The organism is Mucilaginibacter sp. (genome assembly GCF_964263795.1).
In the GTDB taxonomy this organism is placed as follows: Bacteria; Bacteroidota; Bacteroidia; order Sphingobacteriales; family Sphingobacteriaceae; genus Mucilaginibacter.
In genome coordinates this window covers 1-56,329 of record NZ_CAXVWK010000084.1, presented here as the reverse complement: position 1 = coordinate 56,329, position 56,329 = coordinate 1, and the positions used below count along the sequence as shown (strand labels likewise).

The window sequence follows — 56,329 nt, the reverse complement described above, 5'->3', positions numbered from 1 at the left end:
TAACACAGGAGCTGTTACAGGATAAGTATGATATAGCTGCGCGCCAGTCGCTGGCCAACTATTCTTTTTTTATGGGTGCATCTAATGATAACCTGGCCGAGGTTATGCGTACCGATATCAAAAACGTTTGCGGCATTAAGGTTTTTATGGGTTCGTCTACCGGGAATATGCTGGTTGATAACCCCACCACGCTAGAGCAACTGTTTGCTAATTCGCCGATGCTGATTGCAACGCATTGCGAGGATGAGGCGACCATTCAAAGCAATTTGAACCATTACAAACAATTGCTTGGCAAAAACATTCCGGTAAGATTACACCCAAAAATCCGCAGTACCGAGGCTTGTTATCTATCGTCTTCAATGGCGGTAGAACTGGCTAAAAAACACAATACCCGTTTGCATATTCTGCACATATCTACAGAGCGCGAAATACATTTATTCAGCAATGATATCCCGCTGGCTGACAAGCGTATAACAGCCGAAGCCTGCATTCATCATTTATGGTTTAACGATGCTGATTATGCAGAGAAAGGTAACCTGATCAAATGGAACCCTGCTGTTAAAACTAAGGCCGACCGAGACGGTATTTTAGCGGCTGTTTTAGCCGGCCGGATAGACGTAATAGCAACCGATCACGCCCCGCACACTGCCGAAGAAAAATCCCAACCATACCTACAGGCGCCAAGCGGCGGGCCTTTGGTACAGCACGCGTTACCTGCTATGCTGGAGCTTTATCACCAGGGCAAGATCACCCTTGAGCAAATAGCCGAAAAGATGGCCCACAATGTGGCAACAATTTTCCAGATAAAACAACGCGGGTTTATACGCGAGGGTTATTACGCCGACCTGACGCTGGTTAATCTGAATCAGAAGTGGGAAGTAAACAAAGATAACATCCTTTACAAATGCGGGTGGTCGCCATTTGAGGAAACCACTTTTAATAGCAGGGTAATAAGCACCATTGTTTCAGGTAATTTGGCTTACGAGAATGGCGCATTTGTTAATGACATTAGCGGGCAACGCATTACTTTTAATCGCTGATTAATCAACTTGTTGTTCAAGCAGTTGCTTTAAGCCGCCAAACATTGCCTGCCAGCTCTTTTCAGAGTGCTCTTTGGCTGCCTCGTCTTTGATATTATCCTGCGTTACCTCAAGGGTAGTAATGCCGTTGTTTTCAGCTACGCGATAACTTACGTTGGCATAATTGTCCGGTTTATCTTCTGTGCCGCTCATACTACTCCAGTAGCTATATTTCACATATTCGCCTGGTGTTATTTCAATAATGGTACCCTTGTCTTCATAACTTTTACCGTTCCATTCGCCGGTAAAGGTGATTGGGCTTCCTTTCGTCCAGTCAGATTTTACCGTGGTACCGAAAAAATACCGGCGCACCAGTTCGGTATCGGTAAGGCCCTTCCAAACATTGGCTGCCGGTGCGTTAATGTCGATTGTGGTTGTAAGCTGTAACTTCTGCATGGTGTATTTTTTATTATCTATGGATGTAAAACCTGAGAGCAAAAAAAGGGATTGGATTGACAACAGTATGTCAGCAGGTGTTAAATATTTTAAATATTCTTAGTCCATTCTAAGACGAAAAGCACATTCCAAAAAGTTATACTTATATATAAATTATATATTGGTCAGGTGGTTATACCAATCATTTAACTATATAGTAAATATGAGCATAACCTTAAACCGATAGCACGGTTGCCTCGTTCTTCTGCATAATTTTCTCAGCAAGTACGGATATTTTATTACGCAAGTGCTGCGGACTTACGATCTCTGCAACATCGCCAAACATGATAAACCAGCGGGCAAATCCCTCTACCGACATTGTTAAAAAGGTCATTTCAGTTTCGCCCTTCAATGTAAGTTCGGATACAAAGCCATGATAGTATTTCTGCTCACCTAAAAAGCGCACCATTTCGCTTTGCACTTTGATGATGATCGTCTCCAGCTTCTTCTCCTCTGCCGTTTGGGCTATATAAGCTTTAAGCGTGGGGTGTTTGCCGGTAAAGGTTATATCACTTTCTTTTAGCGATACGATACGATCGCACCTAAAATCGCGGTAATCGGCGCGCATGCGGCAGTAGGCTATCAGGTGCCAAAAACTATCCAGGTAAAAGATGCCCACCGGCTCTACTTGCCTTTGGGTTTGTTCCTGCGTGTAGCCGGCCATATACTCCATACAAAGCACCTTTTTATGCATAATAGCATTCAGGATATTTTGCAGGTGATCGTTATTATTTACGCGCCGCTGTACCTGGCTCTTAAGCACTTCAATGCTGCTATCCAGGCTTTCCAGCACATCTTTTTCAGCCGATTTAAGTATCGCCCTGATCTTGTACATAGCCGAGCGGTGCTGCGCCGCAGTAGACTCATCGGTCATTTTCTCTACAAATTTCTCCGCCGTTAAAAACGCAACCGCCTCTTCGCGGGTAAACATGATGGGCGGCAACCGGTAACCCTCCATTATCGAATAGCCTATGCCTGCCTCGCCAATAATGGGAATGCCGGCCTCTTCCAAAGTCTTAACATCGCGGTAAACAGTACGCAGGCTAATGTCAAACCGCTCTGCAATATCGCTGGCTTTAACCACTCTGCGCGATTGCAGCTGTATCAGGATAGCAGATATACGGTCGATGCGGTTCATGCCTCAAATTAAATAAAAAACCAGTTACCTTAGTATACAATTTTGAGATTAACACAATGGCAGACAACGGAGATAAGATCATCACTTACGCCAGTTATTATGACCCGATGCTGGCGCAAATTATCCGTAGCAAGCTGGAAGATAACGACATTCCCTGTTTTATTGCCGATGAGAACTTTTTGACGGCTAACCCTATCTACAACCAGGCAGCAGGTGGCATAAAATTAAAGATATTTGAGCGCGACATGGAGCGATGCCGGGAAGTATTGGCCGAAGATGATGCTTTGATAGCAGAATCACACGAGGAGGATACCAGCGATAGCCCTGTAGTTTGTCCTTACTGCGGCTCTGTAGATGTGAGGCACGGGGCCGCAACCGAAAAAAAGCACCATTGGATGAATCGTATATTTATGATATTACTTAGCATTTTTCCATTTTATGCTAACAAGGCCTGGCATTGCTTTAACTGCGGTAAAGATTTTCAATAGATATTTAAGCATTACTTTTGAATGCCGATGGCCAAAGATCCCGTTTGTATCAAAGCTGATACAATAAAACTTGTATATTGCTGTACTTTATATTAGCCGCATGTTCAACCGCCGTAAATTTCTTAAATTATCCGCTGTAAGCGCTTCAATAACAGCACTATCCAAATATAGCCCCGTAAAAGCTGCTGATCTTGTGGCAGCCAACAATTTACCTATTGTGATATCTACCTGGGATTTTGGTATAGCTGCCAATAAAGAAGCGTGGAAAACGCTTGCTAAAGGCGGACGTGCATTAGATGCGGTAGAGGCTGGTGTGAAAATTCCTGAGGCAGACATGAAAAACCATACGGTAGGCCGTGCCGGTTATCCTGACCGCGACGGGCGCGTTACCCTTGATGCCTGTATCATGGATGAATTTGGCAATTGCGGCTCGGTAGCTGCAATGGAGAACATAGCCCACCCTATTACGGTGGCCCGCCTGGTAATGGAAAAAACGCCGCACGTTATGTTGGTTGGCGATGGTGCTACACAGTTTGCCGTAGAGCAAGGCATCAAAAAAGAAAAACTGCTGACGCCGGAATCTGAAAAGGCTTGGAAAAAATGGCTCGTTAAAGCCGAATACTCCCCTAAAATAAATATCGAGAATGAGCAGCACCGCCCCGGCAGCAAATATAACCACGATACCATTGGTATGCTGGCTATAGATGCCAAAGGCAACATCAGCGGCGCCTGTACTACCAGCGGCATGGCGTTTAAACTGCACGGCCGCGTTGGCGACAGCCCGATCATAGGTGCCGGTTTATATGTAGATAACGAAGTTGGCGGTGCCACCTCTACAGGCGTAGGCGAAGAGGTTATCCGTAACGTAGGCAGCTTTTTGGTAGTTGAGCTAATGCGTCAGGGCTACTCACCGGAGAATGCCTGTAAGGAAGCCGTTAGCCGGATCATAAAAAAGAAACCGGGTACGGCCAAGGACATACAGGTAGGCTTTTTGGCCATCAATAAAAAAGGTGAATATGGCGCTTACGCGATACAGGAAGGTTTCAGCTTTGCCGTTTGCGATGCCAAAAGCCAGGATACACTGATACCCGGTAAAAGCTTTTACAAAGAGGACAAGAAGTAATCAGGGTTCATGGATAGCATTGCCTGCTACCACGAACAACAGCTATGATATACATATTGCTTAAATTGCAGTTTGATTGCAGCACGATCATACCTTAACCTATGAACAATGTACTTAAAGCGCCAGTAAAGCTCGAAGTTTGCGCCAACTCGGTAACTTCGGCTATTGCGGCTCAGGACGGCGGTGCCAGCCGGGTGGAGCTTTGCGAAAACCTTGCTGAAGGCGGTACCACCCCATCTTACGGTCAGATATTACTGGCAAGAAAATATTTACATATTAAGCTTTTTGTGTTGATACGGCCGCGCCGGGGCGATTTTTTATATACCGACCTGGAATTTGAACTGATGCAGGCCGATATCCGTAATTGCATTGAAGCCGGTTGTGACGGTGTGGTTATTGGAATGTTAAACAGTGATGGCAGCATAGACAAAACCCGCTGTACCGAACTTGTGCGTATGGCAAAACAGTTTGGCTTGCAGGTAACGTTTCACCGGGCATTTGATATGTGTGCAGACCTGTATAAGGCCCTGGAAGACATTATTGAGATGGGTTGCGACCGCATACTCACCTCTGGCGGTAAAAGTACAGCTATGGAGGGCGCAAACGTATTAATGCACCTGGTTGAAAAGGCGGCCGGTCGTATTGCTATTATGCCGGGCAGTGGCATCACTGAAAATAACGTAGCCGACCTGGTGCACTTTACCGGTGTAACAGAAGTGCATTCATCTGCCCGCGTAAATATTGCCGGTAGAATGGAATACAAAAATGATCATATCCTGATGAGCGATGGCTTTGGGGACGAGTATAGTTTAAGTGTAACCAGTGCCGAAAGGGTAACGGCTATCATTAAAGCGGCGAATAGCTAGAGATCTAAATCCTTTAGATTACAAATTCCAAAATCAGCATTTTACTATTTAGAAAATACTCACCGGCAATACCAGTTCCACCATGTCTTTACCGTTGCTGCCAAAATAATCCCGGTCAAGCAATCGGCTGTAACGCACGCCGAATGAAACATTCCCCTGGTTAAACCATTTAGTGTCGAAAAACACTGCTGCACCTGCCGAGCGGAAGTTGGCTTTAAAAGGCGCACCATTTAGCGAAAACTGGTTGCTTGAGGCGCGCGTATGATCGTAAAACAAATAGCCCCTTAGCCTGAGCAGATACGCCAGATTGGCTACCCCTGCATCAGGGTACACTATCGGGAAATGATAACTAATACCCACCTTGTCCATCCGGGTAAGGTTTTCTGATGTATAACCCTTAGAAAATGGAAAATCATTAGAATAACCGATTGCATTTGTTTGCCCGTTTTGCTGATGCGCCGCACTGATCACCAAACTGTGATTGATCGCCAATCCCGGGAAATAAAAAGCTGTCGACACCAAAAACTGCGTTGCCCTTAAACTGGTAATAGCCGTTTTGTAATTAATGGTAACACTTTGAGCAAACCGGGGATTTATATTTTGCTTGGCCTGCTGTATCTGGTTGCTAAAACGGATAAAATTGTACAGGTAAGCGTATTGGCGGTCCTTGAATTGCGCGCGGAAAGGTTCCTGAAATGTATTGCGGCTGTAATAGATATCGCTCCCTACAGTAAGCCCCGTGGTTTGCCTCCCGGCAGTTAGGTTAAGAGGCACCTGCAAGCCTGCGTGCGCATCTGTTTCGTTGTAGTAGATGCTGTTACCTTTGTAAAAGCTCCGGCGATCAAATGTATAATCGGCGCCCGCACTTATGTACGGGAACAGCCCGCCATAAATACCATTGTACCCTACCCTTTTGTAACCTTCGTTCCGGTTATAATTGAAAGATAACCGGGACTGAAAGGTATTGATCACATTTTCGCCAACTAAGGCCAGGGAGTAGTTTGGATCGTTGATGTTTGGGATAAGGCTGTGAAAGTTGAAAAAGCCATGGGCCTTGCTGTATTTAGTAACCGGGAATTGTGTATTACCAACAGAGGCCAGTATATTCGCCGCCGAATCCTGATCCAGTTTGGTAACGCTTAGTTCGGACAATGGCTGCGCAGTTTCCGTATCAGGTAATAGCTGCAGATCGCTATTATTGATTTGTTTAACCTGATACCCAAAGGCTGTAAACCCGGCCCAGGCCAATCTGTTTGCCGTTAAGGCAGGCTGATACACCCCTATTGACCCTTGTTGAGGCAAACCCAAAACCGTAAGTACGCGTTTACTTTTTACGGACACGGCGTAAAGACGGTCTTCCGTCCCGTTGGTTTTGGTATAATAAATTATGTTACCTTGTACGGAAGGGTAAGCTATAGGATGATAACTAAAGGGCAGCAAATAATCAGCATCGCCGGTTTCAATGTCTATCAACGCAAGCGACATTTTACCATCCGGCGTACGCACGGCCGTGGCTACTTTATTATTTCCGTAAAATTTAGGATAGGTATAAAATAAGTGCCGGATGTTAGGCAACGCTTTTATCAATTTACCGCTTGCGGCATCCAGTAAGTGCAGCGTACTTTTACCTGTGGTAGCTACATCAACGGCAACAATAAGTTTACCGTCATCACTAAATGCTGGTGAAAAATATTTGGTTTTTCGGGTCAAACGCCGTTGCTTACCGGTATTAATATCCACAACTATCAGTTCGTTATAATTGCGGTAACCCCAGCGCAGATCAGGCCGGTAGCCCGCAAATATTATTTTGCCATTACGGTAGGTAAAATAGTCGTCTGTAGTAAAGCCCTGCACACCTATAACTTTTTCTCGGCTACCCGTTTTTAAAATAAACTTTGGGATCCGGCTGTATGTCGACTGAAGGTAAACCAGCGTGCTGTCGTTTACATACGCGGGATAGAGCTGATCGGCTATAAAGTGTTGTTGTTTACCGGGTGGGCTGTAGGGTTTATCGCTGGCAAATTCTTTTTTAAAGCGACTAAATGCATCCGTCCGGAATTGCTGATAGGTAGTTCCGGAATACTGTTTAACAGCACGTTGTAACGGGTAAAATAGCCCCTTATAGGATGCGGCGTCATGTGTTACATTTTTCCAGAAGTCGGTGCCATATTGTTCGCGCCCGTAGGCAACCAGCATATAACCCATCGGGTAATGGTCGGGGATGTAATCCCTGTATGATCCGTTGCGCAGTTTCATCCAACTGTAATTACGGCCAGCCGACCATAGCGCACGGTAACCGTTAAAAAAGTAAGGCAGCCTGCCCCGCCCCTGTTGGCTTACATGGGTTTCGTTATAAACGGCATCACCCTCAAAAAACCAGTTAGGTATGCTCAGATCATTGCCTAAGGCCTGACCGCCCTCTCCAAAAACAATCTTCAGGGCATGAGATAACCCTACGTTAAAATTGTTGTATTGCTGCACATGCCTAAACTCATGGATGGCGAGTTGCACCGGCCATGACAGGCTGCCCAATTCCAGGCTGTTCTGCTCCGGGGTAAGATAAAATTCACTCCTAAACGGGGCTAAGCCAACGTAACCGTTAGATACGGTAGTTTGGTTTTGCAGCACAATACTTACCTGCCTTTGTTTGTAGCCAATTGTAGGCTTGGTAGCTGGGTTTATGCGCTGTACAATGGCCGCAATGTGTGCTGCTGACGAGTCGAGCCCCTGCGAAAAAATGACCTTAGCTGCAGGTGTGTTAATTTGCCGCCATTTAACAGACGGCGGATTGCCGCCAAACTGCTGAGCTTTTAAAATAGTAGTGCTAAGGAGCAGCAAAGGCAACAGCAGGCGTTTCATTGGGATGAAAGTAAGTAATCTGGATCAGAATTTTAAGAATTTAAGAACTTTCAGCGCTTGCGCTTACGATCCACTCAATAAACCATCACGTCATCTATTCTGCCCGCCTTAAAGAGGCATAGGATCAAATCCGAAATCCATATGACATTTGGTCTGTTAAAACTAAGTACATTTGCGCTTTGTTACTCAAATTATGGCTAAAGTTTCCATCAACCTGGCAACAGGTTCTATACAAAAAGAAGATATAATCGTAGGGATCGACCTTGGTACCACCAATTCTTTGGTAGCCTTTATCGACCCGGATAAAAACCCTAAGGTGATCAACGATACCGGCAAAGGTGTATTAGTGCCATCGGTTGTGCATTTTGGTGCTACCGGGGATATCAAGGTGGGTAACGAAGCAAAGGAATATCTGATCACCGACCCGCAGAATACCGTATTTTCGGTTAAGCGCCTGTTAGGCCGCTCGTATGCTGATGTAAAAAACTACCAGAACTTTTTTTCGTACAAGATAATTGATGACAATAGCGAAAGCCTTGTAAAAATCAAAGTGGGCGATAAATTTTATACCCCTATAGAGTTATCCGGGCTGATACTGAAAGAACTGAAGGAGCGTGCCGAACATGCCCTTAAAACGCCAGTAAACCGCGCGGTAATTACTGTACCGGCTTACTTTAATGATTCGCAGCGCCAGGCTACCCGCGACGCCGGTAAGCTTGCCGGGTTAGATGTGCTTCGGATTGTGAACGAGCCTACGGCTGCAAGCTTAGCCTATGGTATTGGCCTTGATCCGGAACAAACCAAAACCATAGCCGTTTATGACCTGGGCGGCGGTACGTTTGATGTATCTATCCTGCAAATTCAAAATGGCATCTTCGAAGTGTTATCTACCAATGGCGATACCTTTTTAGGCGGTGATGATTTTGACCGTGCTATTGCCGATTACTGGATAGAGAAAAATAATTTAGATAAGGCTGAGCTGGCCAATAACCGGGAGTTAACCCAGGAGTTGCGTTTAAAAGCCGAAGAAGCCAAAAAGGCCTTTACCCATCAAAGCTTATTCGACGATAAGATAGGCGACATCTGGTGTACCATTGATCGTAACACGTTTGAAGAATTAATTTTACCAAAGGTGCAGCAAACCATAACCAGCTGCCAAAATGCACTTAAGGATGCAAAGCTGGCCATTGACCAAATAGACGAGGTAATTATGGTGGGTGGCAGTACCCGTACGGCTCTGGTAAAAAAGATGGTATCGGAATTTTTTAACCGCCCCGTTCATGATAGCGTTAACCCGGACGAGGTGGTAGCCCTGGGTGCAGCCATTCAGGCCGATGTTTTGGCCGGCAACCGCAGCGATATTTTACTGCTGGATGTCACCCCACTATCGTTAGGTATCGAAACAATGGGTGGGTTAATGGATACCATTATCCCGCGCAACTCAAAAATCCCTACTAAAGCGGGCAGGCAATACACGACCAGCAAAGATGGCCAGGTAAACATGAAAATAGCCGTTTACCAGGGCGAGCGCGATTTGATTAGCGAAAACCGTAAACTGGCCGAATTTGAGTTAAAGGGTATCCCTGCAATGCCTGCCGGTTTCCCTAAGGTAGACATCAATTTTATATTGAACGCAGATGGCATTTTGAAAATCCAGGCCATTGAGCTGCGCAGCGGTGTTAAGCAGGAAGTTGAAGTGAAACCGGCTTACGGCATTAACGACGACCTGGTTGAACAGATGCTGATGGACAGCATTACCCACGCTAAGGACGACGTAAGCGCACGGATGCTGATAGAGGCCAAAACCGAAGCGGACCAGATGGTTTACACGGTAGAGCGGTTTTTGGAAAAGAATCGCACGCTGTTAAACGCTACGGAGATAAGTGATACCCACATCCATCTGGAGGCTTTGAAAGCCGCATTAAGTACAGGCGAAAAGGACCTTATTCATGCTAAAATAGACGTACTGAACAACTTTACCCGCCCCTTTGCCGAGCGTGTGATGGATGTAGCCATCAGCACCGCAATGAAGGGCAAAAGTATAGACTAAAATACAACGGGCTGGTTGATAGTTGAATTTTTAGTATTTTAGAAATTCATTGCCTATCAACCATGACTGCAGATCCGTACACACAACTCCGCAAATTCATTGCAACATTTAAGGTTGCCGGAGAGTATGCCGATTTGTTTTGCAGTAAGTTTAGGCATAAAACCACTAAGCGGAACGAGATACTGCTGCACGCCGGGGATGTTTGCCCCTACATTTATTTCGTAAACTCAGGCTGCCTGCGGGTATTTATGCTCGATGTTAACGGGAAAGAATCTACCCGTTTCTTGGTGACGGAGAACAGGTTTGGCACCGCCTTCCCTAGCTTTACTTTGCAGGAGCCGTCGCTGGCTGCCATACAAAGTGTTTTACCTTCAGATGTGCTTTACATCAACCACCACGACTTTAATAATCTGTTTGAAATTATCCCGGGTTATGAACATGGTTATCGCCTTAGCCTGCAGATGGATTACATTGCGTCGATTAAACGGATAGAAAGCCTTATCACCATGGATGCCAAACAGCGCTATCAGCAACTATTAAAAACCCATCCAACGCTTATCCAAACGCTGCCCTCCAAGATCATCGCCGATTATTTGGGCATCTCACAAGAAACCTTGAGCCGGCTTAAATCAAAAAAATAAATAATTGACATTTGTCAATAACCAGCATCCCTAAAACAACTTGTTTTGTATATCAATTTAACCAATGAAACTAAAACACACCCTGCTACTGCTTATCCTGCTGCCATTTACGTCGTCCGCACAAACACTTATCGGCGAGCAAACTTTTAAATTTAATGATACGGCCCGCAAACGGCCGCTAACCACCGAGGTTTGGTACCCCACGTCAGACGCAAGGACTAAACCCGCTTTGAAAGAGGGTTTCCCTTTTGTACACGAGCCAACTGTTCGCAATGGCAGCCTCCCTTTACAAAAGCATCCGCTCATTATGTTATCTCACGGTACAGGCGGCGGTCGTTTAACTATGGAATGGCTGGCAGATATGCTGGTAAAGCAAGGCTTTATTGTTGCAGCGGTAGATCATTGGGGGAACACGCACGATAATAAGATCGCCATTAATTTTGTAACGCCCTGGCAACGTGCGCAGGACATCAGCTTTGTACTCACTCAACTGCTGAACGATAAGCAATTAAGCAAAGTGATAGATAAAGACCGCATTGGTGCGGCAGGGTTTTCGATAGGCGGCTACACGGTTATCGCCCTGGCCGGTGCAAAGCTGGATCTGGATGCTTTAGACCAATATAGCCATACACCCGGTGGGATAAAGGAAATGACGATCCCTGAATTCCCCAACCTTCCCACTACCATCAATGATGATGAGATCAAAGCTTCTTTTGCTAAAAGCCCGCCACTTAAAGATAGCCGTATCAAATCGGTGTTTACCATATGCCCGGCTGTTGGCCAGGGGTTTACTAAAAGAGATCAATTCAAGGATGGAAATATCCCCTTATACATCGTAGGCGCACAAAGTGACAGCATTACGCCGGTAAAAACCAATGCCGCGCATTACCATAAGCTGATGCCCCGATCAAAACTTTACATCGTTCCGGGTAAGGCCGGGCATTACGTTTTTCTTAATGAGGCTTTGGGCGATCTGAAAAAGAACGGCGGAATGATTTTTAACGACGGACCGGACGTTGACCGCCATGCCATACATGATAAAGTTGGTGCAATGGCTGTGCGCTTTTTCGGTGAAACGCTTCGGTAATAATGGTCGACTTATCCGGGGTAAGATATTTTAAATGCAGTTAAACTTATGTTGACAGATAATGTTAACATTGCATCTAAATTAAAGCAATTGAAATACATTTTCCGCACCCTGCTACTCGTTACAACTTTTTTAACAGTCAACGCATCCGCACAAACCACAGCTAAAGACAGTACAATAAAAGCGCCGCTCGATACCGCCCGTTACGACTCGCTTATGAGACGCTTGACAAATGGCGATAAAACCGGCAAGTGGCCCGTGAAACCATATCCCCTGCCAGGTGCCATTCTTCCGTTTTACAGGATTGTGGCCTACTATGGTAATATGTATTCGAAAAACATGGGGGCTTTGGGCCAGTACGAACCATCGGTTATGCGCGAAAAATTAATGGCCGAGGTTAAGACTTGGGAGGCGGCTGATCCGTCGACCCCGGTTAAACCTGCGCTGCACTACATCTGCATTACCGCGCAGGCCGATGCCGGCCGGAATGGTTTACACAGCCTGCGTATGCCCTTTAGCCAGATAGATAAGGTTATTGAGATGGCCAAACCAATTAACGCACTGGTTTTTTTGGATATACAAGTCGGCTACAGCACAGTTGAAAAAGAGCTGCCTATGCTGGAGAAATACCTAAAGATGCCTAACGTGCATTTCGGGATCGACCCGGAGTTTTCTATGAAGGAAGGCAGCGTACCTGGCAAGCGTATTGGTACGTTTGATGCCAGAGACATTAACTTTGTTAGCGATTATCTGAACAGCCTTTGTAAAAAATACAACCTGCCGCCAAAGATCTTTGTAGTACACCGTTTTACCAAGCGCATGGTAACCAATTATCAGGACATTAAGCTTCACAACAATGTGCAGTTTGTGATGGACATGGACGGCTGGGGCGGCCCTGATCTAAAAAAAGGCACGTATAAGTATTTTGTTGCCGGCGAGCCGGTGCAGTTTACCGGCTTTAAACTCTTCTATAAAAACGACATCAAGAATGCGCCGAAAAGGATGATGACACCCAAAGAGGTATTGAGTTTAAAGCCCGCTCCTATTTACATTCAGTATCAATAAGATAAAGCGGGGCTAACACCATAATCAAAAAAACCCTTAAAATAAAAGAGGCCCCATTTTGGGGCCTCTTTTATTTTAAACTGTAATGTAATTACAGCTTGTCTATTTCTTCCTGCTCTTTCAGTGCAGCAATGTTGTTCTTATCGCTAAACTCGTCGGTTTGGCCGGCAAAATCTTCTAGGATACTGGCAATGGTATCCAGGTTATCTGCAATACGCTGATGCATGTCCGGCAGGTCTTTTTCTAACCTTTTATTACCAAGGTCAATATTATCTACTTCGATCTTAGCGATCTTTTGGATTAACGCCTGGTTACTGTTCTTCAAATCTTCTAATTCATGGACAATCTTTTCCATCAATTCAAATTTTCTTATCTTATCCATAGTTTCTTCAATTTATAACACTACAACGCCGGCATGCAAAAATTGTTTACCATTTGGAATTATCGTTTATAACTAATAATTTAGTTAATATGAAATCTATCTTGTCGACTTTAATGTTCATCTGCCTGTCTGCAACGGTTTTTTCCCAGCAAGCCAGCAAGGCCAACGACGCGCTGCTGTTAGAATACTATCAAAATCAGCGTTTTGCCGAGGCAGCCGATTACCTGAAGAAGATCTACCCCGAACCGGTTAGCGGGATAAAGCCTTTGGCGCAGCTGGCTTATACCGCAAATATGGCCGGCCGTTTGTCCGACGCTGAAGGCTACTACCAGCGCATTTACAATGCCGACTCCACCAATTTAAGTGTGCTGTACAGCCTTGGCAGCCTTAACCTGCGCCGGGGCAACGCCGTCAAAGCCGAGGGCTTTTATAAAAAGATAATCCTTCGCGATACAACCAACTTTTTGGTTTACAAGCAGCTGGCCACCATCAGCAGCGATAAATCAGATATCCCGCAGTACATTTACTATTTGCAAAAGGCCAACAAATTAAACCCGGCCGAACCGGACGTAGCATCAGATTTGAGCGATGTTTATGTTAGCCTCAAATTCAACTCGACTGCCGAGAAGGTTTTGGCGGCAGCTATAGCCGCGGATCCGGAAAATATTGTATTGTTGAACAGCCTGCTTAAACTTGTTTATGTCCAAAAGAAATGGCCTGAAACGATTGAAACCGGTTTAAAGTTGATAAAGGCGGGTAATAATTCGGGCCAGGTGCTTACCAAACTTGGTGTAGGCTATTACAACATCAAAAATTACCAGTGTAGCGCCGAGACCTTTGCCGATATGACCCAGCTGGCGCAGAATGAAACAAGTTACTACTATTGGGCGCTGGCTTATAAAGCTCTAAAGGATAATAAAATGGCTATCGCTAAAATGTATCTTGCCATTAATGAGGGAGTATCTCCTAATGTAGCCTCCTATTATGGTGAGATTGCCGACAGTAACGAGAAATTGCTGAAATACAAAAAAGCGGCGCAGGCTTATCAAAAAAGCGTTCAGTTTGATGATCAGAACGCCATGATCTATTACTCGATGGCCAGTCTGTACGACACCAATCTTAAAGACAAAAAAAATGCAGTAAAGTATTACAGATTATACCTTGCGGCCAAACCACCAGTCGAGAAACAAAAAAGTTTTATCGACTATTCAAAAAGCAGGTTGGCAATGCTTGGCCGCTAACGGTTCATCAGGCGGGCAACGTATTTGCCTATAATATCAAACTCCAGGTTAACTTTTGTGCCAACGCGCACGTTATGCAAATTAGTGTGCTCGTAGGTGTAAGGTATAATAGCTACCGAAAAATGGTCAGTTCCCGAGTTCACCACCGTTAGGCTGATACCGTTTACGCAGATAGATCCTTTTTCTACCGTAACATTTCCTGTAGCGCTGTCGTACGCAAAGGTGTACTCCCAGCTACCTTCCAGCTCCTTAAAAACCGTGCAGGTAGCGGTTTGGTCTACATGCCCCTGTACGATATGGCCGTCTAAACGGGCGTTCATTTGCACGCACCGTTCCAAATTAACCGGTTCGCCAACCTTAAGGTCGCCTATGCTGGTTTTATTCAGCGTTTCTTCAATGGCGGTAACGGTATGCGTATTTTCAGTAAGGGCGATAACGGTAAGGCAAACGCCGTTGTGCGCTACCGACTGATCGATCTTCAATTCATTAGCGATAGCGGATTCGACAGTGATATGCAGATTACCCTGATCGTGACGCAGATCGGTCACTTTACCCAATGTTTCTATAATACCTGTAAACATAGCCGCAAAATTAAACTATTTGGCGTTTCATTTCCAGCAGATCTGATAAGAGGATATTTAAATGAACTATTTGAAACAGCTTTTTAGGTCAACCCGTTTATTGCGCAGGTCTTTACCGCCCTCCAATACCGATTTGAGGTTGGCCAGATAAAAGGTCCACCCTATTTGGCATTGTACAAACAGGCTTTTTTCAGGATCGGCTTCCTGCGGGATGTTCTCTTGAGTAAGCTCTATGATGGTAAGGCCATGTCGGGTGGAAAAGTTGACGGTAACGATGCTTTCGCCCGAAAAGGTAAATTTTATAAGGTCTTGCCCGTTGGCTTCTAACACACTGCCTTTCTGAAAAATATCGTTATGATAACCATGCCAGTACCAGGTGTACGTATCTTCCTTTAAGATTTGCTCGTCGGCGGCGCGCAGCCTTAGTGGAACGGTAAAAAAATCGGCCTTACGTAAAAACCACTTTTCTAATCCGGCAGGTGTTGCCCAAGCCATATAAAGGCTGCGCAGATCAACGTTATAGTCGCCGTAAAGCGTGAATTTAGTCCAGCGGTTATCTTCCATGGCAGCAAGGTAAGTATTGGTTTATAATAGTAAAACTAACTATTAAACTTTGTGTTTTGCTATTAACAGTAAAACATTCATATGCCAAAGCAAAGCGCCGGGATACTTTTATATCGTAAAACAAACGGTGAGCCACAGGTATTTTTAGTTCATCCCGGCGGGCCGTTCTGGAAAAATAAAGATGTCGGGGCATGGAGCATCCCTAAGGGGGAGTTTTTAGATGAGGAGGGACCGCTTAAGGCTGCACAGCGCGAGTTTGAAGAGGAAACAGGCCAGGTGGTATCCGGTGATTTTGTTCAGTTAACACCTGTAAAGCAAAAAAGTGGCAAGATGATCTACGCCTGGTGTTTGCAGGGCAATATTGACCATACTGCCATCAAAAGTAATTTGTTTGAAATGGAGTGGCCGCCCAAATCTGGCAGACGCGCCAGCTTTGAAGAAGTGGACCGCGCCGACTGGTTCGATTTGACCACGGCCAGGCTAAAGATCATTCCCGGCCAGGTAGCATTGCTAAACGAACTGGAAAATTTGATATAATTACCCGTTGTCACAAGCTGCCTAGAATGCAAAATATTCCTAAAAGGAGTGTTAACCCACCGTTTTTAAAAGTGTCTTAAAATCAGTTTATTAAGCGATGAAACTAAGAAAAAGTGTAACCTTTGTTAACCTTTATCACAAAAATTCATTATACCCTTCTGTTCTTCACCCAGTTACTTTCGCCTGCAACCGCTGTTTCTGCCACTGCTAACTTTTTTGCGGCCAATAATTTTTCCATAACAAGGGCGGCTATTAAAGCCTCTGTTTCGTTGCCGGTTTGCAGGGAATCAGGTGTAAAATATTTCTTTACAAAGTGAGTGTCGAAATTGCCCGAGGTAAAGGCCTCATGCTGCATTACAAATTTACCAAAGGGCAGCGTGGTTGTGATACCGGTGATGATGTACTCGTCAATAGCGCGGATCATTCGCTCAATGGCTTCCGTTCGGTCTTTGCCGTAAGTGATCAGTTTGGCAATCATCGGGTCATAATAGATAGGGATCTCCATACCCTGCTCAAACCCGTCATCTACACGTACACCGGGGCCTTTTGGGGTAATATAAGTTTGCAGCGTACCAATATCCGGTAAAAAATTATTGTCAGGATCTTCCGCATACACGCGCAGTTCCATGGCGTGTCCGTTAATTTTCAGATCTTCCTGCCTAAAGCTGATGGCCTCGCTGCGGGCAATGCGGATCTGTTCTTTAACCAGGTCTATACCGGTGATCAGCTCTGTTACGGGATGCTCTACCTGCAGGCGCGTGTTCATTTCCAGGAAGTAAAAGTTCAGCGCATCGTCCATAATAAACTCTACCGTACCTGCACCGGTGTAATTTACCGACCGGGCAACATCAACGGCACATTTACCCATTGCCTCGCGTATCTGCGGTGTCAGGACAAACGAAGGCGCTTCTTCGATCACTTTCTGATGGCGGCGCTGCACCGAGCAGTCGCGCTCAAATAAATGTACAATATTGCCGTGGGTATCGCCCAGCACCTGGATCTCAATATGCCTTGGTGACGAAACGTAACGCTCTATAAATACCGAACCATCGCCAAAGGCCGAAGTAGCCTCGGATACGGCAAGGTTCATTTGTTCTTCAAAATCATCCGGGGCATCAACAATGCGCATCCCTTTGCCACCGCCGCCGGCAGCAGCCTTGATCAGTATTGGGAAACCTACTTCAACGGCGCGCAGCTTTGCTTCGGCTATATCGGTTATGGCCTCTTCGGTTCCCGGCACCATGGGGATGTTATATTTTAACGCGGCGGCTTTGGCAGATAGCTTGTTGCCCATTACTTCCATAGCCTCTGGCGAGGGGCCGATAAGTATGAGGCCGGCTTCGCGTACCAGCCTTGCAAAAGCGGCATTTTCACTCAAAAAGCCATAGCCGGGATGGATACCTTGTGCGCCCGTTTGCTTACAGGCATCGATGATCTTATCGCCTACCAGGTAAGACTGATTGGATGGTGCCTCGCCTATAAATACGGCTTCATCGGCGTAGCGAACGTGCAAGGCATACCTGTCGGCAGCCGAATAAACAGCTACAGTTTTGATCCCCATTTCACGCGCCGAGCGCATTACCCGTAAAGCGATCTCGCCCCGGTTTGCTACCAGTATTTTTTGCATAGGTAACAAATGTAGTGGATTAAGTTTAAAATTGAAATGTGATTTGGGGGATCGGAAAGACGAGGAACTTTAGGGATGAGAGTGGAAATCTTGGTTAACGCAGAGGATTTCTCCCTCGTACCTCGGTTCGAAATGACAATACTCACTCTGTCATTTTGAGGGAAGCGCAGCGGCGAGAAATCATCTTGGATAAGTGATACCGGCAACAAACATGACGCAGAGGATTTCTCCCTCGTACCTCGGTTCGAATTAACAATTGGTTATACTTACTATCCTACCAGTTGCTCCGTCTCTATTTTCTTTTGCAATTCCAGTATCGCGCCTATAAGCGCCTCGGGTCGTGGGGGGCAGCCTTGTACATAAACATCCACCGGGATTACCCTATCCACACCCTTGACCACATGATAGCCGTGCTGCCAGTATGGCCCGCCGCAGTTGGAGCATGAGCCCATCGAGATCACATATTTTGGTTCGGGCATCTGCTCGTACAGGCGTTTGATGCGCTCGGCCATTTTAAAGGTAACCGTACCGGCGATAATGATCACATCCGCCTGGCGTGCCGATGGCCGCGGGAAAACGCCAAACCTATCCAGGTCATAGGTAGATGCCATGGAACCCATCATTTCGATAGCGCAGCAGGCAATACCAAAACTTAATGGCCATAACGACGACAACCTTGCCCAGTTGAGCAGATCATTCATTTTAGTGACAACAACGCCACCACTTTCATTAGTCAAATCAGGCGTCATTGGCGGGTTTTTTAAATGATGGCTTAAACATTGGTTTCTTTACAGCCGGCGCATCGGCTGGTGCAGGCGCAGCGGCAACAGGAGCATGCGCAGTTTCCAAAATAAATTCGCGGGTTTTAAACCGGCTTTGTTCGCTATTCAATTGATCGTACAAAGATTGCGGAATACGCGCATCGGTTGTTGGTTTGATAACCGTTGGCTTGATCCAGTCCAGATCGCCTTTACGCCAAACGTATGCCAGGCCAAGTATCAGGATCCCTAAAAAAATAAACATTTCTATTAACGATATCCATCCCCAGCGCTCATCAACCTGCAACAATTCGCGGTTGGCAAATATGGTTGCCCATGGGAAAACAAATACCATCTCTACATCAAAGAGCAAAAACACCAGGGCAATTACATAAAAGCGCGAATTGAAGGGTAACCAAGCACTGCCGGTGGGCTCTTCGCCACACTCATAGGTTGTTTGTTTCTCGTAATTTGGATGGTTTGGGGCTATCAATCTGTTAGTTACAAATAACGCGCACACCATAATTACACCTACAATTAAAAAGATAAGTATCTTTCCAAATTCTGATATTTGCGAAACATCATCCATGACAGCAAATTTAACAAAACAATCACACTTTGATGCTATAATAATTGGCGGCGGTGCCTGCGGTTTGATGTGCGCAGTACAGGCCGGCTTTTTGGGCAGGCGCACACTGGTGCTGGAAAAAAACGACCGGGTGGGTGCCAAGATCCTGATAAGCGGTGGCGGGCGTTGCAACTACACCAACCTATATACCACACACAAACAATTCATTTCTCAAAACGAACACTTTTCACGCTCGGCCCTGGCGCAATATACCGTAGAAGATACGGTTACCTTTTTTGAAACCTACGGAATTGAGGGCAAGGAAAAAACACTTGGCCAGCTTTTTCCGGTAACAGATAAAGCTAAAGATATTGTGAGCGTTTTTACCAGCCTTTGTGCCGATCTTGAACAGGAAATTTGGTGTGATACCGAAGTTTTGAGCTTAGAAAAAACCGGGGATACTTTTACAGTCACAATTGATCGCGGCGGCGGGCAGCTAAAATTAATTGCCGCTAAGGTGGTGGTGGCAAGCGGTGGTTTACCCATTCAAAAATTAGGCGCTACAGACTTTGGCCTGCGTGTTGCCCGGAAATTTGGATTGCAGGTGACAGAAACCGCCCCTGCCCTTGTGCCTTTGACTATTACCGGTAAAGACCTACCCTGGTTTGAGCAGCTATCCGGCAACAGCATTTTTTGCCGGGTTTGGAATGACAGGGCAAGTTTTGAAGAAAACATCCTGTTTACCCATTGGGGACTTAGCGGGCCGGCAATTCTGCAGATCTCGTCGTACTGGAAACCCGGCGAATATATTTATATCGATTTGCTACCCGGCAAAGACATTATTGAACTGATACTAAAGGAACGTGAACAAAACGGCAAGAAAATGCTCTTGGCTTATCTGTCGGGGTTGTTTACCCGCAAATTTGCCGAGGCGCTGGTAGATTACATACCTGCTGATAAAAACCTGGCATCATTAACCCGCTCCAAGCTGGACGATATAGGCTCGTTACTACATGAGTTTAAGGTAAAGCCGGCCGGCACCAAAGGCTATGATAAAGCCGAAGTAATGACCGGCGGTGTGGATACTGATGAACTTTCCTCAAAAACGCTCGAAGCGAAAAAAGTTCCGGGCTTGTTCTTTGGCGGCGAATGTATTGATGTAACCGGCTGGCTTGGCGGTTACAATTTTCAATGGGCCTGGGCAAGCGGCTTTGTCATAGCGCAGCAGTTGTAAACGCGGGTTCCGTACCGGAGATCTTGCCGGGACATGGCCTTATTGTCATTCCGAGGGAAGTGCAGCGACGAGAAATCTTGTTGGCTGGGAACGGTCGCGACATTGTATGATGCAGAGGATTTCTCTCTATCGTTCGAAATGACAGTTGTTTTTCGGTCTCCCCCAGGGTCTTTCATTGAAAGCGTTTCGCGGTAATGCCAATCACAGCCATGTAAACGGATCACCGGATGTAATGTGCGTAATCTTAACGCCAGATAATTTTGGCGATAGCCACTCTACAAAATATTCCATCCCCGGCTCTTCACTTACAGAATGGCCAAGTACGATCAGCGCGATTTTCCGGCCCTGTTCATTAGCATTCCTTATAAATTCCGCCGTTTCCCACTCAGATTGCTCACCAACAATCAGCACATCAGGTTTGTCGCTGATTACCGCCGAAAGATGCCACTTGGCACCGGCAGCGCCAGGTATTAAAGTGATTTTTTCGCAGGATTGCTTCAGGTTGCCAATAACCCTTACATGGGCTATGTTCAAAGTAGTTTTTAAATGCTGCACAACCTGCATCAGGCTTTTGGGTGGTATCACTACGGTTGTTCCGCCCTTATGGTAAGGCAACCAGCCGGTTTTCTTGAGTACGCCATAGCCCACAATGTCCGGCTTGATAGAATGGATGTAATCGTGGCAACGCCAAAGCGTGATCTTATATTTATTCAGCAAGTCGAGTTTCTGCTGCATTACCGGGTTATTCTTTACAAATTCTTTGTCGTCGGCATGGTTATAAAACGTTGGCTCGTGGGCGATGATAAAATTTACACCAAGTTTGGCCGTTTGCTCAATAACAGCCATCGTTGCAAACATGGTGGTAACAATGCCCGTAACAACCGTATCGGCACTGCCGCTCTTGATGGTGTCTACCGTGCCGGGGATCGGGGTCAGCTTCCCTTCTTTCAATATCAGGTCAATTATTTGCTGTACGGTATACTGCTGCAAAGTAAAATCTGCATTAGCTATCGCAGGCATCATGTTGATTAAGGCCAGGCCGCCCGTAACCGTAGCCGTATTGGCTATAAACTTTCTTCTGTCCATTATCTTATCGCTTAAACAAACTGAGCATCAATGTAGGTTGATGCTCAGCAAAATTTATTTTTTTAAATTATTATTTACCGGTTGGCGGCGTAGTTGGCGGTGGCGTAGTATTTGCCGGAGGCGGCCCGCCCGGACCAACCTGCCCACCCGGAGGCGGCCCACCGGGGCCGCGGCGTGCACCGTTCGATGCCTTCACTACCTCGGGATGCGATACCCCGCGATGACAGGTGTTGCAGTTAACACCGGTTGTCATCATCATGCCGGTACTGTCTTTTTTAGCCTCAAAGTATTTTTTGTTGATGTTATTCATCATCTTATACATGTGGCGCGCCATTTCCTTTTCAGGCTTGGCATCGCTGGCAAAATCCGTTTTTTTTGTTTCCTCGTTACGGGCATGGCAAAATCCGCAGCGTACACCTAACGATTTCGACCATTCGTCCATCACATCGTGTAACTGCTGGTCGGTAATGCTTTTGGGTAATACTTTTAAATTGGTGTATTTAGGCTTTTCTTTTTCCTGTTGTTTTGCAGGCGCCATGGCCATCACCGCTACTGCAGACAGCAAGCCGAAGGTGGCCAGTAGTTTTTTATTGATCATTGTTAAGGGGCTTAGTATTAGGTTAAATTTAAGTTGTTTGAACTTAAAAAACAACATCTCCTAAAAATGTTACAACAGCTATTATTCTGACAGGAACCTGCCGGCCATTTCGACACTGATTTGCCAGAGTTTATTTCGTGATGCTTCGTCAAGCGCGGTTCCGGATGGGTTGGTTACTTTCTTGTCTTTAACATACTTACCGCTTTTTGCATCAATGCGCTGGGTGGTGGCCAGGTAAACCGATGTGCGGGCGCCCTCCACTACGCTTTTCATAAACGGCCTGGTTAGCCCTATCAAAAATTTACTGATGCCGGTAAGGTGCTCACCGAAATTTGTATTAATAATGCCGGGATGTGCTGCAAATGCGGTTAAGCCTTTGGGCCCGTACTTTGCTTCGATGGACCGGGTGAAGTAAATGTTGTAAAGTTTCGCGTTTGCATATGCCCTGAAAGGCGAGTACGGGCTGCTCTTCCAGTTCATATCTTTGAAACGCGGCTTGCCAAACCGGTGCGCTTCTGATGTTAAGTTTATCACCTTTGCATGTCCCCTCTCCAACAGTGGCAATAAGTGGTGCAGCAGTACAAAGTGACCCAGGTGGTTCACCGCAAAAGTCATTTCGTAACCTTGTTTGCTTTCATCGCACTCGTTGTAAATGCCGCCTGCGTTATTAATGAGCACATGAATGGCCAACAGACTGCCTTTTAACAAAAGCGCGGCTCGGCGCACGCTCTCCAGGTCGGCCAGATCACACTCCACAACATAAATGCTTTTGTTTTTGGTTAGCTCAATAAGCTGCTCTTTAACCTTTTCGCCTTTATCAACGTCGCGCACCAGCATGTAAATTGCATGATCTTTCTTTGCCAGTTCAAGCGCGGTTTGTTTACCTATACCAGATGTGGCACCGGTTATAATTGTTGTAGATAAAGGCATGAATAGGAATGTGTTGTGTAAGCAAATCAAAACTAATATTTTAAAGAAAAGATCAGTTAAAAAATGTTAAATAATTTGGATGATTACGAAATAGTCGTATGTTTACGAAATAATCGTAGGAAATGGAAAAGTTATCACAACAGGAAGAAGAAGCAATGCAGGCCGTATGGCAGGCAGGCACCGGCTTCATAAAAGATTTTTTAGATCAAATAAATGAGCCGAAACCACCTTACACAACTTTGGCATCAACCATAAAAAATCTGGAGCGCAAAGGTTTTGTCACCAGCGAGAAGTTAGGAAACTCTTACCGGTACACCCCAGCCATTAATGAAGAGGAATACAAAAAAAGGTTTATGAGCGGCTTTGTAAGCGATTACTTTAAAAACTCCTATAAAGACCTGGTAACTTTTTTTGCAAACGAGAAAAAGATTAGCGCAGATGAGTTGCACGAGATCATTAAACTGATTGAAAAACCTTAACCCTTACCCAATATGCCAACTTTATTTGTGTTTTTATTTAAAGTAAACATCGCGCTTTTGCTTTTTTGCGGCGGGTACTACCTGGTATTAAGGCATTTGACATTCTACACGCTCAACCGGGCTTATCTTGTCACAGCCATCATTTTTGCTACTGTATATCCCGGGATCGATTTGACGGGATTTGCACAAAAACATGCGGAACTTACAAGGCCTGTTCAAAATGTGGCATTGGTTTGGCAAGCGCCGGCACAAAAGCTGGCTGGGCAAGCCGCTTACTGGCAATGGGCGGAGTATATTTTTTGGGCGGGAGCGGCTTTGCTGGCCGTAAGGTTAGCGGTGCAGCTATTTTCGTTATTAAAGCTTTATCGCAGCTCTAAACCGGCCAACATCCATAACCACGACGTGCGGATAATGGACGGCGATGCGGCCCCGTTTTCGTTCTGGCAGAGCATCTATGTTAACCCCGCTAACCACACCCCTGCCGATCTGAAAGCGATACTGCTGCATGAGCAGGTGCATGTTAACGGCTGGCATACCATAGACATATTGCTTGCCGAGCTGAGCAGCATTTTCTACTGGTTTAACCCGGGCATCTGGCTCATGAAAAAGGCTGTGCGCGAAAACATTGAGTTTATTACCGATCGTAAGATCCTGAACAATGGCTTCGACAGCAAAGCCTACCAATACAGCCTTGTAAACGTGAGCTTTAACAGCAACACGCCCGGCATTGTAAATCATTTTAATATATCAACCATTAAAAAACGCATAATTATGATGAACGCTAAAAGATCTTCGAAAGTTAACCTTACCCGTTACGTACTTGTAATACCTTCTGTTGTAGCCCTGTTGCTGGTAGTTACCCTAGCTAAAGCCGGGGTTGCAAAACCTATAAAGCTTACCATAAGCAATGCTATCTACCCGGTAACCGTTGCCATTAAAGAGGCAGCCGTGTCAGCAATAAATAATACCAATTCTGCGATTGCACAAACCAAAGCAACTGCTTTAAGCATGGTAAAAGATACCGTACTTAAACGCACTTTAACATTCACTGTTAACAAGATACGTGGCACCGGGCTTAAAACTGACAGTGCTCACTTTTCTTTCACTGCTAATAAGTTAGATACAGGTAAAAAGTCGACCATTTACATCCGCACCGTTGACGGTAAGAATGGGATAGATTCGGTAAACGTGGTATTAAACGGCAAAAAGATCAGCTCTGGCGACTTTAAAAATATCGACCCGAATAAGATCTTATCAGTGAACATCGTGTCGCAGGATGCCGTTGATGGTTTGATAGGCCCGGATAATAACCTGGAATTTGACAACAACCGTCATGTGCTTTTTGTAACCACTAAAGACTCCGAAGCAGGTAAGAATATGGCTGAAAAATTGCGCGGCAGATCGACTGTGAATGCTGTGCGCATTAATGGCGTTAACCGCAACCCGGCAACATTCACCACCTCAGAAACTGCTGTTATTGCTGCATTACCGGGTTTAACAGGCACAGTAAACGGCAAAAAATTTACCACCACCAGATCGGTAAAAACTGTAAACGGCAAAGTAGCTGGGATACAAGCTTACAGTGATGCCGGGCCGGTTGATGAAATAGTTGTAAGGGATTTGCCGGCAAAATTGAAACTAAATGATATTGTAGTGAGTGGCGGCCCTGCCAAATTGAAACTGAACGATGTGGTAGTTAAAGGTTATGGTAACAAGCTTTATACATCAGATAGTGCAACCACCGTACACGGTTATGGTACCGAACGTTTAACAATTACCAACCACCGCGCGTATGTTGACGAACCGGCAAAAACTATAGTGGTAAGAGGTTATAAAAGCGACAATGCCGGCCTTGCGCGGACAATGAACCCTAATAAGGTGATCTCGATAGAAACGATAGACCGGGCGAGCGGCGCCGTTGTAACGCCGGTTAATATGGCCGATAAGTTGTATATAATTGATGGTAAGGAAGCGTCTGAAAAAGCAATGAAGAAGCTGTCAGCGTTTGATATTGACCGGATCAACGTTAGCAAGGATAATAATATGGTTGAGCAATACGGCGACAAGGCAAAAAACGGCGTAATCTTTATCTACACCAAAAAGAATAAAAAGTAAAGTTAGAAGTTAATCGTTAACCTGAATTGAAAGCGGTTGACCGGGGCGAGCCTGGTCAACCCTTTTTTATGATACCTAACTCGCTTCGGCAAGTTTTTCGTTCTCCAGTATTTGCAGCAGGGCCATTTCGGCGATGTTTAATTCAGAACTTTTGATATCCTTCTTTTCGTCCAGGCTTTGGATGTATTTAAATATCGTACCCTCTTCATAACTTTTGATCACCGTAGGGTGCACATAGTACTTTTTACAAACTGTACGCGTATTGCCCAGATTAATGGCAACCTCATCCAGTACACTTACAATTTTCTTTTTACATTCAGATACCGTACTAAACTCCCCTGCTTCCTTAATAGCATATAAAGCGCTTACGCTGCCGGCCCAGGTCCTGAAATCCTTAGCGGTAAAATCCTCGCCGGTAATCTCTTTTAAATAGGTATTGATATCTCCCGACCCAATAGTGCAGCGTTCGTTATCATCATTGTAAAATTGGAACAATTCTTTACCCGGTATGTCGCGGCATTGGTTTACCAGCTTAGCCAGCTTTTTACTTTGTAATGCTATTTTGTGCATTACACCTTTCTTCCCTTTAAATTCAAAATTTAATTGCGATCCATCGATCTTCACATGCCTGTCCATCAGGGTAGTTAAGCCGAACGAGCCATACAGCTTTTTATACGATTCATTGCCTACCCTGATGCTTGTCAGCTCCATTAACCTAACCACCAGTGCAACAACTTTGGCATGATCCAGGTTTTTGCGGGCAAGATCCTCATCAACCTGTTTCCGTATGGCAGGCAGGTGCGAAGCAAAAGTTTGCAGCCGGTGGTACTTGGATTGATTGCGGATTTTGTTCCAGTGCGAATGATAACGGTATTGTTTACGGCCTGCAGCATCTGTTCCCGTAAATTGCAGGTGCCCGTTATCATACGGCGAGATCCACACATTGGTATAGGCAGGCGGTATCACCAACCCATTAAAACGGTGTATAAGCTCTTTATCTTTAACTGTCGTACCTTCAGCGTCCATGTAGGTCCACCCCTTACCCGACTTTTTGCGCGTGTAACCCGGTGTAGAATCTGCAACATAACGAAGGCCAACTGCCTTAGCAGTTACTTTTGGGTCGCGGCCAATTTTTTCAAGTTTTTTTAGGAGGCGGTTCATGTTGTTTAATAACACCGCGTGCAGTTATAAGTTTTGAGCGGTTAGTTTTAAGTTACAGGTGCATACTACTTCCTCTACTCACTACTGCCTGCGCAGAAATCAAATCACAAATTTTTCAACTCACTCACCACATACTCTACCTGGTTAGGGTGCACATCTAAATGCGTTACAAAACGGATGCGGTGCGTATCAGTACTGTTGGCTTTAATTCCTTTGGCTTCCAATTTAGCCAGAATAACAACAGCAGGTTCAGTAGTGTCAAACAATATAATATTGGTCTCTACCGGCACTACATTGGTAACCCAAGGGGTTTGTGCTAAGGCTTCGGCCATGATCTGCGCATGCGAATGATCTATCTTCAGGCGTTCTACGTGATGATCGAGCGCATAGATACCCGCAGCGGCCAGAAAACCGGCCTGCCGCATCCCGCCACCTAATACCTTACGGATGCGCCTCGCATAATTGATAGTAGCCCTGTCCGCAAGTAAAACCGAGCCAACAGGGGCACCCAACCCTTTAGACAAACAAACAGAGACGCCGTTAAAATACTTGCCGTAATCTTTAGCGCTATCGCCTGTGTGTGCCAGGGCGTTAAAGATCCGCGCGCCATCTAGGTGCAGCGTTAAGCCCCTATTATGGCAAAGCTGCGCTATTGGTGCTATCTGGCTTAAAGTGTAACAGCTGCCGCCGCCTTTGTTAACTGTGTTTTCTAAAACAACCAGGCTGGTGTGCGGGTAATGAATATTTTCGGCGTTAATTTCAGGTTCTATCATTTCGGCGGTAAGGATGCCGCGGTAGCCATTTAATAAACGGGTAGATACGCCTGAATTAAATGCAATGCCGCCGCCTTCGTAACGGTAAACGTGGGCCGTTTGGTCGGCTATTAATTCATCCAGCGGCTGGGTAAAACATTTAATGGCGATCTGGTTGGTCATAGTACCAGAAGGGCAATAAATGGCCGACTCCATCCCAAACATTTCGGCAGCCTTTTGTTCCAGCGCGTTAACGGTTTCATCCTCGCCAAATACGTCATCGCCCACTTTGGCGCTCCACATGGCTTCCAGCATACCGGCAGTTGGTTTGGTTACAGTATCGCTGCGTAAATCAACAGTCATCATATATTAAATAGCTAAAAAGTACGTTATTTGTGTTTGATAATTATGCGCTCAATTTTAATCATTTTATTTTTTATGCTGATAGTTGTATCGGCAAAATCACAAAAGTGGCAGCCCGGCCATTTTACCGATGTTAAAGGGGTAAAAGAAACCGGTTTTATCCGTGCCTATCCGGGCGGTAGCGGCCCTATTAAAAACGAGGGGTTTATAGAGTATAAAGAAACCGAAAAAGGCAGTGCTTTGCAGCTAAGCACTAGCGACCTGCAATCGTTTGTTGCAGGCAAGGACAGCTTTGTGGTAGCCCATGCGCCAGGCAACGAAACCTGGGCGAAAAAAGAATTTGATTTTGTACGTGTGGTGGTTGACGAACCCCTGAAAATTTATGCTACTCGCGGTGCCGGCAGCGGCGGCGGTGGTAGTGGTGTGCGCTTTTCGCCTGGTGTTGGGCTGAGCACTGGTGGTGGTTATGGAACTAATTTTGGCGGCGGTTTAGGTATCTCCTTTGGCGGCGGTGGTGGTAAAAGTTCTAAGATGAATTGCTACTACGGCACCAGCACAGCCGATATGCACCATCTTACCAACGAAAACTTTATCGATATTATGAGCGAGGTTATGGCTGATGAGCCTGATGTGGTGGTCAAGATCCGCAACGGTAACTACCATCTTTCCAACATCGAAAAGTTGGTTGAACTGTTCTATAAAACGAAAGGTACCGCCAAATAACCGTACTGCGTTTGTAATCCTACTGTCATACAATCATCGTCCGATTTTCTTATCCTGACAATAGTTGCCTAACTAAAAGTTTATAGTTTAGTAAATCATCTAATACTATGTTGGGATTATAGCCTTTAATTAGGCTATAATGCTCTTTTACGCATTTTGAAGTTTAAAGCAAACTTTCCTTAGCGTAAAACCCGTAAAAGGAGTACTACCTATAAGAATATACAGATCACATCATTCAAAGTCTACTGTTAAGTTAACCTCGTATATGCCGAAAAATTTAACTGGCGCAAGCCGCAAAACCATTTTGAATGAAACAATCAATTTCCTTGTTCGCTGTATTGGTACTATTTTCGATATCAGTAAGCGCACAAAACATTTTTACAGCCATTAAAGAAAATGATGCCCCTGCTGTAAAATTCCTATTAAGCAAAGGTGCCGACTTAGATACCAAAGACGCTAACGGTGCTACGCCCCTTATCAATGCTGTAAAAGGCGGTAACGAACGCATTATTATTGCCCTGCTTCAAAAGAATCCATCGGTTGACGTAAAAGATAATGCCGGCAATACCGCCCTGCTTGTTGCCTGCCAAAATAACCTTACCCAAGCGATGTATCTTTTAGCCAGTCACTTTCCTGATGTAAGCCTTAGAAATAATAATGGACAAACCGCTTTGATGGCTGCGGTTAATACCGGTAATGCCGATGCGGTAGATTACCTGTTAAATCATGGCGCCGACAAAAACGAAAAAGATAATCAGAACAAGTCAGCTTTTGATTATGCGGAAGACTTAAACAACAATGAAATTTTAGGTTTGCTAAAAACCTCATCTGCAACAGCAACTCACTCGAAGTAATTTCTGATAACTATTTTGTTCCTAACCCCTGCGTCTTTCCGCAGGGGTTTTGCTTTACCCGCAAATTAAGGCAAAACGAAAACCTGGCTCTTGCCAAAAACAGATAACCGGCCGGTTGCTGATCAACACATTCTGCTATCTCTTAAAACTTTTGGGACTAAATGCTGTCGTTATGATATCACATAAAACTTGCCGCATGCCAGAAGATATCCGCCCAGAAGAAAAGGTAACCAAAAGAGAATTATCCTACATCGGAAAAGTTTGGCAAACCGTAGCCATCGTAGCATTACTTGTTGTGGTTATCTTGATTGCGCGGGTGGCTTTTAATGTACTGTTAATGGTGCTTGCCGGTGTATTGATCTCTGTTTACTTTCACGGCCTGGGCGATATTATTGAGCGCCGTACAAAGTTTAGCCGGCGTGTAAGCATGATCTTATCTGTTTCTATCTCATTTGCTATCATCGCCGCATTACTATGGTTTATGGGCACCAAAATACAAGGACAGATTGCTGTACTGAGCGATACACTTCCCAATACCATCAATACCGCCAAAATAAAACTTTCCGAATCGCCAATTGGGTCGCGCCTGCTGCAATATTTCTCTGGCGATAAGTCAGAAAAGTTATACGCGACTGCCGGCCACTTTTTCAGCACCAGTTTCGGCGTTTTGGGTAATATTTATATCATCCTGTTTTTGGGGATCTTTTTTACTGCCAGCCCCAGCCTTTATAAAGATGGCATCATTAAATTAATGCCCGACAGTAAAAAGCAACTGGCCAAATGTGTTATCGACCGCATCAGCCAGGCACTTAAAGGCTGGTTAAAGGGAATGATGCTTTCCATGGTTTTAATCACTATACTGATAACCACCGGCTTAACTATTATGGGTATCCCCGTGGCTTTAGTATTGGCGCTGATAACCGGTATCCTTAAGCTGATCCCTAACTTTGGTTCGCTTGCCGCCATGATACCGGGCGTATTGCTTGCCCTTACCGTAAGCGTTAATACCGCCATCGCAACGGCGATATTGTATATGGTATCGCAAACTGTTGTAAGCAACATTGTAACCCCGCTTATTCAAAAGAAAATGATCAACACCCCGCCGGCTTTAACCATTATCAGCCAGGTTATTATGGGTACACTCTGCGGTGCCCTCGGGGTGATCCTGGCGGTACCGTTGCTGGCTATCCTGATCATACTTGTGGATGAGCTTTACGTAAAGAAAATAAACGACCTGTGTTAATAATTTATTGAACCTGGTAACGGTAAACTTGCCGGCCAATGTTTCCGTTAAAGTCTAACCCTTACATCATTACCCTGTAAGTGCCGGCAGTCCACATTTTAAATAGTCGTGCAGTCGAATTTTTAGACAAATATAGTATGGCAAACTGTAATTTTAAACCGCGTAAGCTGGCTTAGTGGCGGGTTGTTTAGATACAATCTTATAAGCAACTACAATAAATATGATACATCCGCACGTCATGCCGATAACAGGTGCCGAAATATAGGTCATGGCCCAGCCGGAAATGTAAGATCCTAAAACATCGCAAAAATTCACCATGGCCATGTAAGCGGTAAATTGCGAGCCTTCTACCTTTTTGCGGCAAAGCGCCATTAGCATGGGCATGGCGGCAACGCTAAACATCGGGTCGGCAAAATTCCAAAGCATAAGGCCGGTTATGGTTAATGGCTTATGTGCCCACATAGCTCCAAAACTGTTAAACAGCACCAGGAAAAGGCAAATGCCCACCATTACAAATAATTGAAGTTTCCCCGGGCCCATTCTATCGGCAATTACACCGCCTCCAATTGTCACTATTAATGTTGCTATGGTGCCCCAGCCCCCCTGCAATACCGATACGGCATTATCTGCCCAATGCAGGTTGTGGATAATATGGAACGAGAACGACCGGATAAAGATGCTGTTACAGGTGTAAACCAGGGCGATGATACCAAACGTACGTAAGCTCACCTTTTCGGTGATACCGTTATATAATTGACGGAACAGCCATTTTAAATCAGGGTTATCCAAATCTTTTGCGGCCGGTTTTACAGTACTCTTAAATTTAAACGAGGGGATAAAACCATCGGCACTATCCAGCCGGATGCAGAAGGTAAGAACCGTCATCAAAAGTAGTAACACGGACTGCCCTGCAGCAGCGTAAAAAAAACCATAATAATGTAAAACGGTAGATAACCCTGCAGAGCCTGCCGCTATTCCCAACAAATAACCGCCGCGCATAAAAGCATTTACCCGCCCGCGTTCTTTATCCGGCACAATTGAAATCGCAATGGCATCTACACTCGCATCCTGTACGCTGGCAAAATTGCTGTGAATAAAAAACACTATCGACATCAGCGTTAATTGCTTTACGGGGTCATGCACCAAAAGCAAGGTGAGTGACGCCAAAAAAGCCAGGGTTTGAGTAAGTACCACCCAATGTTTGCGGTGTCCAATGACCGAAAACTGATACCTGTCGATTATAGGCCCCCAAACAAACTGGATGATCCATGGAATGCCCACTATAGCCGCAAACGTACCAACCGAACTGGAAGATATTCCCTTTCCTGCAAGATAATTAACCATTGCATACAGGGCAAAACCAGACGGGATGCCTTGCATGATATAAAGGTAAAAAAAGGTGAAGTACCGCAAGCCGGCGCTCTCTTTAAGTACTGGAAGTTTAGATAGCAAGGTTAATTTAAGTTTATAGCTACTGTAATATTAAAACTTAAATTTTTGTTTTAAGAAAAAAAGAGGGCTTGGTTGTAAGTTAATTTTACATCAAAAACAAAGCCCATCGTTTCCGACGGGCTTTAAAACATATTTTAAACTTATGGCTTACTGCCCCTGTGCCAGAGTGTAGCCTATTTTACCTCCAAATTTCATCAGGAACTCTACCGAGCACACCTTAAAATCTTCAGACAGGTCGGCTGCAATATGCAGGATCTCTTTCTGGGTGATGGTGGTACCGTCTTGTTTCTCAAAACGAATGCGGTATTCGTTCACCAACTCGGTAAATATTGATCCGGTTGGCCATACTTGGGTACCACGATTAGAGATCATAACCAGCTGGAAGTTATCAGTTTGTTTACGTTTTGCCAATTCGGCAAGTTCATTTGGTTGTTTGTTTGATTCTACAAAAACATCCACCCCAACCATTTCTTCCTCCACGTTTGTGCTGGTAACTGTTAGCTTATTTTTAAGCGGATGATCGTGATTGGCTTTTACTTCCATATCAGGTTGCGCTACAACTTCACCTTTTGCAGGCACCTGGCCCAAATTCGCAATAATAGCATCAGCAAACGTATCTGTATTGGCTGATTGGGTTGATCTGTCACCAAAATCGCCGGTGTGTACACCTTGCTCTAAAGTGTAAAGTAAAGCGTTTTCAATATTTGCGGCAGCGGTAGTAAAGCCCAGGTAACGCAGCATCAGGATACCCGAAAGTAGCAAGGCAGTAGGGTTAGCAATTCCCCGGCCGGCAATGTCTGGTGCAGTACCGTGTACAGCCTCAAAAATGGAAATATTATCACCAATATTTGCTGATGGTGCAAAGCCTAAACCACCTACTAAACCGGCGCAAAGGTCAGACACGATATCGCCCTGCAGGTTGGTCAGCACAATGGCCTGGAACATTTCCGGGCGCGATACCAGCTTCATACATAAATCATCCACGATTATGTCAGATGATTCGATATCCGGGTATTCCTTTGCTATTTCATTAAATGTTTCTAAAAACAAACCGTCGGTAAGCTTCATGATATTGGCCTTGTGGCCGCAAGCCAGCTTAGTGTAACCTTTGCGGCGCGCCATCTCAAAAGCATAGCGGATCACTTGTGCAGAACCGGGGCGGGTAATGATGCGGCGCCCAACGGCTACATCATTTGTTAGCAGGTGCTCGATGCCTCCGTAGGTATCCTCAATATTTTCGCGAACAATGGTAAGGTTGATTGGGATACCGGCTTTTGAAAATACCGTATCAACGCCGTTAAGCGATCGAAAATCGCGCTGGTTTGCGTAGGTATTCCATACTTTACGTGCGGTTACATTGATGCTTTTAACACCTTTACCCTTAGGGGTTTCCATAGGTCCTTTAAATAACAAACCAAGGCGTTCGATAGTTTCTTTTGCTGCTGCGGTCATCCCTGTAGAGTGCCCTGCATCGAAATAAGACTTTCCCATTTCTACATATTCGTAGTCAAGTTGTACATTGGCTGCCGCGAATATGCGGAGTACGGCGGCCATAATTTCCGGGCCTATACCGTCGCCTTTTGCTACTGCTATTTTAGTTTTCATAGATTAACTGTGTATGTAAAAACGCTGCAAAGGTAGCCAAAAGGGGCTAAAAATCGCAGTTTTTTACACTTATTGTGTATGTATGGTGCTATGTGCAACGCGTTTAAGTATGCAACACAGACATGGTTTTATAACCTTGTCAAGAAATAATTGTTCGGCCTTTTTTTAAAAGATTTAGGTTAAATTTGTCAGCTATACGATGAAAGCATTTTACGGCGATTTAAAATTAGGAATTTTAGGCGGTGGCCAGCTTGGCCGCATGCTGATACAGCAGGCGATAAATTACAACGTTACGGTGAAGGTTTTAGACCCCGACCGCGAAGCTCCATGTCGCCGCCTTTGCAACGAATTTGTTGTAGGCTCGTTAAGTGATTATGAAACGGTTTACAACTTTGGTAAAAAGGTTGATCTGCTGACCATAGAGATTGAGAAAGTTAACGTTGATGCACTGGAGCAGCTGGAAAAAGAGGGCGTGGCCGTTTATCCGCAATCGCGCATTATCAGGTTAATTCAGGATAAAGGCCTGCAAAAGCAATTCTTTAAAGAAAACGAGATCCCAACCGCGGAATTTCAGATCATCGCATCGCCAGAACAATTACGCGATAGCCACATCCCTTTCCCCTACATTCAAAAATTGCGGAGAGATGGGTATGACGGCAAAGGCGTTTACAAAGTATTAGACCAAACTTACCTGGATAATGCCTTTACCGAGCCCAGCCTGGTAGAGCGCATGATCGATTTTGAAAAAGAGATTGGTGTAATTGTAGCCCGTAATGAAAACGGCGAGGTGAAAACCTTCCCCATGGTGGAGATGGAATTTAACCCGCAAGCTAATTTAGTAGAGTATTTAATATCGCCGTCTACCCTGCCGTTTGAAGTACAAATGGAAGCTGAGAATATTGCCAAGCGCATTGCCGAAACTTTAAATATTGTAGGCTTGCTGGCGGTTGAAATGTTTTTGGACAAAAGCGGGAAGATATTGGTAAATGAACTGGCCCCCCGCCCGCATAATAGCGGCCATCAAACCATAGAGGGTAACGTAGTATCGCAGTTTGAGCAGCATTTACGCGCGATATTCAATCAGCCGTTAGGCGACACCGCCAGCCTGAGCAACGCTATCATGATCAACGTTTTAGGCGAAGCCGGATACGAAGGCCCCGCCGTTTACCAGGGTATCGAAAAAGTATTGAAGTGCGCCGGTGTGTATGTGCACCTATACGGCAAAGCACTAACCAAACCGTTCCGTAAAATGGGGCATGTAACCATCGTTGATAACGACCGGGAAAAAGCAATCGAAAAAGCACGTTACGTGCAAGAAACGTTGAAAGTGATAGCGTAAATTTAATTCTATGTCATTGCGGGGAGCTATAGCGACGCGGCAATCTCCTCACTAATGACATATTAATTACTAAGATTAATTTAAACCATGAGCCAACCAAAGATTGCCATAATAATGGGCAGCAAGTCGGACCTGAACGTAATGCAGGATGCCGCGGATGTGTTAAAAGAACTGGGTGTTGAATACGAAATGACGGTAGTATCGGCACACCGCACGCCTGACAGGATGTTTAGCTATGCACGCGCCGCAGCAGATCGGGGCATCAAGGTGATCATAGCCGGTGCAGGTGGCGCTGCGCATTTACCGGGAATGGTGGCATCGTTGACGCACTTGCCCGTGATCGGTGTGCCGGTAAAATCAAGCAACTCTATTGATGGTTGGGATTCGATCTTGTCTATCCTGCAAATGCCTAACGGTATCCCTGTAGCCACGGTTGCTTTAAACGCCGCAAAAAACGCCGGTATTTTGGCTGCTCAGATCCTGTCTACCGCAGACGAACACTTAGTGGCTAATTTGATCGCCTTTAAAGAAAAATTGAAGCAAGTGGTTGAAGCATCGGCAGCAGAGATGGAAACGAAGTAAATTTAAGCTGTTACATTAATTTCCGATAGGAATTTTACAATAACAAATGGTGGCAATAGTTTGTCAGTAAGCATTTTTTCAAACCACTGATTTAAACCCATATACAGTAAATGAAAAGTGTTCACGGCAATGAACGTGAACACTATATTTATAAGTATTGGTATAAATTAATTCAATAAAGGGTTTTCGGGAAAGTTAGCAATATGCGCGTACCGTTGGCCCAAGCTAATTACTACTTCGCGCCACAGGTTATGCTCATTGTTGCTGAAAATCGTGTCCGATTCAAACTTGTTGGCCACGATCCAGGCATCCTCACGCAATTCATCATCTAATTGCGAGGGTGTCCAGCCGGAGTAACCTGTAAAAAACTTGATCTCGCCCTCCTGCAACTGGTAAGTATTGATCAATTCCTTTATCTGGTCAAAATCGCCTCCCCAGTACACCCCTTCCCAGATCTCTATACCGCCATCTATTTTTTCAGGGCAACGATGAATGTAGTGCAAAGTATTTGCAGAGACAGGGCCGCCTGCATACACGGGTAGTTCTGAGTAAGATACATCCGGTAATATATCGCCTAGCAGGTACTCGCTCTGATGGTTCAGGATAAACCCCATCGCCCCGCCCTCAGAATATTCGGTAAGTAAGATCACCGAACGTTTAAAGGTTGGATCGGGCATAAAGGGTTCTGATATAAGTAACCTGCCCGCAGCAGGCGCAATTGGACTCAGCATAGGTTGTAATATGTTTTAAATAATAACACTCATTTTTAAAATATGTTCGTTACCTGTAAAAATGAACTGTATACGTTATTTACGGTTTAATTAATTTGTAAGTTTGCGTTGATGGATCAGAAAGATATAGAGAATTTACGACAGGATTATAGCGCCGCATCGCTTAGTGAAAGTGATGTTGATGCCAGCCCGTTCCGCCAGTTTGATAAATGGTTTAACGAGGCCATAAATGCCAAGGTGCATGAGCCCAACGCCATGACACTGGCAACTGCCACCCATGATGGACGCCCATCGGCAAGGATAGTATTACTAAAAGGCTTTAGTGAAGACGGCTTTAAATTTTATACCAATTATTTGAGCCGCAAAGGTAAAGAGATCAGTAAGAACCCATTGGGTGCACTGGTATTTCATTGGGGAGATATGGAGCGCCAGATCCGAATTGAAGGCACCATTGATAAACTGGATAAGGACTATTCTGAAAAATATTTTCATTCGCGTCCTATAAAAAGCCAGATAGGCGCTGCTGCATCGCCGCAAAGCCAGGAAATTGACGGCCGCGAGGCCCTGGAGAAAAAAATGGCAGAACTCGAAGCCGAATATGGTGACAGCAGTGTGCCCAAACCATCTTGTTGGGGCGGTTATGTACTTAGGCCTACGCTGATTGAATTTTGGCAGGGACGCCGCAGCCGCCTGCATGATAGGATCGTTTACAAAAAAACCGATAAGAAAAACTGGAAAATAGTACGGCTTGCCCCATGAGTTTTGACGACATCAAACAATTGCTCATCGAAAAATTTGGCGACAGCATCATTACCGGCGAAGAACGTACGGGGATGCAGCCTGCCTTATTGATAGATGCCGACAGAATTGCCGACGTTTGCATGGAGTTACGTGATAATCCGAAAACTTATTTTGACTTTTTATCATGCTTAAGTGGCGTTGACTACGGTGTAGATGACGGCAGGTTTGGTGTAGTATACCACTTATCGTCTATCCCCTATCAATTACAAATTACCTTAAAGGTGAGTAAAACGAATGACCGTAATGAGGCTGAGTTGCCTTCGTTCCCGAGCGTAGTGCCTGTTTACCGCACTGCCGACTGGCATGAGCGTGAGGCTTATGACATGATGGGTATTTATTTTGACGGCCACCCGGATCTGCGAAGGATCCTGTTGCCGGATGATTGGGAAGGCTTCCCTTTGCGCAAAGATTACCAGGCTGCAGAGTATTACAAGGGTATCAAGATTGATTAATTTAAATTACATAAAACGTCATTGCGGGTTGACGAGCTAAAAACAGTGGAAACACAAACATCAAAATACGAAAAGCCTTTACAAGCCTATCAAAAAAAGATAGCTGATGCCGCTGTGGAAGACATGGTGCTTAACATGGGGCCGCAGCACCCGTCTACCCATGGGGTGTTAAGGTTGGAGCTGATAACTGATGGCGAAATTGTTAAGGAGGTTATTCCCCACATTGGCTACCTGCACCGCTGTTTCGAAAAACACGCCGAATCGCTTACCTATCAGCAAACTATCCCTTTCACCGACAGGATGGATTACCTGGCATCGATGAACAATAGCCACGCCTGGGTTATGGGTGTGGAGCGGATGCTGGGCATCGATAAAGAAATCCCTAAACGTGTCGAATATATCCGGGTGCTGGTTTGCGAACTGAACCGCATCGCATCGCACCTGATTGCCATTGGCACTTACGGCATCGATATTGGCGCCTTTACACCGTTTTTGTGGTGCTTTAGGGACAGGGAACATATCATGGGCATGCTGGAGTGGGCATCCGGCTCGCGCATGCTGTACAATTACATTTGGGTTGGTGGTTTATTTTACGATCTTCCGGTTGGCTTTGAAGAACGCTGCCGCGAATTTGTGGAATATTTTAAACCAAAAATGGTAGAGCTTAATCAATTGCTTACCGAAAACCAAATTTTCATTAGCCGTACAGCGAACGTCGGCGTAATTCCCCTGGATGTTGCTATAAATTACGGCTGCTCCGGCCCTGTACTGCGAGGATCGGGCTTACGGTATGATCTGCGAAGAATAGACAATTATTCCGCTTATCCCGAACTGGATTTTGAGATCCCGATAGGTAAAGGCGAGATGGGTACAGTAGGCGACTGCTGGGACCGTTATAAAGTGCGTGTTGACGAGATAGAGCAATCACTAAAAATGATTGAGCAATGCCTGGATCGATTGCAAAAAGAGCTGAAACGCACACCCGACTTTGATCCGCGCGCAAAATTACCGCGCAAAATCACCCCAAAGGCGCAGGATTATTACATGCGTGCCGAAGGTGCTAAGGGTGAACTGGGCTTTTACTTTATTACCGATGGCCGGTCAGAAATCCCATTCCGTGTAAAATCCCGCGGGCCAAGTTTTAATAATCTGTCGGTAATACCCGCGATAGCGCAAAACGTAATGATAGCGGATCTGATAGCCATTATCGGCTCACTGGACTTTGTTTTGGGTGAGGTGGATAGGTAATTTAAGTATAATATTTGGCTTCAAGATTAAAGTCAGGAATGCGTTTTCCGAAATACATGAAAAGAATAACGATACTTTTTGCTGTACTTATAAGTTGGTGGGCAGCTAATAATGCAGACGCTCAGCGTAAAATAATTACGTTAGCGAACCCGGAGATCATAAAAACTTACCTGGAAGGTGATTACAGACTTCAAAACAAAGTTTGCGAAAACATTTTTACGATGGTTAAATTTCAGATTGACTCGCGAGGATATGTCATTAATCTTGATTTCAGCAGGGACACGCCTGCCCTATTAAAGGATGCGATCCAAAACAGGTTATCAAATTCAAACGGGTTCTGGAAGGTATCAGCTGTTAAAGAAAATTCTGTTGAACAACCTATTTACGTCTTACCAATGATTTTTATGTTCCGATTAAATTGCCTGGAAGGAGAAGTAATTGTTTCAAAGGATAAAAATATGTCCGCAGATAATTTAAAGGAATTAAACTCATTTATCTTAGCGTTTAGCAACGCTTTAAAATTTGAAAAGTCTAATACAGATAGTGTTAAATGTGTACTGTTTAGTCCGATGGTAGTCAACCCTTAAAATACGATCATTCCGACAATCTAACTCTAATTACTGTTAATTACTTTAACGACTTTACAATTTTACAATGATTTCGGTTTAAAACACTAAAAGGGAGTTTTGAGTTGATATCCCTTTTAATTTAAGATTTGGCGTTTCGCCTTATTTTAAAATCAACGTTAGGATATACATATAGATTGTCAGGCATTGTTTAAAAGCACAACCTCGCACAATCACTCGGGCTAATACAAAAAGAGGCGCAATTACTTGCACCTCTCTTATATTTAATTGTTGATTTTTACTGGTTATAAACCTTCACCATAAAAACGTAATTACGCATTTTTTTGATTTGCTGCGGGCGGCTCAAGCCGGCCAGCGCGTTTTTGGTATTCAGGTTAAGTGATTTGTTTAATGAGTCGGCAGGGATGTTTTGAATAGCTTTTAGCAGGTAATTAGATTTAACCGCGAAGGCCGCTCCTGTTGCCTGTGTTTGTTTGCCGTTAACCACGCCAATAATGTTACCGTTACCATCTACTAAAGGGCCGCCGCTGTTGCCCGGGTTAAGCGGGATAGATACCTGGTATTCGGTAGTATCACCACGGAAACCGGTAAGTGCTGTTAGTGCACCGGGGCCACCCATTGAGATGTCATCTGTAGGGTAACCCAAGGTATATACATCTTCGCCTAAATCGCTCTTAAACTTTTTGAACGTATAAGGTACCTGGCCCAGGTTTTTAAATGCCGGATCGTTGATCTGCAGGATGGCAACATCATACTGCGGCTCGGTGTAAACCACCTTTGTGTGGAATGATTCGCCATCAGAATTTTGTACATAAACAGAGTCGCCACCGCTTATCACGTGAAAATTAGTAATGATATAGCCGTTACCAGACAATGCGAAACCCGTACCCCTGAATTTAGCCGAAATAGCCGGACCAGGCTTACCATCGCTGATTATCTTATCTGTTTTATCTCCCAGGCGTTTTTGCTGCACCTTAACGCGGTCAACTTCCTGCTTTAACTGTACAAAGCGCGGGTCCTGGTTGGTTAAGTAACCGGTAAAAAATAAAGTACAAAGTATAGCGAAAATAGCGATAGATGCCGCTACAGATATTTTTGAGTGATGGTTACGCCACATCTGCACCACTATGGATGGGTGCGACATCAGGTCGTCTTTTAACGTATGTACATCTATCTCCTCGTGTATGGCGTTCAACCTGGTCTCCAGGTTTAAGCGTTCACTATATTGTTTAATAAGCGCTGTAAAGTTCTTATGCTCGGCCAGTTTTTCAGCTACCGAGGCATCGCTACTGCGCAAGGTTTCAAACTTCGCACGTTCTTCCTTGGTCATCTCGCCACTCAGGTAGCGTTCAATCATTTCTAAAAGTTGTTCTTCTCTCATTGCTTCACCCTTTCAATTACTGCTGAAAAAAAAGTTTCTTCAGCCTTTGCAGGCATTTATACTTTTGTGTTTTGGCGTTATCGGCATTGGTATAGCCAAAGCGTTCACAAATATCCTGCATAGATTTACTGTGCATATAAAAGTCTTCCATAATGGTTTTGCAGGGCTCGCCCAGCAATTTCAGCGCTTCGCCCATTTTATTGAGCTGCACATCCTTTTCGTGGTGGCGGTCTGTCTCCTCTTCAACCGGCAGGTACTCTTCAAAATCCTTAATGTCGCCGCCATACCGGTTCAATTGTTTAAGCCGTTTTAACCAAAGCCGCCTGCATATCGAATATATGTAGGTCTTAAGCTTGCTGCTCAGTTCAAAGTCACCACGTTTAACCTTATTGTAAAGAACTATTATCGCCTCCTGGTATACATCTTTAGCATCATCCTCGTTGCCGTTATTATTCAGCACAAGCTGCAATATCATCGGAAAATAAGCCAGGTATAACCTTTTTAAAACGCTGTCAGAGTTGTTTAGTATCCCAATGATCACTTCACTATCTGCCGGAAACTCTACATTTAAATGTTTATTCACTACTTAATACAATTTATATTGAATTGTAACCCAACATGATCAATTATTTTTTTGCGGCAATTGTGCCGACAAATTTTGTTGCCGTATGCCTGCGGATACAAACCTAGCAACCTGCAATATCGGTTATTAATCGATAGCTTAAAACAGCCTTGGCATTATAATTGAATTTTATACACGAACGTAAAACACTACTATTATGAAAAATTTATTTAAATCCGGCCTGTTAGCTTTGGCCATTGCCATATCAGCAACGGCATGTACGGGCAACGCCACTAAATCTGCACCCGATAGCGCAAAGATGGACTCGAACATGGCAGATACCAGCCAAACCGGCAAAGCGCCAGGTGCAAATGGCTCTCCCGCCGCTATTGATTCAGGGTTAGACAAATCCGGATCGGGCGGTACCGACAGCACAAAAAGCCCTAAACCGGTCAACTAATTAAAAAGCCCGCTTACATAACATAAGCGGGCTTTTTTGTGCTTAAATATTTACAAAACCGATAGGTGAAATAAATTATTTAAAACTTTTTGGGTTACCTTTTACGGTTAGCGCTATTAAGAGTACAAAAACGAATAAACTTTAAACACTCATCAATATGAAAAATTCATTCAAATTAGCCGTTTTAACATTAGTTATCGCAGTATCTGCAGCAGCTTGCGGCGGCCCTAAAAAAGAAGGCGGTTCTGATACAACCGTTGTTGATTCATCAGTAACTAAAACTGTTGTTGACAGCACTAAAACAGATACCGTTGTTAAAACCGATACTGTTGCTGTTGATTCAACAAAAAAATAATTCCAAAAAGGGGTTACCTTTTTTGATAATGGGTATTAACACCCGTTAGTATATTACGCTCACAATTTAAAAAAACAAAAAATGAAAAATTCATTCAAATTAGCCGTATTAGCTTTAGCTATCTCTGTTTCTGCCGTTGCTTGTAAAGGTAATTCTTCAAACGGTGGTTCTGACACTACCAAAACTGATTCATCAACTATCGTAACTGATACTACATCTAAAGACACTACAGTTAAAACTGATTCAGCTGCAAAAGATACAACTGTTAAAGTTGAGACTAAAAAAACTGAAGTTAAAAACTAATTACATTTAGTTTTTTAAGCTTTTTTAGTTTTATAAGAGGTAACTCACATTTTTTTTAAAAATGTTGGGTTACCTTTTTTTGTTTAGGGTATTAAGCTTTGAAAACTATTAAATCACTTAAAAAACACAAAAAATGAAAAACTCATTCAAACTTGCGGTTGTAGCTTTAGCTATCGCTGTTTCTGCTGTTGCTTGCAAAGGTAAATCATCTGGTTCTGCTGCTGATTCAGCTGCTATGGATTCTGCTAAAATGGATTCTTCTGCAAAAATGGACACCACTGCTAAGATGGATTCTTCTGCAAAAATGGACACCACAGCTAAAATGGATTCTACTAAAAAAATGTAATCCCATTTTTGTTAAAAGAAGCCCCCGGTTACGCCAGGGGCTTTTTTGTTGATTTATATTTTAAAACATTTAGCACCTGCTTTGTTTATTGCCTAAACAAACTTTATTATGAGATACGCCGAGTGGAACAGCTTAACCAATGAACAACGAAAAAATGCGCATTGGCACCATCACCCTCGCGTAAGGTTAGCTACTATCTTTTCTGTTTTATTCGCGCTGGTGTTTGTGGTGTTTTTGTCGCGCGTGTTCCAAAACAGGCGGGTGCATGTTAACCGCAAACCTAATGACAAAGAAGCCTTTGCTATTGCCAAAGCCTTTGTAAAAGACAGGGTAAATCAGCCGCAATCTGCAACATTTGCCAAGAACGATTTTGAAAAACAAATAGATACTGGCCGTAACTCTTATACTATATCATCCTACGTAAATGTGCAGGATAGCAGCGGTAAGTTCAGTAAAAAACAATGGAAAGTTGAGCTGGCCTATAAAGGCGGCGACTGGGCCGATAAAAGCAGCTGGGATTTGGTTGGTGTTAATATAGACAACACTGCTGTCAAATAAAAAAAGAGCACCGGTTTGGATGCTCTTTTTCTGAGATGTAAATTAAAATTTAGTTCTCAATACTATCGCGTAAAGCTTTTACCTGATCATGCGCCTGCTGTAATGCGGTTTGCTGCTCAACCAAGATATCTTTGATGTAAGCTACGGTATCCTCATCAGCAATGGCTTTTTTGTAAGCATCGTTAATGGCATCCTCGCCAAACTCACACTCTTCTAAAATACTTTTTTTACTGTGGCTGCTAAATGCTGCCTTAACGTCTAACCAGGTACGGTGTAATTTACCGCTGGTTGATGTACCCGTAGCTATATCGTGTCCAAGCGCGGCAACTTCTGTTGCCAGTGCCATTTTAAAATTCTGGCTATCCCCAATTAGGCCGGTAAAAAGTGTCCTTAATGAACCGTCCTGGTCTTTCAATTCTTTTAAGGCATTTTCAAATCCTAAGATCCTGTCGTTATTGATCTGGATCAGATCATTAAGGGTTTCTATTGTTGCTTCGTTCTTGTTCATGGTTTTGAGTTTTATGGATTTACAACTAAACAAAAAAGATATTGTTTCAATTAAAACAATATCTTCAAGTTAAGTATCGAGTACTATGATCTGCCTCTGAAAGCCGAAATTATCCAGATGATAACCAGTACAACTACGATTACGGAAATAATCCCTACTGCTGCCCCGGCTTTAAAAATGCCGCCGATAACTTCACATCCGCTTAAGGTAGCAACGGCGAATGCAAGCATTAAAAGTGTTAGTTTTTTCATGATGTTATGTATAAGATTTATGATCTGTTTACGCTATTGCAATAATGATACCTTTTAAATAAATGCGTTTTTACGGGGGTTTGAGCTATAACACTGTACAGCAATCAATACAAGCAATGCCATAAATTTGTTAAAAGGCAACATTCACTTAATGAGCAGTGCGTTAAAATTGTATTTTCACGGGCATGAGTATGGAGCTGTTTTCTGCCGGGCAAGTAACCGTGAAGTTTCAGGACAAGGTTGTGTTAAATGATCTGTCGATGCGGGTTTATAAAGGCCGGCACTGGGCTGTTACCGGCAAAAGTGGCAGCGGCAAAAGTGTGTTGCTGCAAGTTATAGCCGGTAACCTAAGCGTCAGTTCGGGGAAAGTTAGCTATTCGTTTTTTGAGGGAAATGATTATCCCGGCCATACAACTCCCAATCACCAATTTATCGCTTTTTCAGGCGCTAAGCACCATTTTAAAAACTTGTCAAATACATCGCAGCTATACTACCAGCAGCGCTATAATTCTTCCGACTCTGAAGACGCGCATACTTCCAGGCAATACTTGTTATCTGTTAAACCCAATCGCCATACGCCTGCCTACTGGACATTCGATAAAACTGCAGCCGCACTCAACCTCACGGGATTCTTAGATAAACAGATCATCAAATTATCAAATGGTGAAACTAAAAGACTGATGATCGCCGCTGCTCTGCTAAAAAATCCTTTATTGCTGCTGTTAGATAACCCCATGACCGGCCTGGATGTGAACATGCGGGCCACGTTCAATACTTTGCTAACCGAGATAGCCGCATCGGGTATAACACTGATCATGGCTACATCTGCCAATGAAATTCCTGATGTGATAACAGATGTTGCGGTATTAAATGCCGGTGAGGCCATGCAACACTTTACTAAGGAGGAGTTTGACAAATATGATAGCGATGTAAAAGATGTTCAACCAATCAATCATCAAGCCTTTGCCGAAATGATAGCAGCCCCGTTGCCGGAATATGAGGCAATTATAAGAATGCGAAATGTAACGATCACCTACGGCGAAAATGTGGTACTGGATGGTGTAAACTGGCGGGTGACTCAAGGTGAACGATGGGCACTGTTGGGGCCGAATGGTGCGGGTAAATCTACCTTATTAAGTTTGGTGAACGGTGATAACCCACAGGCCTATGCCAACGACATTGTGTTGTTCGACAAAAAGCGTGGTACGGGCGAAAGCATTTGGGATATCAAAAGCAAGATAGGTTTTGTATCGCCCGAGTTGTACCAATACTTCCCTACCGACAACTCTTGCCTGCAGGTTATCGAAAGCGGCTTTTATGACACACTGGGGCTGTTCAGGCAAAGCAGTAAAGCAAAAGCAGACCTTGCAATGAAATGGATGCAAGCGTTGGAAATTGAGCAATATGCGCGGGTGCTGTTAAAGAACATCCCGGCCAGTGCCCAGCGCCTGTGCCTGCTTGCCCGCGCCCTCATTAAAAACCCTACCTTATTAATTTTCGACGAACCCTGCCAGGGGCTTGACGACCATCAGCAAAAACACTTTAAATCAGTTATCGACACCATATGCGAATTAAGCCCGGTTACGCTGATCTACGTAACTCACTATCAGCACGAAATACCTGATAGTGTGGATAAGGTTTTAAGATTAGACAATGGAAACGTGGTGGATGAGATGTAGTGGTATTATCATTACTTTGAACAAGTCCGTTTTTTTACAATCTCGTTAATTCCATCCAAACTTAAATCCTGTTTATGTGCGTATATTTGTATATGAATACAGCCGATCTGTTGCAGCGCGCTTTAGCCTTTGATTTTCTAAGTTTGGAAGAGGGTGTTTTCTTATATAAAAACGCCTCTACCGCCGATCTAATGTATGTAGCAAATGAGTTGCGTAAAATTCAGGTGCCGCATGGCAAGGTTACGTGGCAGATAGACAGGAATGTAAATACTACCAACGTTTGTATTGCCAACTGCAAGTTTTGTAATTTCTTCCGTCGCCCCGGTCACGAGGATGCGTACATTACAGATATCGAAACGTATAAAAAGAAGATAGAAGAAACCTTTAAGTATGGCGGCGACCAGCTTTTGTTACAGGGCGGTCACCATCCCGATCTTGGCTTAAAGTTTTATACTGATTTGTTTAGCGAATTAAAGCAACTGTATCCTAAGTTAAAACTACACTCGTTAGGCCCCCCGGAAATTGCCCACGTTGCCAAATTGGACAATATGAGCCATTACGAGGTGCTGAAAGCGATGAAAGAGGCTGGTTTAGACTCGCTGCCCGGTGCAGGTGCCGAGATCCTGAACGACCGTGTACGCCGCCTGATATCAAAAGGAAAATGTGGCGGACAAGAGTGGCTGGACGTAATGCGCGCCGCACATCAGCTTAACCTGCCTACATCAGCAACAATGATGTTTGGCCATATTGAAACTATCGAAGAACGCTTTGAGCACCTGGTATGGATTCGCGAGGTGCAGGCCGAAAAGCCCGAAGGCCATCATGGCTTTGTTGCATTTATTCCATGGCCTTTCCAGGACGATGGCACGCTTCTGCGTAAAGTACGTGGCATCACCAACAACGTAACCGGCGATGAGTATATCCGCATGATTGCACTAAGCCGTATTATGCTGCCGAATATTAAGAATATTCAGGCGTCATGGTTAACGGTAGGCAAACAGGTTGCGCAGCTTTGCCTGCATGCCGGAGCTAATGATTTCGGGTCGATCATGATTGAAGAGAATGTGGTATCGGCTGCCGGGGCACCGCACAGGTTTACCGCAAAAGGTATCCAGGAATCTATCAAAGAAGCCGGATTTGAACCGCAGTTACGTACGCAAAAGTACGACTGGCGCGATATACCTGCCGAAATTGAAGAACAGGTGATAGATTATTAAGGGGCCGGCTTATATGGCGGCAAAGTAAATTCAGAAATTACAAAAACTGTTATTCTGAGGTAAGAGTAGCGACGAGGAACCTTGTTGTTAACAAAGCGGCTATGCATAAATTCGGAGCTTTAACGATTGATCAGGATTTCTCCTACCCTATTCACAAAACCCAGCACCGTTCGTTCGAAATGACATCGTTTGAGTTATCATGTTTATAACATTCTGATATATTTGTAACGCATGGAAGATATCGAACAATATGTCGAGGCCTTAATTTTCGCTTCAGAGCAGGGCATCCGCATGGAAGAGATCCTGTATTGTTTGCAGGCAGCCTTTGAACATGATTTTACTGCCGAAGAGGTAACCAGGCATATCGATAATATCCGTACCAAATATCAAAATGACGACCTTGCAGTAGAGGTAGTAAAAGTTAACAATGGCTTTCAATTCCTCACAAAAAAAAAGTATCATGCAGTGATCAGTTTGCTGCAGCTGCAGCGTTCTAAAAAGAAGCTGAGCCAGGCCGCTTTAGAAACACTTGCTATTATTGCTTACAAACAGCCCGTCACCAAAACCGATATTGAACAGATACGCGGTGTAAATTGTGATTACTCTATCCAAAAGTTATTGGAAAAAGAGTTGATTGCCATTACGGGGAAGTCCGAGAGCGTTGGTAAACCAATCCTGTATGGCACAAGCAACCTTTTTATGGATTATTTTGGAATAAATGATATAGCAGAACTGCCCCAGCTAAAAGAAATTACCGATGGCAGCAGCACAATTGGCGAAGTAACCGATTAAACTTTAAAATGATTTTTATTGAAATGATTTTGATTATTTTTACTGTTAGATAATGCTGATTGCAGCGCAACTAAACACCCAAAACAATTAGGTTAACAGATTATAAGTTTTAACGAATAAAAAATTTATTAAAATGGCAGCTCCAAAAAAACCTTTGAATACCTCTACAAAAAAGATCAGTGATGAGGATGATGATGATTTAGATGACGATCCAACACCGGGCAAGAAGGTTGCGGACGATGATGATGACTTTGACGAGGAAATTCCGCTGGATGATGACCTTGGCCGGTATGAATCATTTGAGCCTTTTGATGATGAGGACGACGACTAAAAACCGCTAAAAACATATTGCGAAGCATTCAGTATTAAGCTGGATGCTTTTTTTGTACTAACACCTATCCCATGACCGTAACCGAAGTGACAACCAAAGCCGACAGAAAGGCTTTTTTAGACGTTGCCCGACTGCTATATAAGAACGACGCCAACTGGGTTTGCCCGCTGGATAATGATCTGGAAGCCGTTTTCGACCCGAAAAAAAACAACTTTCATCAGCATGGAACGGCAACCCGCTGGATTTTAAGGGACGTTAGTGGCAACCTTATTGGCCGCATTGGCGCGTTTGTTAACGAGAAGAAGGCTTACAATTATGAGCAGCCTACCGGCGGCTGTGGCTTTTTTGAGTGCATTGATAATAAACAGGCGGCGTTTCTGCTATTTGATACCGCTAAGGAATGGTTGAAGCTAAAAGGTATGCAGGCGATGGACGGGCCAATAAATTTTGGCGAAAATGATAATTTTTGGGGTTTGCTGGTTGAAGGCTTTACCCCGCCATCATACGGTATGAACTATAACCCGCCCTATTACAAGGCTTTTTTTGAGGAATACGGCTTTGTGACACAATACGAGCAGATAACCAATCACCTGAGTGTGCATAAGCCTTTTTCAGAAAGGTTTACCAAAATAGCCAATTGGGTAATGAACAAGCCAGGCTACAATTTCGAGCATTTTGAAACCGCCCGGATAGAAAAGTTTGCCAACGATTTTATAGAAATCTATAACGACGGCTGGCAGGATTTTGAAAACTTTGTGCCGATAAACCACGCAACTATAATGGAAAGCTTTAAGCAAATGAAAGCCATTATGGATGAGAGGCTTATTTGGTTTGCTTATGTAGACAATGAACCGGCCTCTTTCATTGTGATACTGCCCGATGCCAACCAAATGATAAAACCGCTAAATGGCAAATTAAACCTTTGGGGCAAGCTCACATTTTTGTATAGAAAATTGAAAGGCGTTACAAGGATGCGCGCCATAGTTATGGGCACCAAGCAAAAGTTCCAGAAACATGGGCTGGAATCGTGCTTATTTATTAAGCTCAAAGAATATGTACTGCCGCTTAATCAGTACGATGAGCTTGAACTATCGTGGGTTGGCGATTTTAACGAGAAAATGATAGCCATCCACGCGGCGGTGGGTGCAACATTTGGTAAAAGGCACTTAACTATGCGATATAAATTTTAAGCCCGGACAATGCCGGGCTTAAAAAATTATGCTGTAGCTGTCTTTTTGTGTCTAAGTTCCTCAAATAGCTCGATTACTTTCTTTTGCAGATCTATTACTTCAGTTTCGCGATCCATTAACTTCTTGTTAACGTTCTCCAGTTCACTCGCGATTTTCTGGTCTTGCTCAGTTTCGTTAAATGTTAACAGTTGCACTACCGACATTTCAAACAAAGCAGCAATTTGCTCTAAACGAGAAAGATTGATATCAGTTATACCCGTCTCAATTTTCGAAAAAGCAGGGATAGAAATATCTAAGCGTTTAGCAACTTCTTCCTGGCTCCAACCTTTTTGGTGGCGTAATAACCGGATCTTTTTTCCAAGTGTTTTCATAATAATATCAATTAGGATAGGTTTCTCAATAGTTAATAAAGTTACAACATATTTGATAAGTAAACTAGTAATCAGTAATATTTATAACAATATATTTTTTAACTCAATTAAATTAATGCCGCCAAAATTACCAGAGCTCATCATCAACAGGTTGCTGTTGGCAATATTTAATTGCTCCAGGTGGTTTAGCAGTAGCGCGGGTTCATTAAAAAACAGCAAACGCTCATTGGCAAAGGCGTTTTTTACTACCTCGGCAGGGTATGGTTCTATTTTCTTTTGTCCGAAGGTTTTGCGATCGATGAATACAATAGCCTCGTCTGCCGCATCCATCGTTCCGGCATATTCATCCAAAAATTCCTTATTCAGGCTGCTAAACGTGTGCAATTCTATGCAGGCAATCAATGGCCTGTTGGGAAATTGCGACTTAACCGCCTGGATAGTTGCAGTTAATTTGGATGGCGAGTGCGCGAAATCTTTGAAAATAGTTGCGTTATCATTTTTGCCAACCACCTCTAAACGGCGGGCAGCACCCTTAAACGTTTGCAAATAAGTATAAAAATCTGCCTGCCCGATACCTAAATTTTGGCACACCAGCCGGGCAGCTTCCATATTCAGCAAATTGTGCTGGCCAAAGATCTGCAATGGGTAGCTTTTACCGCTATACAGCACACTTGTAATGCCGTTATAAATAGTATATTCAGGCAAACTGTATGGTAACTTATTTACATCGACCGATAAACCATCAACCATCGTTTTTAAAACCTCATCGGTTTCGCTATAGATCAGCTCACCGCCGGGTTGTATTGTTTCTGCAAAGATCCTGAACTGATCGATGTAATTATCAAACGTTGGGAATACGTTAATATGATCCCAGGCTATTCCGCTTATTACGCCTACATCCGCTTTATAAATGTGAAACTTTGGTCGCCTGTCAATCGGCGATGCCAGGTACTCATCCCCTTCTATAATGATAACAGGCGCTTCCTGCGTAAGCTTTACCATGGTATCGAAACCTTCCAGCTGTGCGCCTACCAGGTAATCAAAATTTTTACCGGCCTGCTGTAATGCATGCAAGATCATGCTGGTAATAGTGGTTTTGCCATGACTGCCCCCTATAACCACCCGATTTTTATCTTTGGATTGCTCGTAAATATAATCGGGATAAGAATAGATCTTGATGCCTAACTCCTGAGCTTTAAGCAGCTCGGGATTATCAACGCGGGCGTGCATACCTAAAATAACAGCATCTAATTGCGGGGTAATCTTCTCCGGTAACCAGCCTGTTTGTGCAGGCAAAATGCCGTATTTGCCAAGCCGCGACGCCGATGGCTCAAACAACACATCGTCTGAACCTGTAACCTCGAAACCTTTTTTGTGAAGGGCAATTGCAAGGTTGTGCATAGCACTTCCTCCAATAGCAATAAAATGTACTTTCATTAATAAAGTTTAGTGCTGCAAATACGCAGCAAATAAACGTAAAAAAGCTTTATACAGCAATTATGGGTCTAATAAATTGCCGGTTATGTAATTATTTTAACATTTGTATGGCAGCCATTTTATCTATGCTTTAATGTTCATTGTAAGGTAGATGTCTTCAAGAGAGAAATCTTTCGTTCGCTGTTGCATTTTACAATCTAAAGCATACATTTGTACTGTAATATTTATTATTACAGTACAAAAATGAACGGCAGGTTCCCCATTGCTTTACATATAATGACATTGCTCTCGGCATCGGGCGAGGTGATTTCGTCCGACTATATTGCCGGCAGTATTAATATTAACCCGGTACTGATCCGCAAGGAGTTGAGCAATCTGATTAAAAATGGATTGGTGAAAAGCCAGGAAGGCAAAAAGGGAGGCTATACCTTGAACAAGCCTGCCCATCAGATCACACTGGCTGGTATCTACGATGCCGTTAAGCCGGAAGCAATCCTGGGTAAAGCAAAAAACACACCTAACCCCGCCTGCCCTATAGGCAAGCAAATCAATGAGCACCTGAATGTGCTTGATTTAGAAATTGAACGGGCTATGATGGATAAGTTAGGCAACACCAACCTGCAAGATTTTTGCAAAAAATTCGATTGAAATTTACATATAATAGTAACATAGAACTACAAATAACTAATAACAATACGATGAAATTAGCATTAATAGGCGCAAGTGGCTTTGTAGGCAGCGCAATTTTAAAAGAGGCAATTGCCCGTGGTTATGAAGTATCTGCCATAACCCGCGATAGTGGAAAGGTGGCCAAGGAAGCCGGCGTAACGGCGTTCGCTATAGATGTGAATGATACCGATGCATTGGCTGCAGCAATATCAGGACATGATGCGGTGATTAATTCCTTTAACGCAGGTTGGACAAACCCCGACCTTTACAATGCATTTATCAAAGGATGCGAAAGCATACAGGCAGCTGCGAAAAAGGCTGATGTGAAACGCTTACTGGTTATTGGCGGCGCGGGCAGTTTATTTATCGATGGAAAGCAATTGGTTGATTCGCCGGAGTTCCCTGCGGAATGGAAAACAGGCGCTACAGCAGCGCGCGACTACCTAACTAAATTGCGTGAAGAGCAAGAACTGGACTGGACTTTTCTGAGCCCAGCCATAAATTTGCACCCAGGCGCACGTACCGGCACTTTCAGATTAGGTACCGAAAGCCCTGTGTTTAACGAAGAAGGGAAATGTGAAATCTCTGTAGAGGACCTTGCCGTTGCTGCCGTTAATGAGTTGGAGAACAAACAGTATATAAAAGCCAGGTTTACCGTTGGATACTAAGATTGTAATTGAACGAGTTTGAATGATTACACCGATTGTATTATAACATCGGTGTAATCACTTAAATCATTTGCGATCGTTAATACTATAATACAAATTTAGCGGCTACCCATTCTTTATCTTTTTTATGGGTAATGTATTTAAGGTTGTACTTACGGGCCTCATCGGTAATAATATCCAGATCGGGCGACTCATAGAAACCACTGAAATAAATCTCTCCACCCGGCTTCAATGCTTCTGCGTAACGTGCCATCTGGTCTATCAGTATATTACGGTTAATGTTGGCCAGGATAATGTCGTATTGCTCGTCAGGAATGGCCTCTTTTGATCCGCAAAGCGCCTTAATAGTAGTGATATTATTTAAGGCAGCGTTTTCAATAGTGCTATCGTAACATACTACATCATAATCGATGGCGGTGATATCCGTAGCGCCCAACTTAGCGGCGAGGATAGCAAGGATGCCTGTTCCGCAGCCCATGTCCAGAACTTTTTTACCGGCGAAATCATTCTCCAGGATCAATGCCATAACCATAGCGGTAGTTTGGTGATGACCGGTACCAAATGCCATCTTCGGGTCGATCACGATCTCGTATGGGAACTCCGGCTTCTGTTCATGAAACGTTGCACGTACAAATACCTGGTTGCGAATTTGTATCGGCTCGAAATTACTTTCCCATACTTCATTCCAATTCTTTTGCGGTATGAGGGTAATGTCGTAACTGAAAGTAAACATCTCCCGGTAAACCCCTAAAGTCTCATCCAGCTTAGCCTGATCAAAATCGCCCTGCGGTATGTATGCCTTAAAGCCAAGGTCAACCTCTTCAAAAGTATCAAAGCCAATATCGCCTAAAGCGCCTATCAGCAAATCCTGCTGGTAATCTTCGGTTGTGATGGTTGTGAAAAGGAGTTCGTAATAGTTCATTTTTCAGGGATTAAAGGTTGGCGATCAGAAGTAAGAAAAACAAAAAGTGACCAAAGATCAGCTATCAAAACCGATCTCTGATCACAAATTGCTGATCACTAAACCTTAATTAAACGCTTTAACAATGTCAGTAAAGTCGCGTGATTTCAGGGAAGCGCCGCCAATTAAGCCGCCGTCAATATCCGCACAGGCAAACAGTTCGGCCGCATTTTTAGGGTTACAGCTTCCACCGTATAGAACAGTTGTATCATCAGCTACCTGCTGATTGTATTTAGCAGCAATTTCCTGACGGATAAATGCATGAATTTCTTGTGCCTGATCTGATGTTGCAGTAACACCGGTACCTATAGCCCAAACCGGTTCGTATGCTAAAACTACTTTGCCAAAAGCGTCCGCGTCCAAATGGAAAACGCCCTCTGCCAGTTGGCTTTTAATGATATCGAAATGCTCGTTAGCTTCACGCTGCTGCAAAGTTTCGCCAATGCAAAATATTGGCAATAAACCATTAGCTAAAGCTGTATCAGTTTTTTTTGCCAGCAGTTCATTGCTTTCGCCAAAGTACTGGCGACGCTCAGAGTGACCCAGGATCACATACTCCGCACCTGCCGATTTAACCTGTTTAGCCGAGATCTCACCGGTATAGGCGCCGCTTTCGGCCTGGTGAGCGTTCTGCGCACCAACTGCTACATTGTTGTAACCCTTAGCTAATTGGGCAAGACTGTGCAAGTGAATAAACGGGCTGCAAACAACAACGTGCTGGTTGCCCGTAGCTTCGTCTTTAACCATGTTGATCACTTCAGAAAACAGGGTTAACCCTTCCTGGTAATCCAGGTTCATTTTCCAGTTGCCGGCTACAATTTTCTTTCTCATTTTAGTTTTGTTTAGTCTACGGACGATTATTGATAATCCATAGTGTTGTTAATTTTTGTTTATGCTTTTATAGCGCTTGGTAAAACCAAACACTGTTAATTCTTTTTGTATTGCTTTGTCAATTCGTACACCTTGATAATGATCTCCTTTTCGGCTTCATTAAATTCACGATGCTCGCGGCGGTCAAAAACACGTTGCGTGGTCTCCATCATTTTATCAAAAGCATATTCCTCAAAGCCGTCTGCCCCGCCCCACGAAAAATCCGGGATAAAATTAGGCGGGTATCCGCCGCCAAATACATTGGCATTTACACCAACTACAGTCCCGGTGTTAAACATGGTATTGATACCGCTTTTAGCATGATCGGCCATGATTAACCCGCAAAATTGCAGCCCGGTTTTGCGCATGCTTTGTGTGGAATAATCCCACAGCTTTACTTCGGCGTAATTATTTTTTAGATTAGAATTATTGGTATCGGCACCCAAGTTGCACCACTCGCCTATTACCGAGTTGCCCAGGTAACCTTCATGCCCTTTGTTGGAGTAACCCCAAACTACGGCGTTGTTCACCTCGCCGCCTATACGGCAATAAGGGCCGATAGTAGTAGCACCATAAATTTTGGTGCCCATTTTTATTTGCGAATATTCACAAAGTGCAAACGGCCCGCGGATATTGGTACCTTCCCAAACTTCTGAATTAGCAGCAAGATATATTGGGCCATTGATAGTGCTAAAACTGCAGCACTCTGCCTTTACACCTTCTTCGGCAAAAAAATCATTTCCAATAATGGTGTTGGTAGCACTTAAGGTGGCACTGGTGCGGCCTTTGGTAAGCAGTCTGAAATCCTTACGCAGTTCTATATCATTTTTGCGGAAAATATCTTCCGGATAGCGCACCATCACAGGCACACGTTCATAAGTGGCAGTCTTTGTAAACTCGCGGTGCTGCTCGAAGCTTTTTGCATCGGTAGCGCCTAATTTTACAGCAAGTAAAAATTCCTTGTACTTTAAAGCTTCGCCTGTCTGTAATTTATCGATGGCATCTAACAAACCCTCGTCCGGGCATAACGCGCCGTTAATGAACAAATTATCCGTTTCAATATCCATCGGGAATTTGGCCTGAAGGTAATCTTCGGTAAAAAACGAGTAAGCTAAGTTTAAATGTTTAGCCCATTTTTCGGCTATCTTTAAAATCCCGATTCGCAGATCGGCAACGGGGCGGGTAAAAGTAAGGGGTAGTAGCGTATTGTGCGCGGTATCGTCAAAAAGGATAATTCCCATACATCAAAAATAAAAAAAGTCCCCCGGTTAACGGGGGACTTATCAATATTTTATTGAAACACTTATTTTTTGTTGTAACGGGTACGGAACTTATCAATACGTCCGGCTGTATCAACTAACTTCATTTTACCTGTGTAGAACGGGTGCGAAGTGTGTGAAATTTCTAATTTGATCAATGGATATTCGTTGCCATCTTCCCATTTCGATTTTTCGTTGCTGCCAGATGCAGTTGACTTGCCTAAAAATTCGTGTCCGTTAGTCATATCTTTGAAGATAACGAACTTATATTTTTCCGGGTGAATACCTTGTTTCATTTTCGAAAGTATTAATCACGGATTTTGCCGTGAATGATGAATAATTTTTAAAGAAGCGCAAAGATAAAGGGTTACGGCTTGCAAACAAAGAAATTTTATGTTATAGATAATCTGATAATTTAAAATGGATAAAATTTCTCTGAAATGTATTTTCTAATAATTCTTCGTTTGTCTATGGTTATTTTTGAAGCAATCTATTTGGATATATTATGAAGAAAGGCATTTTGATTTTTGTTCTTTGCCAGACGTTTATTTTAATTTCTGTCCAAGCGCGCGACGTACAGTATTCGCTTTGCAAATGCAGATGTTTGGGAACCGGAAACCGGTTATAACAAATTAAATCATACACTAACAGTTAAGTCGTAAAATTTATCTTTCCTTAGATATCTGATTCAAATTATTTCTATTATTTGTATTACTAACTCATCATTCATAAATCAT

General features: G+C 44.0%; 61 protein-coding genes (1 of these 61 cut by a window edge). 34 read left to right on the top strand and 27 right to left on the bottom strand.

Annotated features, from left to right (window positions below; all coding sequences use genetic code 11):
- On the top strand, positions 1–1,040 hold the 3' portion of the coding sequence (locus ACE5CV_RS14325; protein WP_374950870.1) for a dihydroorotase. 295 nt of this gene lie to the left of the window's left edge; the window shows 1,040 of its 1,335 coding nt (coding positions 296–1,335); its start codon lies beyond the left edge, outside the window; it ends in the stop codon at positions 1,038–1,040.
- On the opposite strand, the gene ACE5CV_RS14320 is transcribed toward ACE5CV_RS14325, so the two are convergent.
- The gene (locus ACE5CV_RS14320) at positions 1,041–1,475 is read right to left on the bottom strand and encodes an SRPBCC domain-containing protein (RefSeq protein ID WP_374950869.1); all 435 of its coding nucleotides are present in this window, start codon (positions 1,473–1,475) and stop codon (positions 1,041–1,043) included.
- A gap of 214 nt (positions 1,476–1,689) precedes the next feature.
- Positions 1,690–2,652, bottom strand: a complete 963-nt coding sequence (locus ACE5CV_RS14315) for a helix-turn-helix transcriptional regulator (protein ID WP_374950868.1) — start codon at positions 2,650–2,652, stop codon at positions 1,690–1,692.
- 56 nt (positions 2,653–2,708) lie between these two features.
- On the opposite strand from ACE5CV_RS14315, the gene ACE5CV_RS14310 reads away from it, so the two are divergent.
- The 3 genes from ACE5CV_RS14310 to ACE5CV_RS14300 all read left to right on the top strand — a co-directional run bounded on the left by ACE5CV_RS14310 (position 2,709) and on the right by ACE5CV_RS14300 (position 5,129).
- Positions 2,709–3,140, top strand: coding sequence for a DUF2007 domain-containing protein (locus ACE5CV_RS14310; RefSeq protein ID WP_374950867.1), 432 nt, complete (start codon positions 2,709–2,711; stop codon positions 3,138–3,140).
- Between the two features lie 100 nt (positions 3,141–3,240).
- Positions 3,241–4,263, top strand: coding sequence for a N(4)-(beta-N-acetylglucosaminyl)-L-asparaginase (locus ACE5CV_RS14305; RefSeq protein WP_374950866.1), 1,023 nt, complete (start codon positions 3,241–3,243; stop codon positions 4,261–4,263).
- A gap of 101 nt (positions 4,264–4,364) precedes the next feature.
- On the top strand, positions 4,365–5,129 hold the full coding sequence (locus ACE5CV_RS14300) for a copper homeostasis protein CutC (RefSeq protein WP_374950865.1): 765 nt from the start codon (positions 4,365–4,367) through the stop codon (positions 5,127–5,129).
- Positions 5,130–5,177: 48 nt separating this feature from the next.
- Here the strand turns inward: ACE5CV_RS14300 and ACE5CV_RS14295 are convergent, their stop codons facing one another.
- The gene (locus tag ACE5CV_RS14295; protein WP_374950864.1) at positions 5,178–7,988 is read right to left on the bottom strand and encodes a TolB family protein; all 2,811 of its coding nucleotides are present in this window, start codon (positions 7,986–7,988) and stop codon (positions 5,178–5,180) included.
- 193 nt (positions 7,989–8,181) lie between these two features.
- On the opposite strand from ACE5CV_RS14295, the gene hscA reads away from it, so the two are divergent.
- The 4 genes from hscA to ACE5CV_RS14275 all read left to right on the top strand — a co-directional run bounded on the left by hscA (position 8,182) and on the right by ACE5CV_RS14275 (position 12,831).
- Positions 8,182–10,038, top strand: coding sequence for a Fe-S protein assembly chaperone HscA (gene hscA / locus ACE5CV_RS14290; RefSeq protein ID WP_374950863.1), 1,857 nt, complete (start codon positions 8,182–8,184; stop codon positions 10,036–10,038).
- Between the two features lie 62 nt (positions 10,039–10,100).
- Positions 10,101–10,679 (top strand): Crp/Fnr family transcriptional regulator, encoded by a 579-nt coding sequence (locus ACE5CV_RS14285; RefSeq protein ID WP_374950862.1) that lies wholly within the window; start codon positions 10,101–10,103, stop codon positions 10,677–10,679.
- Positions 10,680–10,743: 64 nt separating this feature from the next.
- Entirely contained in the window at positions 10,744–11,766 is a 1,023-nt protein-coding gene (locus ACE5CV_RS14280; protein ID WP_374950861.1) for an alpha/beta hydrolase family protein, read from the top strand.
- A gap of 90 nt (positions 11,767–11,856) precedes the next feature.
- Positions 11,857–12,831, top strand: coding sequence for a hypothetical protein (locus ACE5CV_RS14275; protein WP_374950860.1), 975 nt, complete (start codon positions 11,857–11,859; stop codon positions 12,829–12,831).
- Between the two features lie 91 nt (positions 12,832–12,922).
- Here ACE5CV_RS14275 and ACE5CV_RS14270 read toward each other — a convergent pair whose 3' ends face one another.
- Entirely contained in the window at positions 12,923–13,213 is a 291-nt protein-coding gene (locus tag ACE5CV_RS14270) for a hypothetical protein (RefSeq protein ID WP_374950859.1), read from the bottom strand.
- Between the two features lie 89 nt (positions 13,214–13,302).
- Here ACE5CV_RS14270 and ACE5CV_RS14265 point away from each other — a divergent pair, with 89 nt between their 5' ends.
- On the top strand, positions 13,303–14,454 hold the full coding sequence (locus tag ACE5CV_RS14265; RefSeq protein WP_374950858.1) for a hypothetical protein: 1,152 nt from the start codon (positions 13,303–13,305) through the stop codon (positions 14,452–14,454).
- Here ACE5CV_RS14265 and ACE5CV_RS14260 read toward each other — a convergent pair.
- A complete protein-coding gene (locus ACE5CV_RS14260; RefSeq protein WP_374950857.1) occupies positions 14,451–15,035 on the bottom strand; it encodes a riboflavin synthase in 585 nt (194 codons plus the stop codon). The genes ACE5CV_RS14265 and ACE5CV_RS14260 overlap by 4 nt on opposite strands.
- Positions 15,036–15,101: 66 nt before the next feature.
- Positions 15,102–15,599 (bottom strand): SRPBCC domain-containing protein, encoded by a 498-nt coding sequence (locus ACE5CV_RS14255; protein ID WP_374950856.1) that lies wholly within the window; start codon positions 15,597–15,599, stop codon positions 15,102–15,104.
- A gap of 81 nt (positions 15,600–15,680) precedes the next feature.
- Here ACE5CV_RS14255 and ACE5CV_RS14250 point away from each other — a divergent pair, with 81 nt between their 5' ends.
- Complete coding sequence (locus tag ACE5CV_RS14250) at positions 15,681–16,136, top strand: NUDIX domain-containing protein (protein WP_374950855.1); 456 nt, start codon at positions 15,681–15,683, stop codon at positions 16,134–16,136.
- A gap of 148 nt (positions 16,137–16,284) precedes the next feature.
- Here ACE5CV_RS14250 and accC read toward each other — a convergent pair whose 3' ends face one another.
- The 3 genes from accC to ACE5CV_RS14235 form a co-directional block, all read right to left on the bottom strand.
- Entirely contained in the window at positions 16,285–17,763 is a 1,479-nt protein-coding gene (accC, locus tag ACE5CV_RS14245; RefSeq protein ID WP_374950854.1) for an acetyl-CoA carboxylase biotin carboxylase subunit, read from the bottom strand.
- A gap of 269 nt (positions 17,764–18,032) precedes the next feature.
- Positions 18,033–18,512, bottom strand: coding sequence for an NADH-quinone oxidoreductase subunit B (locus ACE5CV_RS14240; RefSeq protein WP_374950853.1), 480 nt, complete (start codon positions 18,510–18,512; stop codon positions 18,033–18,035).
- The gene (locus ACE5CV_RS14235; RefSeq protein WP_374950852.1) at positions 18,502–19,110 is read right to left on the bottom strand and encodes an NADH-quinone oxidoreductase subunit A; all 609 of its coding nucleotides are present in this window, start codon (positions 19,108–19,110) and stop codon (positions 18,502–18,504) included. The genes ACE5CV_RS14240 and ACE5CV_RS14235 overlap by 11 nt, the downstream gene beginning before the upstream one ends.
- On the opposite strand from ACE5CV_RS14235, the gene ACE5CV_RS14230 reads away from it, so the two are divergent.
- Positions 19,109–20,323, top strand: coding sequence for an NAD(P)/FAD-dependent oxidoreductase (locus ACE5CV_RS14230; protein ID WP_374950851.1), 1,215 nt, complete (start codon positions 19,109–19,111; stop codon positions 20,321–20,323). The genes ACE5CV_RS14235 and ACE5CV_RS14230 overlap by 2 nt on opposite strands.
- A gap of 201 nt (positions 20,324–20,524) precedes the next feature.
- Here the strand turns inward: ACE5CV_RS14230 and ACE5CV_RS14225 are convergent, their stop codons facing one another.
- From ACE5CV_RS14225 to ACE5CV_RS14215, 3 genes are all read right to left on the bottom strand, one after another.
- A complete protein-coding gene (locus ACE5CV_RS14225) occupies positions 20,525–21,409 on the bottom strand; it encodes a Nif3-like dinuclear metal center hexameric protein (RefSeq protein WP_374950850.1) in 885 nt (294 codons plus the stop codon).
- A 70-nt stretch (positions 21,410–21,479) separates the two neighbouring features.
- The gene (locus ACE5CV_RS14220) at positions 21,480–22,007 is read right to left on the bottom strand and encodes a c-type cytochrome (protein ID WP_374950849.1); all 528 of its coding nucleotides are present in this window, start codon (positions 22,005–22,007) and stop codon (positions 21,480–21,482) included.
- Positions 22,008–22,088: 81 nt separating this feature from the next.
- A complete protein-coding gene (locus ACE5CV_RS14215) occupies positions 22,089–22,937 on the bottom strand; it encodes an SDR family NAD(P)-dependent oxidoreductase (RefSeq protein WP_374950848.1) in 849 nt (282 codons plus the stop codon).
- Between the two features lie 122 nt (positions 22,938–23,059).
- Here ACE5CV_RS14215 and ACE5CV_RS14210 point away from each other — a divergent pair, with 122 nt between their 5' ends.
- Together ACE5CV_RS14210 and ACE5CV_RS14205 are read left to right on the top strand one after the other, a co-directional pair.
- On the top strand, positions 23,060–23,416 hold the full coding sequence (locus ACE5CV_RS14210) for a BlaI/MecI/CopY family transcriptional regulator (RefSeq protein ID WP_374950847.1): 357 nt from the start codon (positions 23,060–23,062) through the stop codon (positions 23,414–23,416).
- A gap of 12 nt (positions 23,417–23,428) precedes the next feature.
- Positions 23,429–25,531: a M56 family metallopeptidase gene (locus tag ACE5CV_RS14205; protein WP_374950846.1), complete on the top strand. Its 2,103-nt coding sequence runs from the start codon at positions 23,429–23,431 to the stop codon at positions 25,529–25,531.
- A gap of 75 nt (positions 25,532–25,606) precedes the next feature.
- Here the strand turns inward: ACE5CV_RS14205 and ACE5CV_RS14200 are convergent, their stop codons facing one another.
- Positions 25,607–26,692: a DNA topoisomerase IB gene (locus tag ACE5CV_RS14200; protein WP_374950845.1), complete on the bottom strand. Its 1,086-nt coding sequence runs from the start codon at positions 26,690–26,692 to the stop codon at positions 25,607–25,609.
- 104 nt (positions 26,693–26,796) lie between these two features.
- Complete coding sequence (locus ACE5CV_RS14195; RefSeq protein ID WP_374950844.1) at positions 26,797–27,810, bottom strand: threonine aldolase family protein; 1,014 nt, start codon at positions 27,808–27,810, stop codon at positions 26,797–26,799.
- A 42-nt stretch (positions 27,811–27,852) separates the two neighbouring features.
- Between ACE5CV_RS14195 and ACE5CV_RS14190 the strand changes: the two genes are divergently transcribed.
- From ACE5CV_RS14190 to ACE5CV_RS14180, 3 genes are all read left to right on the top strand, one after another.
- Positions 27,853–28,530 (top strand): hypothetical protein, encoded by a 678-nt coding sequence (locus tag ACE5CV_RS14190; protein WP_374950843.1) that lies wholly within the window; start codon positions 27,853–27,855, stop codon positions 28,528–28,530.
- Between the two features lie 308 nt (positions 28,531–28,838).
- Positions 28,839–29,384 carry an ankyrin repeat domain-containing protein gene (locus ACE5CV_RS14185; RefSeq protein ID WP_374950842.1) on the top strand — a complete coding sequence of 182 codons (546 nt, stop codon included), beginning with the start codon at positions 28,839–28,841 and terminating at the stop codon, positions 29,382–29,384.
- Positions 29,385–29,580: 196 nt separating this feature from the next.
- On the top strand, positions 29,581–30,627 hold the full coding sequence (locus tag ACE5CV_RS14180; RefSeq protein ID WP_374950841.1) for an AI-2E family transporter: 1,047 nt from the start codon (positions 29,581–29,583) through the stop codon (positions 30,625–30,627).
- Positions 30,628–30,780: 153 nt separating this feature from the next.
- Here the strand turns inward: ACE5CV_RS14180 and ACE5CV_RS14175 are convergent, their stop codons facing one another.
- Positions 30,781–32,079, bottom strand: a complete 1,299-nt coding sequence (locus tag ACE5CV_RS14175; protein ID WP_374950840.1) for an MFS transporter — start codon at positions 32,077–32,079, stop codon at positions 30,781–30,783.
- Positions 32,080–32,226: 147 nt separating this feature from the next.
- Entirely contained in the window at positions 32,227–33,684 is a 1,458-nt protein-coding gene (locus ACE5CV_RS14170) for an NADP-dependent isocitrate dehydrogenase (protein WP_374950839.1), read from the bottom strand.
- Positions 33,685–33,883: 199 nt separating this feature from the next.
- Here ACE5CV_RS14170 and ACE5CV_RS14165 point away from each other — a divergent pair, with 199 nt between their 5' ends.
- Positions 33,884–35,023 carry a 5-(carboxyamino)imidazole ribonucleotide synthase gene (locus tag ACE5CV_RS14165; RefSeq protein WP_374950838.1) on the top strand — a complete coding sequence of 380 codons (1,140 nt, stop codon included), beginning with the start codon at positions 33,884–33,886 and terminating at the stop codon, positions 35,021–35,023.
- Positions 35,024–35,110: 87 nt separating this feature from the next.
- Positions 35,111–35,605, top strand: coding sequence for a 5-(carboxyamino)imidazole ribonucleotide mutase (gene purE, locus ACE5CV_RS14160; RefSeq protein WP_374950837.1), 495 nt, complete (start codon positions 35,111–35,113; stop codon positions 35,603–35,605).
- 167 nt (positions 35,606–35,772) lie between these two features.
- On the opposite strand, the gene ACE5CV_RS14155 is transcribed toward purE, so the two are convergent.
- Positions 35,773–36,336 carry a YqgE/AlgH family protein gene (locus ACE5CV_RS14155; protein WP_374950836.1) on the bottom strand — a complete coding sequence of 188 codons (564 nt, stop codon included), beginning with the start codon at positions 36,334–36,336 and terminating at the stop codon, positions 35,773–35,775.
- 111 nt (positions 36,337–36,447) lie between these two features.
- Here ACE5CV_RS14155 and pdxH point away from each other — a divergent pair, with 111 nt between their 5' ends.
- The 4 genes from pdxH to ACE5CV_RS14135 all read left to right on the top strand — a co-directional run bounded on the left by pdxH (position 36,448) and on the right by ACE5CV_RS14135 (position 39,424).
- Positions 36,448–37,095 (top strand): pyridoxamine 5'-phosphate oxidase, encoded by a 648-nt coding sequence (pdxH, locus tag ACE5CV_RS14150; protein WP_374950835.1) that lies wholly within the window; start codon positions 36,448–36,450, stop codon positions 37,093–37,095.
- The gene (locus ACE5CV_RS14145) at positions 37,092–37,589 is read left to right on the top strand and encodes an NADH-quinone oxidoreductase subunit C (protein WP_374950834.1); all 498 of its coding nucleotides are present in this window, start codon (positions 37,092–37,094) and stop codon (positions 37,587–37,589) included. The genes pdxH and ACE5CV_RS14145 overlap by 4 nt, the downstream gene beginning before the upstream one ends.
- Positions 37,590–37,712: 123 nt before the next feature.
- The gene (locus tag ACE5CV_RS14140) at positions 37,713–38,837 is read left to right on the top strand and encodes an NADH-quinone oxidoreductase subunit D (protein ID WP_374950890.1); all 1,125 of its coding nucleotides are present in this window, start codon (positions 37,713–37,715) and stop codon (positions 38,835–38,837) included.
- Between the two features lie 56 nt (positions 38,838–38,893).
- The gene (locus tag ACE5CV_RS14135; protein ID WP_374950833.1) at positions 38,894–39,424 is read left to right on the top strand and encodes a hypothetical protein; all 531 of its coding nucleotides are present in this window, start codon (positions 38,894–38,896) and stop codon (positions 39,422–39,424) included.
- Between the two features lie 277 nt (positions 39,425–39,701).
- Here the strand turns inward: ACE5CV_RS14135 and ACE5CV_RS14130 are convergent, their stop codons facing one another.
- Both ACE5CV_RS14130 and ACE5CV_RS14125 read right to left on the bottom strand, forming a co-directional pair.
- The gene (locus ACE5CV_RS14130; RefSeq protein WP_374950832.1) at positions 39,702–40,805 is read right to left on the bottom strand and encodes a trypsin-like peptidase domain-containing protein; all 1,104 of its coding nucleotides are present in this window, start codon (positions 40,803–40,805) and stop codon (positions 39,702–39,704) included.
- A 16-nt stretch (positions 40,806–40,821) separates the two neighbouring features.
- Entirely contained in the window at positions 40,822–41,388 is a 567-nt protein-coding gene (locus tag ACE5CV_RS14125) for an RNA polymerase sigma factor (protein WP_374950831.1), read from the bottom strand.
- A 196-nt stretch (positions 41,389–41,584) separates the two neighbouring features.
- On the opposite strand from ACE5CV_RS14125, the gene ACE5CV_RS14120 reads away from it, so the two are divergent.
- From ACE5CV_RS14120 to ACE5CV_RS14100, 5 genes are all read left to right on the top strand, one after another.
- Positions 41,585–41,827: a hypothetical protein gene (locus ACE5CV_RS14120; RefSeq protein WP_374950830.1), complete on the top strand. Its 243-nt coding sequence runs from the start codon at positions 41,585–41,587 to the stop codon at positions 41,825–41,827.
- Between the two features lie 157 nt (positions 41,828–41,984).
- A complete protein-coding gene (locus ACE5CV_RS14115; protein WP_374950829.1) occupies positions 41,985–42,182 on the top strand; it encodes a hypothetical protein in 198 nt (65 codons plus the stop codon).
- 81 nt (positions 42,183–42,263) lie between these two features.
- Positions 42,264–42,485, top strand: coding sequence for a hypothetical protein (locus tag ACE5CV_RS14110; RefSeq protein WP_374950828.1), 222 nt, complete (start codon positions 42,264–42,266; stop codon positions 42,483–42,485).
- 133 nt (positions 42,486–42,618) lie between these two features.
- Positions 42,619–42,831: a hypothetical protein gene (locus ACE5CV_RS14105; RefSeq protein WP_374950827.1), complete on the top strand. Its 213-nt coding sequence runs from the start codon at positions 42,619–42,621 to the stop codon at positions 42,829–42,831.
- Positions 42,832–42,939: 108 nt separating this feature from the next.
- Entirely contained in the window at positions 42,940–43,389 is a 450-nt protein-coding gene (locus ACE5CV_RS14100; protein WP_374950826.1) for a hypothetical protein, read from the top strand.
- Between the two features lie 49 nt (positions 43,390–43,438).
- Here ACE5CV_RS14100 and ACE5CV_RS14095 read toward each other — a convergent pair whose 3' ends face one another.
- Together ACE5CV_RS14095 and ACE5CV_RS14090 are read right to left on the bottom strand one after the other, a co-directional pair.
- Positions 43,439–43,897, bottom strand: a complete 459-nt coding sequence (locus ACE5CV_RS14095; RefSeq protein WP_374950825.1) for a PA2169 family four-helix-bundle protein — start codon at positions 43,895–43,897, stop codon at positions 43,439–43,441.
- Between the two features lie 83 nt (positions 43,898–43,980).
- The gene (locus ACE5CV_RS14090; RefSeq protein WP_374950824.1) at positions 43,981–44,148 is read right to left on the bottom strand and encodes a hypothetical protein; all 168 of its coding nucleotides are present in this window, start codon (positions 44,146–44,148) and stop codon (positions 43,981–43,983) included.
- A 191-nt stretch (positions 44,149–44,339) separates the two neighbouring features.
- Between ACE5CV_RS14090 and ACE5CV_RS14085 the strand changes: the two genes are divergently transcribed.
- The 5 genes from ACE5CV_RS14085 to ACE5CV_RS14065 all read left to right on the top strand — a co-directional run bounded on the left by ACE5CV_RS14085 (position 44,340) and on the right by ACE5CV_RS14065 (position 49,357).
- Positions 44,340–45,827, top strand: coding sequence for an ATP-binding cassette domain-containing protein (locus ACE5CV_RS14085; RefSeq protein ID WP_374950823.1), 1,488 nt, complete (start codon positions 44,340–44,342; stop codon positions 45,825–45,827).
- A 92-nt stretch (positions 45,828–45,919) separates the two neighbouring features.
- Entirely contained in the window at positions 45,920–47,044 is a 1,125-nt protein-coding gene (gene mqnC / locus ACE5CV_RS14080; protein ID WP_374950822.1) for a cyclic dehypoxanthinyl futalosine synthase, read from the top strand.
- 231 nt (positions 47,045–47,275) lie between these two features.
- Positions 47,276–47,836: an SMC-Scp complex subunit ScpB gene (scpB, locus tag ACE5CV_RS14075; protein WP_374950821.1), complete on the top strand. Its 561-nt coding sequence runs from the start codon at positions 47,276–47,278 to the stop codon at positions 47,834–47,836.
- 133 nt (positions 47,837–47,969) lie between these two features.
- A complete protein-coding gene (locus ACE5CV_RS14070) occupies positions 47,970–48,167 on the top strand; it encodes a hypothetical protein (protein ID WP_374950820.1) in 198 nt (65 codons plus the stop codon).
- 71 nt (positions 48,168–48,238) lie between these two features.
- Positions 48,239–49,357: a GNAT family N-acetyltransferase gene (locus ACE5CV_RS14065; RefSeq protein ID WP_374950819.1), complete on the top strand. Its 1,119-nt coding sequence runs from the start codon at positions 48,239–48,241 to the stop codon at positions 49,355–49,357.
- 26 nt (positions 49,358–49,383) lie between these two features.
- Here ACE5CV_RS14065 and ACE5CV_RS14060 read toward each other — a convergent pair whose 3' ends face one another.
- Positions 49,384–49,728, bottom strand: a complete 345-nt coding sequence (locus tag ACE5CV_RS14060; protein WP_374950818.1) for a helix-turn-helix domain-containing protein — start codon at positions 49,726–49,728, stop codon at positions 49,384–49,386.
- A gap of 81 nt (positions 49,729–49,809) precedes the next feature.
- Positions 49,810–51,165: a UDP-N-acetylmuramate--L-alanine ligase gene (murC, locus tag ACE5CV_RS14055; RefSeq protein ID WP_374950817.1), complete on the bottom strand. Its 1,356-nt coding sequence runs from the start codon at positions 51,163–51,165 to the stop codon at positions 49,810–49,812.
- A 243-nt stretch (positions 51,166–51,408) separates the two neighbouring features.
- On the opposite strand from murC, the gene ACE5CV_RS14050 reads away from it, so the two are divergent.
- Together ACE5CV_RS14050 and ACE5CV_RS14045 are read left to right on the top strand one after the other, a co-directional pair.
- On the top strand, positions 51,409–51,813 hold the full coding sequence (locus ACE5CV_RS14050; protein WP_374950816.1) for an Rrf2 family transcriptional regulator: 405 nt from the start codon (positions 51,409–51,411) through the stop codon (positions 51,811–51,813).
- Between the two features lie 50 nt (positions 51,814–51,863).
- Positions 51,864–52,502, top strand: coding sequence for an NAD(P)-dependent oxidoreductase (locus tag ACE5CV_RS14045; protein ID WP_374950815.1), 639 nt, complete (start codon positions 51,864–51,866; stop codon positions 52,500–52,502).
- Between the two features lie 85 nt (positions 52,503–52,587).
- Here ACE5CV_RS14045 and prmA read toward each other — a convergent pair whose 3' ends face one another.
- The 4 genes from prmA to ACE5CV_RS14025 all read right to left on the bottom strand — a co-directional run bounded on the left by prmA (position 52,588) and on the right by ACE5CV_RS14025 (position 55,888).
- Complete coding sequence (gene prmA / locus ACE5CV_RS14040; protein ID WP_374950814.1) at positions 52,588–53,424, bottom strand: 50S ribosomal protein L11 methyltransferase; 837 nt, start codon at positions 53,422–53,424, stop codon at positions 52,588–52,590.
- 105 nt (positions 53,425–53,529) lie between these two features.
- Positions 53,530–54,294: a triose-phosphate isomerase gene (gene tpiA / locus ACE5CV_RS14035; protein WP_374950813.1), complete on the bottom strand. Its 765-nt coding sequence runs from the start codon at positions 54,292–54,294 to the stop codon at positions 53,530–53,532.
- 95 nt (positions 54,295–54,389) lie between these two features.
- Positions 54,390–55,574, bottom strand: coding sequence for a putative sugar nucleotidyl transferase (locus tag ACE5CV_RS14030; RefSeq protein ID WP_374950812.1), 1,185 nt, complete (start codon positions 55,572–55,574; stop codon positions 54,390–54,392).
- A gap of 62 nt (positions 55,575–55,636) precedes the next feature.
- Positions 55,637–55,888 (bottom strand): type B 50S ribosomal protein L31, encoded by a 252-nt coding sequence (locus ACE5CV_RS14025; RefSeq protein WP_374950811.1) that lies wholly within the window; start codon positions 55,886–55,888, stop codon positions 55,637–55,639.
- Positions 55,889–56,329 lie beyond the last annotated feature (441 nt).

Coding starts and splice junctions, on each gene's coding strand:
- ACE5CV_RS14115 (WP_374950829.1), top strand. CDS start 41,985: ATGAAAAATTCATTCAAATTAGCCGTTTTAACATTAGTTATCGCAGTA.
- ACE5CV_RS14295 (WP_374950864.1), bottom strand. CDS start 7,988: ATGAAACGCCTGCTGTTGCCTTTGCTGCTCCTTAGCACTACTATTTTA.
- ACE5CV_RS14170 (WP_374950839.1), bottom strand. CDS start 33,684: ATGAAAACTAAAATAGCAGTAGCAAAAGGCGACGGTATAGGCCCGGAA.
- ACE5CV_RS14305 (WP_374950866.1), top strand. CDS start 3,241: ATGTTCAACCGCCGTAAATTTCTTAAATTATCCGCTGTAAGCGCTTCA.
- ACE5CV_RS14285 (WP_374950862.1), top strand. CDS start 10,101: ATGACTGCAGATCCGTACACACAACTCCGCAAATTCATTGCAACATTT.
- ACE5CV_RS14210 (WP_374950847.1), top strand. CDS start 23,060: ATGGAAAAGTTATCACAACAGGAAGAAGAAGCAATGCAGGCCGTATGG.
- ACE5CV_RS14070 (WP_374950820.1), top strand. CDS start 47,970: ATGGCAGCTCCAAAAAAACCTTTGAATACCTCTACAAAAAAGATCAGT.
- ACE5CV_RS14050 (WP_374950816.1), top strand. CDS start 51,409: ATGAACGGCAGGTTCCCCATTGCTTTACATATAATGACATTGCTCTCG.
- ACE5CV_RS14095 (WP_374950825.1), bottom strand. CDS start 43,897: ATGAACAAGAACGAAGCAACAATAGAAACCCTTAATGATCTGATCCAG.
- ACE5CV_RS14250 (WP_374950855.1), top strand. CDS start 15,681: ATGCCAAAGCAAAGCGCCGGGATACTTTTATATCGTAAAACAAACGGT.
- ACE5CV_RS14320 (WP_374950869.1), bottom strand. CDS start 1,475: ATGCAGAAGTTACAGCTTACAACCACAATCGACATTAACGCACCGGCA.
- hscA (WP_374950863.1), top strand. CDS start 8,182: ATGGCTAAAGTTTCCATCAACCTGGCAACAGGTTCTATACAAAAAGAA.
- ACE5CV_RS14220 (WP_374950849.1), bottom strand. CDS start 22,007: ATGATCAATAAAAAACTACTGGCCACCTTCGGCTTGCTGTCTGCAGTA.
- ACE5CV_RS14190 (WP_374950843.1), top strand. CDS start 27,853: ATGCGCTCAATTTTAATCATTTTATTTTTTATGCTGATAGTTGTATCG.
- ACE5CV_RS14090 (WP_374950824.1), bottom strand. CDS start 44,148: ATGAAAAAACTAACACTTTTAATGCTTGCATTCGCCGTTGCTACCTTA.
- ACE5CV_RS14315 (WP_374950868.1), bottom strand. CDS start 2,652: ATGAACCGCATCGACCGTATATCTGCTATCCTGATACAGCTGCAATCG.
- ACE5CV_RS14260 (WP_374950857.1), bottom strand. CDS start 15,035: ATGTTTACAGGTATTATAGAAACATTGGGTAAAGTGACCGATCTGCGT.
- ACE5CV_RS14110 (WP_374950828.1), top strand. CDS start 42,264: ATGAAAAATTCATTCAAATTAGCCGTATTAGCTTTAGCTATCTCTGTT.
- prmA (WP_374950814.1), bottom strand. CDS start 53,424: ATGAACTATTACGAACTCCTTTTCACAACCATCACAACCGAAGATTAC.
- ACE5CV_RS14145 (WP_374950834.1), top strand. CDS start 37,092: ATGAGTTTTGACGACATCAAACAATTGCTCATCGAAAAATTTGGCGAC.
- ACE5CV_RS14205 (WP_374950846.1), top strand. CDS start 23,429: ATGCCAACTTTATTTGTGTTTTTATTTAAAGTAAACATCGCGCTTTTG.
- ACE5CV_RS14120 (WP_374950830.1), top strand. CDS start 41,585: ATGAAAAATTTATTTAAATCCGGCCTGTTAGCTTTGGCCATTGCCATA.
- ACE5CV_RS14140 (WP_374950890.1), top strand. CDS start 37,713: ATGGTGCTTAACATGGGGCCGCAGCACCCGTCTACCCATGGGGTGTTA.
- ACE5CV_RS14100 (WP_374950826.1), top strand. CDS start 42,940: ATGAGATACGCCGAGTGGAACAGCTTAACCAATGAACAACGAAAAAAT.
- ACE5CV_RS14085 (WP_374950823.1), top strand. CDS start 44,340: ATGGAGCTGTTTTCTGCCGGGCAAGTAACCGTGAAGTTTCAGGACAAG.
- ACE5CV_RS14025 (WP_374950811.1), bottom strand. CDS start 55,888: ATGAAACAAGGTATTCACCCGGAAAAATATAAGTTCGTTATCTTCAAA.
- ACE5CV_RS14255 (WP_374950856.1), bottom strand. CDS start 15,599: ATGGAAGATAACCGCTGGACTAAATTCACGCTTTACGGCGACTATAAC.
- ACE5CV_RS14200 (WP_374950845.1), bottom strand. CDS start 26,692: ATGAACCGCCTCCTAAAAAAACTTGAAAAAATTGGCCGCGACCCAAAA.
- tpiA (WP_374950813.1), bottom strand. CDS start 54,294: ATGAGAAAGAAAATTGTAGCCGGCAACTGGAAAATGAACCTGGATTAC.
- ACE5CV_RS14225 (WP_374950850.1), bottom strand. CDS start 21,409: ATGGACAGAAGAAAGTTTATAGCCAATACGGCTACGGTTACGGGCGGC.
- ACE5CV_RS14135 (WP_374950833.1), top strand. CDS start 38,894: ATGAAAAGAATAACGATACTTTTTGCTGTACTTATAAGTTGGTGGGCA.
- ACE5CV_RS14270 (WP_374950859.1), bottom strand. CDS start 13,213: ATGGATAAGATAAGAAAATTTGAATTGATGGAAAAGATTGTCCATGAA.
- accC (WP_374950854.1), bottom strand. CDS start 17,763: ATGCAAAAAATACTGGTAGCAAACCGGGGCGAGATCGCTTTACGGGTA.
- ACE5CV_RS14105 (WP_374950827.1), top strand. CDS start 42,619: ATGAAAAACTCATTCAAACTTGCGGTTGTAGCTTTAGCTATCGCTGTT.
- ACE5CV_RS14185 (WP_374950842.1), top strand. CDS start 28,839: ATGAAACAATCAATTTCCTTGTTCGCTGTATTGGTACTATTTTCGATA.
- ACE5CV_RS14235 (WP_374950852.1), bottom strand. CDS start 19,110: ATGGATGATGTTTCGCAAATATCAGAATTTGGAAAGATACTTATCTTT.
- scpB (WP_374950821.1), top strand. CDS start 47,276: ATGGAAGATATCGAACAATATGTCGAGGCCTTAATTTTCGCTTCAGAG.
- ACE5CV_RS14065 (WP_374950819.1), top strand. CDS start 48,239: ATGACCGTAACCGAAGTGACAACCAAAGCCGACAGAAAGGCTTTTTTA.
- pdxH (WP_374950835.1), top strand. CDS start 36,448: ATGGATCAGAAAGATATAGAGAATTTACGACAGGATTATAGCGCCGCA.
- ACE5CV_RS14310 (WP_374950867.1), top strand. CDS start 2,709: ATGGCAGACAACGGAGATAAGATCATCACTTACGCCAGTTATTATGAC.
- ACE5CV_RS14180 (WP_374950841.1), top strand. CDS start 29,581: ATGCCAGAAGATATCCGCCCAGAAGAAAAGGTAACCAAAAGAGAATTA.
- ACE5CV_RS14155 (WP_374950836.1), bottom strand. CDS start 36,336: ATGCTGAGTCCAATTGCGCCTGCTGCGGGCAGGTTACTTATATCAGAA.
- ACE5CV_RS14300 (WP_374950865.1), top strand. CDS start 4,365: ATGAACAATGTACTTAAAGCGCCAGTAAAGCTCGAAGTTTGCGCCAAC.
- ACE5CV_RS14215 (WP_374950848.1), bottom strand. CDS start 22,937: ATGCCTTTATCTACAACAATTATAACCGGTGCCACATCTGGTATAGGT.
- ACE5CV_RS14265 (WP_374950858.1), top strand. CDS start 13,303: ATGAAATCTATCTTGTCGACTTTAATGTTCATCTGCCTGTCTGCAACG.
- ACE5CV_RS14280 (WP_374950861.1), top strand. CDS start 10,744: ATGAAACTAAAACACACCCTGCTACTGCTTATCCTGCTGCCATTTACG.
- murC (WP_374950817.1), bottom strand. CDS start 51,165: ATGAAAGTACATTTTATTGCTATTGGAGGAAGTGCTATGCACAACCTT.
- ACE5CV_RS14130 (WP_374950832.1), bottom strand. CDS start 40,805: ATGAGAGAAGAACAACTTTTAGAAATGATTGAACGCTACCTGAGTGGC.
- ACE5CV_RS14030 (WP_374950812.1), bottom strand. CDS start 55,574: ATGGGAATTATCCTTTTTGACGATACCGCGCACAATACGCTACTACCC.
- ACE5CV_RS14165 (WP_374950838.1), top strand. CDS start 33,884: ATGAAAGCATTTTACGGCGATTTAAAATTAGGAATTTTAGGCGGTGGC.
- mqnC (WP_374950822.1), top strand. CDS start 45,920: ATGAATACAGCCGATCTGTTGCAGCGCGCTTTAGCCTTTGATTTTCTA.
- ACE5CV_RS14060 (WP_374950818.1), bottom strand. CDS start 49,728: ATGAAAACACTTGGAAAAAAGATCCGGTTATTACGCCACCAAAAAGGT.
- ACE5CV_RS14045 (WP_374950815.1), top strand. CDS start 51,864: ATGAAATTAGCATTAATAGGCGCAAGTGGCTTTGTAGGCAGCGCAATT.
- ACE5CV_RS14240 (WP_374950853.1), bottom strand. CDS start 18,512: ATGACGCCTGATTTGACTAATGAAAGTGGTGGCGTTGTTGTCACTAAA.
- ACE5CV_RS14230 (WP_374950851.1), top strand. CDS start 19,109: ATGACAGCAAATTTAACAAAACAATCACACTTTGATGCTATAATAATT.
- purE (WP_374950837.1), top strand. CDS start 35,111: ATGAGCCAACCAAAGATTGCCATAATAATGGGCAGCAAGTCGGACCTG.
- ACE5CV_RS14195 (WP_374950844.1), bottom strand. CDS start 27,810: ATGATGACTGTTGATTTACGCAGCGATACTGTAACCAAACCAACTGCC.